This window comes from Bacillus sp. B2-WWTP-C-10-Post-4 (assembly GCF_009183805.1).
In the GTDB taxonomy this organism is placed as follows: Bacteria; Bacillota; Bacilli; order Bacillales; family Bacillaceae_G; genus Bacillus_A; species Bacillus_A cereus.
In genome coordinates this window covers 1-55,112 of the sequence record NZ_WEII01000027.1, presented here as the reverse complement: position 1 = coordinate 55,112, position 55,112 = coordinate 1, and the positions used below count along the sequence as shown (strand labels likewise).

Sequence of the window (55,112 nt, the reverse complement as noted above, 5' to 3'; positions counted from 1 at the left end):
AATGTATATAAGTATTTCATTTACATCTTTCTATGATACACCTTTCTTCTTATTTATATAAAGAAAAAAGAACTGGAAAATTACCAGTCCTTTCCTTATATTTATTCACTTATCGGAAGTACAGCACCTTTATATTCTTTAGTAATAAAGTCTTGAATTTCTTTTGAATGCAATACTTCTACTAGCTCTTTAATCGCCTTTTTATCTTTATCACCTTTACGAACCACTACTACGTTTGCATATGGAGAATCATCACCTTCAATTGCAATTGCATCTTTTTCTGGATTTAATTTTGCATCAATTGCATAGTTTGAGTTAATTAAAACAGCGTCGCCTTCTTTATTGTTATACACTTGTGGTAACAAACCTGGCTCAATATCCGTTTTGAACTTTAAGTTTTTCGGGTTATCTGCAATATCTTTTGGAGTTGCACTAACTGGATCTACTCCGTCTTTAATTTTTAAAATGCCTTCTTTTTGTAAAATTGCTAAACCACGTCCATGGTCAGTAACGGAATTACTCATAATGATTGTCGCCCCGTCTGGAAGTTCTTTTAAGCTCTTATATTTTTGAGAATATACACCAATTGGTTCAATATGAATTTTCCCTGCTATTTCAAAATCATATTTTTTATCTTTAATTTCTTTTTCTAAATACGGAATGTGCTGGAAGTAGTTTGCATCTAAATCCTTATCCGCTAACGATTTATTTGGCAACACGTAATCTTGGAATTTTTTCACTTCTAATTCAATTCCTTTTTTCTCAAGTAACGGTTTTGCTTTTTCTAAAATTTCAGCATGCGGTACGTTAGAAGCACCAACAACAAGTTTCTTTTCATCTTTATCTTTCCCGCCACAAGCAGCTAACCCAAAAATTGAAGTTGAAATAAGTGCCGTAAGTAATAATTTTTTCATTTAAAATATCCTCCCGTTTTTATTATCGTTTATCTATTCGAGTCGTTAAACTATCACCAATCCACTGGATTAAAAATACAACTAGTAATACACAAATTGTCGCAACGATTGTTACATCGTTATTCCCTCTCTGGAATCCTTCTAAGTAAGCAAGTGTTCCAAGGCCACCAGCACCAACAACTCCCGCCATTGCTGTATAGCCTACTAAAGCAATTGTCGTAACCGTAATACCAGATACTAATGCTGGTAATGATTCTGGAATTAACACTTTCAAAATAATTGTGCTTGTTTTTGCTCCCATTGCTTTTGAAGCTTCAATTACACCTTTATCAATTTCGCGAAGTGCAATTTCAACCATTCTCGCATAGAATGGTGCCGCTCCAATAATTAAAGCCGGCAAAGCTGCACTTGCTCCAAGAATTGTTCCAAGAAGAATCTTTGTGAATGGGATTAATAAAATAATTAAAATGATGAACGGTATAGAGCGGAATATATTTACGAATGCTCCAATCACCGTATTAATTGATTTGTTTTCCCATAAATTATCTTTCGCTGTCATGAAGAGTAGCAATCCTAAAATTAGTCCTAAAACAAATGTCGCAAGAGCTGCGATTGCCGTCATATATAACGTTTCACCAGTTGCTTCTAACATTTGATTCCAATCAACATTTGCGAGTAACTTATCCATGTGCAATCACCTCCAGCTCTACTTGATCTTGATGAATTCCTTCTATTGCTTGCTGGATCGCTGTTTCCTCACCATTTAAATGAACAACTAAACTACCGTAAGAACCGTTATTCGTTTGTGCAATATTTCCTTGCAAAATGCTAACTTCTATATCACTGCGTTGCATTAATCGTTGAAGCACTGGTCTTTCTACAGCCTCACCGATAAACTGCAAACGAATTACTTTTCCATCTGGATATTTTTCAATTAAACTTTCAATTGTTTCATTTGTATCTTCAGAATCTGTTAACTGCTGTACAAATCGTTTCGTAATATCTTGCTTCGGATTACGGAATACATCAAGTACTGGACCCGTTTCTACAATCTTTCCTCTCTCCATTACCGCTACTCGGTTACATATCTTTCGAATCACGTGCATCTCATGTGTAATGAGTACAATTGTTAAACCAAGGCGCTTATTAATGTCTAATAGTAAATCCAAAATTTGATCTGTCGTTTCTGGATCAAGAGCTGACGTTGCTTCATCACATAAAAGCACTTGTGGATTGTTAGCTAAAGCTCTTGCAATCCCGACGCGTTGCTTTTGTCCTCCGCTCAGCTGAGATGGGTACGCGTCTCCTCTCCCTTCTAATCCAACGAGATGAATTAATTCATCAACACGTTTTCTTCTCTGCGCTTTATCAACACCTGCAATTTCAAGTGGAAACTCTATATTTTCACGTACAGTTCGTGACCAAAGTAAGTTGAAGTGCTGAAAAATCATTCCGATTTCTTGCCTTGCCTTACGAAGTTCACTTCCTGTAATTGCTGATATAACACGATTCGCAATTGTAATTTGACCAGAAGTCGGTTTCTCTAACTGATTAAACAATCTGATTAAAGAACTTTTCCCAGCGCCGCTATATCCAATAACACCAAATATTTCACCTTTTTCTATTTTTAAATTGGCGTTATCTACAGCAGTGACATCACCGCTTTTCGCCTTATATATTTTCTTTACGTTCTCTAATAGAATCATGATGTTCACCCCTTTTTTAAATAAAAAGCGCAAGCGGCTCGTTTAGAACAAGAGGACGCCCGAATCCCTGACGTAGAGGCGCTTTTGGCCTCATAGGAAGGGATGAAACGACCGACTGTTCTAGCCGCTGGAGCTAGATTTCATAAAGATTTTAGATCGACTCCGCAATTTTTATGTTTAATACGTGTAGTCCAACGTTATCACTACCTTTATTGTTTGAATGTCCTCCACATTCAAACAATAAAAAAACCTTTCTGCTTTAGAGAAGCAGAAAGGTTTATATGCGTATATAACAACATTATCCCTCTCTCTCATCTCTCAAAGCATTCGCTTTGCAGGAATTGGCACCATTTCAACATAAGTTGACGGTTGCCGGGCTTCACAGGGCACAGTCCCTCCACCTCTCTTGATAAGAGAAATCAGATTCAATTTTCGTCTGATTTGTAATTTATTAAATTGTCTATATTTTATGAATTGAATTGTATCAATATCCACACACCATGTCAACAAAAATTTTCGTAAAAAATGAACCTTCAGAATTTTAAGCCCCTACTGACATCGGTTTACATATGTGAAACATCGATTCCACTAATAACATCGTTCGGTACGTTCCTGAATATTGTACACGTCCATCGTTCATTAACATTTGCAATCGTACATTTCCATTCACCAATTGTTCTATATCCTTTTCATCTAAGCAAATGATTTGTTCCGTTCCTCTTTCCTCATGTACCAGCTCTATATAATCTCTTGAAATTTGTAACGAACAACTTTCATCTCCAAAGCGAAAATTAACAGTTTTTTCTTCTTGTCTTAAAAGCGGTTCTAAATGATATTGACCATTAGCGTAAGTTACAAATGATTGAAGCAAAGAATATAATCTCACCCTAAATCACATCCTTCATATCACTTTCTATTACATACCATTCCCTCTCACTAAAGAGCAATCCTGTTATTTTCGCTCGACAAATACTGTATCCACCCTGCATCTCGACATATTTCCCAAGAAATATGTCGAGGCGGCAAAAATTTTGCCGCCTACTTTAATTCCGTATATAAATATTCAACCGAATGAAATGCGTATATCTTCTTCATCAGTGTCCCATTTTCAAAAACAAGTAAACAAGGTACACTTTCAATCCCATACTCTTTCGCTAAATACGGAGCATAATTTAAATCTAACATCCCAATTTTGAGGCCTTCAATTGTCATCTCAACGACTGTTAACATCTTTTTTGCTAATTGGCATGTTCCACACATTGGAGTATATACATATAATACTATTTTTTCTTCGTTCTCTATTAGGGCTGTAGCTTCGGCTCCTGTCCAATCAATCACTTCTATCATTCCTTACCGTAAATATTCTGTATAAACGTCAATGTCGGCTCCCCATAATACATTTGCTAAGTGTGTAGATGGCGCAGTTGCCACTTCTCGGTACGAGCGATCAATATAGATATGCTCGGCTTGCGGAAATTCTTTTCGAAATTGTTTCCTTAACTTTTCTCCAGCATCATCAGCATCCACTAGCACATACACTTCCTTATCAAAAAACTGATCAACGAGCTCATCCATTTTCGACAAACCAATTGTACCATTTGTACAAACAATTTCCACCGGTTCACGAATAATAGATTCAATCTTTCTTCTATCTGATGTACCTTCTACAATAATGACTTTTTCTACATAAATCATATGTCATCACCCGATCACCATATACTATATAACCTTGAACTTAGTATATAGTATATTCGTTATTTTCATGTTGTTTCCTGTTTATTTTTGCAAAAGAAAAGCGGAACCGACTGTTTAGCCCTGTTGGCTAAGGTTCTTTCGTACAGAAGACGCTTTTTGTCTTCTCGTACGGAAGGTTCTTAGACATGAAGGGCTAGGAGGTGGAGCTGGACAATGAAAAGCGGAAGCGGCTCATTCAGATTGTGAAGACTTATGAAACCTTACCACAAAACAGTTTTTCTCATAATAGCTTATTTATTTACATATAACTTGAATTTCATTATTTCACACAAAATAAAAAAGGACAGCACAAAGGCTGTCCTTTAGTCGACTATAATTAGTCTTGGTTTGTCATTTCTGCATATTTTTCTGCAGTTAATAACTTCTCAACTTGGCTTGCATCAGAAAGTTCAACTTTAACCATCCATGCACCCTCGTATGGAGATTCGTTAACAAGTTCTGGTTGGTCACTTAATTCTTCGTTTACTGCTACAACTTTACCGCTTACAGGTGCGTATAACTCAGAAACTGTTTTAACAGATTCTACGCTTCCGAATGGCTCGTCAGCTTCGATTGTTGCACCTACTTCAGGAAGTTCAACGAATACGATATCGCCTAGCTCACCTTGTGCAAAGTGAGTGATACCGATAACAACTTCATTACCTTCAGTTTTTACCCATTCGTGTTCTTCAGAGTAACGTAAATTATTTGGAATGCTCATGACTGTACCTCCAGTGAATGTATTAATTATGTAAAAATACCTTATTGGTACTTTTTCCACACACTTTCAAACTGCTCTTCGTTAAAACCAAGTGTTACATTCGTTCCATCTGTTACAATTGGACGTTTAATCAACATGCCATCAGATGCTAAAAGCTCATACATTTCGTCTTCGCTTGCATCTTTCAACTTATCTTTTAGACCCAGTTCACGGTAACGCATTCCACTTGTATTAAAGAATTTTTTTAATGGTAATTCACTTTTTTCATGTAAATTACGTAAATCTTCTTTTGATGGTGGATTTTCAACAATATGAATCATCTCATATGCTACATCGTTTGCCTCAAACCATTTCTTTGCCTTTTGACATGTGCCACACTTTGGATATGAATAAAATGTTACTGTCATAAATTCACCTACTTTTTTACTAACCTTTACCTTTATCATATAGAAAACGTTTTATTATTTCAAACCATTATTCGCTAAACTTTTACTTATTTCGTGATAATTTTTAATAATCCTGCGAATTTTTCTTATTTTTCCGCCATTTGTTAAGAAAAAAATAAATATATAAATTTTTTAGATTCTTCACCAAACATATATCTTAAACAAGCGTTTGATTAATTCTCCATTTTTCTTTCTTAACCTTTGAACTACAGGAGTTTCTTCCTACCGAACATACAGCTTAAACAAACGTTTGATTAATTCTCCATTTCTCTTTGTTAACCCTTGAGTTACATCGGTTTCTTCCTACCGAACATACAGCTTAAACAAACGTTTATTTAAAAAAATAAGAAGCCTCTTTTACAGGCTCCTTCATCATCTATTCAAATAATCTGCAATTGTTTGAAATACTACGATATACATATTATGAATACTTTCTCCACCATTTGATAAACCAATTGCCCATTGTTGCCCTTCACCACTTCCGATATTCGCAAAACCTTGCGTATACATCGCATTTACATCTTTTCGTGCACTGTTATACTCTATCCCTTTTGTAATAAAAATTGAATATGATTTATCTTGTAAACCGATAAAAAACACTGGTTTCTTTAGCGATGAAAATACATTTTTATACTGCTCTGTTGAGGCTTCTTGAAAGTGATCTTTCATTATTAGAAAACCATCCACTTCCTTAGATTTCTTTTCCAGTGCCTCTAACTTCATTTCCTCAAACTTTACATTCCTAAACGTATCTTTCGGCTTTTCTCCAACAACTCCAATTACGAGTGCTCTTCCGTTATATTCTAATTTCTCTCCTTCTTTATCCTTTGCACACCCAGCACCAACTAGGCATATCAATATAAAAAATAAGAAATACGATAAACGCTTCATTTAGCACCCTTCCCTTCTTTTTAGTCAAGTGACAAAAACGTAAGGTTAATTCAAGAAAATGTAAGTAAAATCGATAGCCCAATTCACGTTTCTATATTATAATCAATTGAATTTACTTACATTACTAAACATAGGAGATCAACATGAAGAAATTTAAACTTTCATCTTTTCTTCCGTTAAGTTATATACTTCTACTCGTACTCGTAAGTCCCCTTTACGACGTATTAAATAAATCGACTGTTCACGCAGTAGACGTTACAACTGTAGTAGATGATTGGATTCCATTTGTAAAAGCATTTATTATTCCTTATTTACTTTGGTTTCCATACTTATACGGCGCACTTATTTATTACTGCTTTGCAGACCGAAAGCAATATTATGTCACTTTAAGTAGTATTATTTTTGGAAAGCTTGCTTGTTTTTCTATTTATTATTTTTGGCAAACAACTGTACCGCGTCCGACTGTCGTTGGGACAGATGTATTTTCTGAACTAGTTCGCTATATTTATAGTATCGACCAGCCAGTAAACTGTTTCCCTAGCATTCACGTTCTTACTACATTTGTAATTATGTTAGCTGCCTTTAAGCGTAGAGAACAGCATGCTTTTGAATATTACATCCTTACTTTCTTCGGTACACTTATTATTTTATCAACGCTATTTACGAAGCAGCATGCCTTTGTAGATGCCGTTTCTGGAATGACACTTGCAAGTATACTTTACTTCGGCGTTCAGCTCTTATTGGCCAAAGAACCAATAAGAGTTCCAGTAAAACAAAATCATAGAATGTAGCATGACAAAAAAGCAGACTGTGGCTTATCAGTCTGCTTTTATATATTATTAAGGAGATTTTCAATTTAAGATTGCGGTACAGTCATATCACCAGAGTGAATACGACCTGCTTTTTTAAGAGCAATGTAAAGTATATAAGAAACAGCTACTGGAATGACGATATAAGTAATTACCATCGCCGGGAGAACTTCCCATCCTTGGCTGGAAATTAAATTAATTGGTGCGATAAGAGAACTTAATCCAAGACCTGCAATTTCCTTTCCTGCTTCCAGTTGGAAAATTAATGCGGATACTGGACCGACTATAGCACTGGCAACGACAGTTGGGACGAGAATCATTGGATTTTTAGTGATATTTGGTAACTGTACTTTCGGAGTACAAAGTGCTTGAGCTAATATGCCACCTAAATTATTTTCTTTCGCTGAGATGACAGAGAATCCGATAAACTGAGCGACGCATCCGGCAAGAGCAGCACCACCTGCAACACCGTCTAAGCTAAGTGCAATTGCTAACGCAGCTGATGAAGCTGGAGAGATAAGTAATAGTCCCCAAACGACTGCAATGACGATAGAAGCGATGAATGGGCTACCAGCTGAGCTATCTTTAATAAACGCTCCAACTGTATTTAAAACAGGAGTAATATTATGAGATAACCAAATACCAACTAAGCCAGAACCTAATATGGCCGCAAATGGAACGAGCATCATATCTAACGCAGTTTTTCCACTTAAACGTTTACCAATATATACAGCTAAAGTTGCTGTTAATAATGCACCGATTGGCTCACCTGTTTTAATAATTAGACCAGCTTCAGTAGTTGAAATGGATCCGGCACCAATTGCTCCGGCTACCATCGCCGAGAAGATTACAAGACCGTTTGCACCGAGCATAAAAGCAATGCCGGCACCAATCGCCGGTGCCATAAGGGATTTTGCAACAACTCCGATTGTAATAAGTAATGGTATATCAACAATTCTTCCTATATTTTCGATCAGTAAACCAATTCCGAGGGATACGAAAATACCTTGTGCGATTCCAGCAGATGCTTTAAATACACGAGACATTATATATTCCTTCATTCGTTTCACCTTCTTCTATAAGTTAGTAACCAATTGTTTTCATATAATCACGTAAAATATCGTTTGATTTTGCGAATCGAGATTCTTCATCCTCTGTTAAATTGAGTTCTACAACTTCTCTTATACCGTCTCTAGTAATAATAGCGGGTACTCCTGTACAAATATCATATTCACCGTACTCACCATCTAAAATGGCTGATACAGCGATAACACGGTGATCATCATTAAAGATTGAACTCGCAATATATGCTAGAGAATTTCCAATTCCGTAATAAGTAGTACCTTTTCGTTTATAAATTTCCCAGCCAGCTTTTGCAGTCTTCTCAACAATTTCATCTAAATCTATTTCACCAAATCGTTCTTTTTGTTCTTCTAAAATTTGCAGAACTGGCTTTCCACCAACAGTTACGTGAGACCAAGCAACCATTTGAGAATCACCATGTTCTCCTAATGAATACCCATGAATACTACGAGGGTCTACATGTAGCATTTCAGATAAAATTGTTCTTAAGCGAGAAGAATCTAGTGATGTACCAGTACCGATTACGCGATTTCTAGGTAATCCAGATAATTTCCACACTTCATATGTAATAATATCAACTGGGTTCGATGCAAGTAAGAAAATACCATCAAATCCACTTTCCATTACGCCGCCAACAACACTTTCCATAATCTTCGCACTCGCTCCTAAAGTATCTAAGCGACTTTGTCCAGGTTTTGGTGCTGGCCCTGCTGTAATAATAACAATGTCCATATCTTTGCAGTCTTCATAGCTTCCTGCATATACTTTTGTTCTTGTATTTGTAAAGTTAATGCAATGTGATAAATCCATTGCTTCCCCAACTGCACGTTCATGATTTATATCAATTAATAATAGCTCTTCGCAAATTCCTTGATTTACAATGGAATACGCACAACTTGATCCAACTAATCCAGTACCGATAATTGCAATTTTTCTTGTATGTCTTTTCATAGCAATCTCTCCTAATTGATCATATAATCTATTTCTTTTGCTCTTTACACTCCTAATTATAGAGGTTCCCACGATAGAAACCATGGATACTTTGTGAAATATTGAACAAAGTATTTGTCCTTTTTGTGAATTGTTATATTCCATTTTCGTCATATTTGTTACAACTGGAAAAATATTTATTTTATATTTATTGACATGCTCAAAACAAAAAACGAGCGACTTCATTCGCCCGTTTTTTGTCATCCCGTTATTCCGCACTTAATTGACTTTTTAATTGCTGCACAATCATTGGATTCGCAGGTGCTGCCGGTTTGTAATAACTTTTTTGCTTTGCGTACTCATACATATTACGTTGGCGCATCTCATCTTGATTACGAATTTGAATTAACGTTTGATGTAACTGCTCATTATCAGACTGAGCAATATAATTTGCATAGCTTGTTAAACTTGCATTTAATCCTGCTAAATAATCATTTACCATATCTTTTTCATTCATGTTCCGCTTCCTCCTATCCTAAAAAAGTCATTAATTGTTGCTTCGTATTTCGTGCATCTTGTGCATCCTTTTGTAGCATTTGTTTCAGTTGTGGATCTGTACACGTTTGTGCATACTGCTCCAACTTATTAATAATTGTTGCATGTCCACCAATTAAATGACGTAAGTTTTCTACTTCAAGCTCTGTTAAATTTTGCATGGAATACTCCTACCTTTCTTCTTTCATTCTCCTTTAGTATTCTGTTCTTTTTAAATCGTATTCATGAAAAAGCTTTCTTATATTTCAAATCAGTCACATCTATTTATAAATACAAAAAAATGTTATAATTACAGAAAAATACAAACATTCAAAAGCTACCCTTATAATAACAGCATAATCCTCAAACAAACCATGGTAGGAAGGTGTGCTCATACAAAAATATGTTAAAGTTATCTTCTTTATCATTTACGCAATCCTCTATGTAAAACTGTTGATTGATATATTAACTTTAAAGCCATTACTCACTTCTATTCCTTTACATATGTTATTTCTCATTTGTTTTTTATTCATTGCGCTTAACAACTATAAAAACCGTAATACTACGTTTTTCTTAGTAGTTATTAGTGCAACTCTATTAGTAAGTATTAGTTTCATTAAACGTATTCTTATATAAAGGAGCAATAAATATGAAAACACATGACTTCCTTACAGAAATCCAGAAGGGCTCTGAGCCTAGTCCATATCAAGATCCTATCGTATTCAGTTTCGTTTGCTTTTTCTTAGCCATATACACATTTTTCAAACCTGCAAAATAATATCATTTAACAAAAAAGAGCCTCTAAACCACTAGAGGCTCTTTCTCATCTAATATCTTCTTTTCAAAACTACGATAGTTAAAGCATAAGAACAAAGTACTCCTGCTAATAAACATGCATTTGCTAATTTATACTGTTCGCCTGTTAACGAATATAGATTCCCAATTAAAAAGATAACTAAAAAATCACTTCTAAGGTTTTTGTTTACCTTGCTTCTTATTCACGTAACCCTTTAATAAACGTTTCCAATAATACATGTAAACTTATATCTAGATCTAACGGCAAACCAAATCCGCCTTGCTGTTCAATCGAAGCAAATCCATGACAAATACTTCTGAATCCGCGTGTCGCATGAAGTGCATTCTCTCCTTCTAAGCCATACTGTTGTAATACTTGAAGACAAAGCTTTACAATTCCGTCACCTGCTTTTCTTACTTCTTCATCTCGTAAAAAAGTTGCTTCATATAGTCCAGGATGTTTTCGGACAAATGCTACATACGCTTCTCCTAATGCATGAATTGCTTCATCCATACGTTTATCCTCGGCCGCTTCTTCCAGTTTGTTATGCAGCTGTTTTATTCCGTAAATACCAAGATTTTTCCGTACATCTTGTAACCCTTTTACATGATTATATAGTGAGGGCGAACGTATCCCTAACCTTTGTGCTAATGAAGCTAACGTTACTTCTTGTATTCCATTTGTATCTGCAATTTCTGTAGCTGTTTCTACAATTTTCTGTAATGTAAGTCCGATTCTCGGTGACATAAATTAACCCTCTTTCTTACTTTCTATATTCCGTTTCGCTTCCTTAATAGCAAGCTCTATGACAGTGCCTGGATTCTTTATCATTTTCCCATGTCCTGCCGCAAGCAAGGAAGGCTCATATTCGCTTAACTTCTCTGCACTTTGTACTGATATTTCTTTGCTCCACGTTGCCATCGCTGGAAACGGAAACCAAAATTTCATTTGTCCCGAAACAGCCATACCTCCTCTTGTTTGAAATGCATCCCCAACAATAAGAGCTTTATTTCGTACATCAAGAAATGACATGGAGCCTGGCGTATGCCCCGGTGTCATAATTGCAAGAAGCGATCCAACTCGGTCGCCATCTTCTAATAAAACATCAGGTACCGTTTTTACTTTTTTAGGTACACCGCCTTTTATCGGTATATTCGGTTCATCCTTTTGTAACGTCGTATCTCCTTCTAACAGCTTTGCGTCCCGCTTAGAAATATAGACTGGAACATGAGGAAGTACTTCCTTTAATGCATCTAATGCACCGATGTGATCATCATGCGCATGTGTTAATACAATTTTAGTAATTGGTTTTCCTATTTTCTCAGCCGCCTGTAAAATGCCTTTTGCGCTATATGGCAAAGCCGCATCAATTAAAGTTAAACCATCTTCTTCCTCTACAAAGTAACAATTTACAGGAAACGCTCTTGGCAAAAATGACAATTGATATAACGTTTTTTCATGTATCATCCTCATAGTCCCATCTCCCTTTTCACGAAAACTAACACCATTAGTTTTATTATACTAATGGCGTTAGTTTTATGTCACTAAAAAATTTCTTTTTTTCAAAAAAAAGAACAGTAGCCGTATAAACGACTACTGTTCTTTAAAGATATTAAACTGTGTAACGCTCATCTTCTAAAATTTTCGCAGCGATTTCACGTTTCTTCGGAATTACATTAAGTGGTGTGTGACGAGTTAATTTACGTAATGATGATAACATCATGCGCAGCATGTCGCCATTTTCAACTGCGATAAGTGTTTCTTTCGCATCTGCTTCGATTTCGTTGAATGCTTCTTGGCAGAATACTTCAGTGTATAACACTTTTTGTTTATTCTTTTCAAGACCAGTTGTTTTGATTGCTTTTTCTGTACGAAGAAGAGCTGACTCCATTGCGTATAGGTTGCTTACGATGTCAGCGATATTCACAAGAATTTCTTGCTCTTTATCTAATGCTTTACCGTATTTTTGAGCTGCTAATCCAGCTACCATTAAGCCGATTTTCTTCGCATTAGTTACTAAATATTTTTGAAGTGCCAATGGCTCATCGCCCACTTCTTCTGGCATCATCATCATTAACTCTTCTTGTAATTTTTGTGCTTTTTGAAGAAGTGGTAATTCACCTTTCATCGCTTTACGTAAGAACGTACCTGGTACGATTAGGCGGTTAATTTCGTTCGTTCCTTCAAAAATACGGTTAATACGAGAATCACGATACATTCTTTCAATCTCGTATTCTGCCATAAATCCGTAACCACCGTGAATTTGAACACCTTCATCTACTGTATAGTCTAATACTTCAGAACCAAATACTTTGTTTAAAGAGCACTCGATTGCATATTCAGCGATAGAAGCTGCTACTGCTTTACCGTCTTTTACTTCTTCTTCAGATAATGTGCTCATGCGGCTTTCGAATAAACCTACTGTACGATATACAGAGCTTTCAGCTGCATATGTTTTTGCTGCCATATTCGCAAGTTTCTCTTGAATTAATGGGAAGCGAGCGATTGGTTGTTTGAACTGTTGACGTTGGTTTGCATATTGTGCTGAAATTTCTACTGCACGTTTCGCAGATCCAACTGTACCAACACCTAATTTATAACGACCGATATTTAAAATGTTGAATGCGATAATATGACCTTTACCGATTTCGCCAAGTAAGTTTTCTTTTGGTACTAACGCATCTTCTAAAATTAACGTACGAGTTGAAGAACATTTAATACCCATTTTCTTTTCTTCTGGGCTTGTAGATACGCCAGCGTAGTCTTTCTCTACGATAAATGCTGAGAAGTGCTCGCCATCAATTTTTGCATATACAACGAATACGTCAGCGAATGCAGAGTTTGTAATCCATTGTTTTTCACCGTTTAATACATAATGTGTACCTTCTGCATTTAAACGTGCAGTTGTTTTTGCGCCTAATGCGTCAGATCCTGAACCTGGCTCTGTTAATGCGTATGCAGCTAATTTTTCACCAGTTGCAAGCAATGGTAAATATTTTTTCTTTTGCTCTTCGTTACCGAATAATACGATTGGTAAAGAGCCGATACCTACGTGAGCACCGTGAGTAATTGCAAAGCCACCAGCGCGAGAGAACTTCTCTGCGATTAACGCTGAGCTTACTTTATCAAGACCAATTCCGCCGTACTCTTCTGGTACGTCAGCGCCTAATAAACCAAGTTCTCCAGCTTCTTTTAAAAGACGAACTGAGCGATCAAACTCATGTTGCTCTAAATATTCAAGCTCTGGAAGAACTTCATTTACGATAAAGTCCTCTGTCGTTTTAGCAATCATTTTATGCTCAGATGAAAAATCTTCTGGCGTAAACACTTGATCAATCGTAATCTCATCTACTAAAAAGCTACCGCCTTTAACCGCATTTCCTACTGTTTTTTCCATGAAAATTTCCTCCTTCATATTTTCATGAGCCGCTTCTCTCTTTTTGAAAGAAGCTAGCTCTCCCTTTTGTTTTTATAAACCTTTGTTGCTTCCATTTTTTATAATCTAGTTCCAGTGGCTAGAACAGTCGGTCGTTTCACCCCTTCCTGTGAGGCAAAAAACGCCTCTTCGTCAGGGCTTCCAACACCCTCCTGTTCTGAGCAAGCCACTTCCACTTTTTTTAAATCCAGTTCCAGCGGCTAGAATGTTCGGTGCCTTCGCTTCTTCCTACGAGGCAAAGAGCGCCTCTACGTCTGAAACTCCATCCCCCTCACATTCTGAGCGAGCCGCTTCCACTTTTTTTATAATCCAGTTCCGGTGGCTAGAACAGTCGGTCGTTTCACCCCTTCCTGTGAGGCAAAAAGCGCCTCTTCGTCAAGGCTTCCAACGCCCTCCTGTTCTGAGCAAGCCACCTGCACTTTTTTTATAGTAATTCAAATACTCCCGCTGCTCCCATTCCGCCGCCGATACACATTGTTACGATACCGAATTGTTCGTTGCGACGTTTCATTTCGTGAATAAGAGATAGTGTTAGTTTTGCTCCTGTACAGCCAAGTGGATGTCCAAGTGCGATTGCACCACCGTTTACGTTTACTTTTTCTTCATCTAAACCAAGTTCACGAATAACTTGGATCGATTGAGAAGCAAATGCTTCATTTAGTTCGAATAAGCCAATATCAGATAGCTCTAAGCCAGCTAGTTTTAACGCTTTTGGAATTGCAGCGATTGGGCCGATTCCCATTACTTCTGGTGGTACGCCAGCTACTGCAAATGAACGGAATTTCGCAAGTGGCTTCATGCCATCGCTCACTGCTTTTTCGCGATCCATTAATAGTACAGATGCTGCACCATCACTCATTTGTGAAGAGTTACCAGCTGTTACAGAACCGCGAACGTTAAATGCTGGACGTAATTTCCCTAAAATGTCTAGCGTTGTCTCTGCTCTTACACCTTCGTCTTGTGCGAAAGTGATTGTTTCTTCTTGAAGTTTATTGTTTGATCCAACCGAGCGTAACGTCACATCTACAGGTACTGTTTCATCAACAAAGTTTCCTGCCGCTAATGCTTTCGCAGCACGTTGATGACTTCTTACTGCAAATGCATCTTGCTCTTCACGAGAAATTCCATATTTCACAGCAACTTGCTCTGCTGTATGTCCCATACCCATATAATATTCTGGAGCCGCTTCTACAAGGCGACTATTCGGACGAACAACGTGTCCCATCATTGGAACTAAACTCATTGATTCTGCTCCGCCTGATAATACAGCTTCAGAGTGACCAAGCATAATACGCTCAGCTCCGTAAGCGATACTTTGTAAACCTGAAGAACAGTAACGGTTAATCGTAATAGCTGGAACATCGTAAGAAAGTCCTGCTAATCCGCCGATATTACGAGCCATATTTAAACCTTGCTCTGCTTCTGGCATCGCACAACCGAAAATTAAATCATCGATTGGTCCTTCATAATTCGCACGCTTTAACGTTTCCTTTACTACTAACGCCCCTAGATCGTCAGGACGAACTGTTTTTAATGAACCCCTCTTTGCTTTTCCAATTGGTGTTCTTGCTCCCGCAACAATGACAGCTTCTCTCATGAACGATATCTCCCCTCGTTATTAGTTACGTAATGGCTTTCCTTTTACAAGCATGTGCTGCATTCTTGCTTGTGATTTCATCTCACTTACTAAGCTAATAAATGCTTCACGTTCTACATCTAATAAATACTGCTCATCAACTTCTGTTCCGTACGGCACTTTTCCGCCCGCAATGACATATGCAAGTTTCTTCGCAATGTGAAGATCATGTTCAGAAATGTAACCTGATAAATGCATTGCTTCTGCACCAAGTACAAGAGTTGCATATCCTGTTTCACCAACAACTGGTATCTTTTTACGAATCGGTGCTTTATAGCCAGCTTCATATAAAGCAAGTGCTTTCTGTTTCGCATCATATAGTAAGTGATCACCATTCACACTAATACCGTCTTTATCGCCTAAGAAGTTGTTCGATACAGCTTCTTGTGCTGATGTAGAAACTTTCGCCATCGCTACAGATTCGAACACTTTATTCGCAACTTTTTGCAGATCAAACTCTACACCGTTTGGCATTTTATTTAAGTGTTTAATGTATAGCTCTTTATTACCGCCTCCGCCAGGGATTAAGCCAACACCAACTTCTACTAAGCCCATATACGTTTCACTAGAAGCTTGAATGCTAGCTGCTGGTAAGCAAACTTCTGTACCTCCGCCAAGCGTCATACCGTATGGTGCTGCTACAACTGGCTTAGAAGAGTACTTAATTTTCGTCATTGCATCTTGGAAGTTTTTCACAACCAACTCAATTTCAAAGTAATTGTCGTCTTGTGCTTCCATTAAGATCATTGCTAGGTTCGCACCAACGCAGAAGTTCTTCGATTGGTTACCGATAACAAGACCTTTATAATTCTTTTCTACTTCATCAACAGCGTAGTTAATCATTTGCGTAATATCCATACCGATTGCATTGCTCTTCGAATGGAACTCTAAGCAAAGGATGCCGTCGCCTAAATCAATTAAGCTCGCTCCGCTATTTTTCTTTAATACACCATTTTTCGCTTTTAATTGCTTAAGAGAAATTGCTTTTTTATTACGCTCGATTAGCTTATATTCGCCATTATCGTAATAGTAGCTATCGCCGTTATCATGTTTATAGAAAGTAGTGAAACCTTTCTCTAACATTTCTTTCACCCAAGTAGGAACGACTACGCCGTTTTCTTCCATCTTTTGAACAGATTTTTCAACGCCGATTGCATCCCAAACTTCAAACGGTCCTTGCTCCCAGCCGAAGCCCCACTTCATCGCTTGGTCAATTGCAACGATATCGTCAGCAATTTCTTTATGAAGTTTTGCAGAGTATAAAAGAGTTGGTGTAATGATGTTCCATAATAACTCTCCTGCGCGGTCTTTTGCGTATACAAGCGCTTTCAATTTATTCGCTAATCCTTTTTCTTGTTTACTTAACTCTACGGATGCAGCTTTTAATTTTTTACGCGCTTCATATTCCATCGTTTCAGGATTTAGTTCTAAAATTTCTTTTCCTTGTTTTAAGAAGAAGCCTTGACCTGTTTTGCTTCCAAGCCATTTTTTATCAAGCATGTCATGCATGAAAGCTGGTACTTTAAATACATCACGCTCTTCTTCTTGTACGTTTTCATATACGTTATTTGCAACGTGTACGAATGTATCTAAACCGACAACATCTAATGTACGGAACGTTGCACTCTTCGGACGACCAATTAATGGACCTGTTACAGAATCAACTTCCCCAATGCTATAGCCGCGTTTTACCATCTCTTGAAGAGTAACAAGTAAACCGTACGTACCGATGCGGTTTCCAATAAAGTTTGGTGTATCTTTTGCGATAACAACGCCTTTTCCAAGAACGTCTTCGCCAAATAGTTTCATGAAGCTTAATACTTGTGGATCTGTTTCTTTCGTCGGTATTACCTCTAGAAGTTTTAAATATCGTGGTGGGTTAAAAAAGTGTGTGCCTAAGAAGTGTTTCTGGAAGTCGTCTGAACGACCTTCTGCCATTTTTTCAACTGAAATGCCTGACGTATTCGAGCTTACAATTGAGCCCGGTTTACGAACAGCGTCTACTTTTTCAAATAATTTCTTTTTAATATCTAAGTTTTCAACTACTACTTCAATAATCCAATCTACATCAGCTAGACGCTCAAGATCATCTTCTAAGTTACCTGCTTCAATCAGTGCTAGATTTCCTTTCACTGTCAGAGGAGCTGGTTTTTGCTTTAATAGTTTTTGCACAGCCGTATTACTAAAACGATTTCTCACACTTTTATGTTCTAATGTAAGTCCCTTCGCTTCTTCTTCTTTCGTAAGCGCGGGTGGTACAATATCAAGCAATAATGTCGGAATACCAATATTAGCTAAGTGTGCCGCAATTCCCGAACCCATTACGCCTGAACCTAGAACAGCAGCCTTTTTAATTTGGAACATCCAATTCTCCCCCTATTCTTGAATGAATGCTCATTCAATTTTTCGACATAAGTCGCAATCAATGAGTGAGCCTCTACTAATAAATATATGATACTGTTTAAATTTTCGCAATATATTTATTGATAAAATTTTCTGAAATAAATATTTTTCTTTCATTTGGCCATGCTATATATGTATTTTCTTCACTAAAATACACTTTCCCTTTTTATAATCTGACGAAACTGGAGGAATATATATGGCAAAACTTAAGAAGAACCCTTCAAAGGCTGGAATTAGCGCAGCTAGTGTAACTGGAAACGCAGGTCCGCATAACCACGGCGTGGAAAAAGGACGTCAAGGTAATAACCAACAATATAAAAAGCATAATATAGGCGAAAAATAACGCTATATTTTTGGGCAGAGAACGTGGCATAATGATTAATGGCTGCTTTTTCTGCCCAATTTATTTGTAACAAATGAGGGAATTATAATGAAACGAACAATAGTTATGATTGTAATGATTGCCACACTATTTACAGGGATGATTTTCTTCTCTTATGCACAAAGGCAACAATCTGTAAGAGCTGATCAACCTAATATTACTGGGCAATACGGAGTTACAATCGATGCAGACACAGGTGAAATTTTGTATGGGAAACGTGAAGACGAACGCTCTTATCCGGCTAGTATAGCCAAAATGATGACAACCCTTCTTTTACTAGAGAATGTAAAAGAAGATGAAGAAATTACAGTTACAGAAAACGCAATTAAAACAGAAAGTCAAAGTAAGAAAATTAAACTTCGTGCTGGAGAAAAATTAAAGCGTGATGAGGCATTAAAACTTATGCTTATCATTAGTGCAGATCCAATAGCTGAATCAATTGCAGAACATATTGCAGGATCAAAAAATGAATTTGTGAAAATGATGAATGCTAGAGCGAAGGAACTTGGTACAAAGCATGCGACTTTCAAAAACGCAAGTGGTGCTGATGCAATTGGGAATAAAGTGTCACCATATGACATTGCTATTATTACGAAAGAAGCATTAAAGTATCCAGTTGTTTTAGAATATATGAATTCAACGCGTACAACTCTACATACTTCAGAACGCTCTCCAAACATCGCAAACTACGGACGAGAAGAACTATATGACGATCCATATGCGATTGGAAGTAAAAGCGGTCTATCAGCACTTGGCAAATATACAGTCGTAACAGTGGATGAAAAAGACGGTAAACGTGTCATTAATGTTGTATTATCTTCTACCCGCAAGCAACTGTATCCTGATACGAAGAAAATGGCACATTATGCATTTCAGCAATTAAAATAACCAAGGAGTATTTTCTCCTTGGTTATTTTTTAACCATACCTTTTAATACGAACGCAACGTTTGCTGGACGCTCTGCTAGACGACGCATGAAATATCCATACCAGTCGTTTCCATAAGGTACGTAAACACGCATTTTGTAGCCTTCTTTTACTAGCTCAAGTTGACGCTCATTACGAATACCATATAACATTTGGAATTCAAATTGATCCCTTGGAATGTTGTGTTCTTCAGCAAGTTTTTTTGTATATTCAATAATCGCTTCGTCATGTGAAGCAATTGCAGTATAATTTCCATTTAATAAGTGCATTTTAATAATTTTTTTATAATTGTCATCTACATCTTTCTTGTCTGGGAATGCCACTTCTTCAGGTTCTTTATAAGCACCTTTTACAAGACGTAAATTAGGATTATAAGCATTTAAATCTTCAATATCTTTTTCTGTACGATATAGGTAAGCTTGAATAACAGTACCGATATTATCGTATTCAGATTTTAATTGTTTAAAGATATCAATTGTTTTACCACAGCGTGTATAGTCTTCCATATCAATGGTAACGAACACACCATTTTCTTTCGCCGCTTCTAAAATACGGCGCATATTGTTCATTACGATTTCATCAGAGATATCTAATCCCATAGAAGTCATCTTTAAAGAAAGCTGCGAATCAAGACCTTCTCTTCCAATTGCACGGATTGCTTCAATCGATTGGTTAGCCATTTCATTTGCTTCCGCTTCATTATCAACGAATTCCCCTAAATAATCGATTGTTACACAAAGTCCTTGCTTGTTCAATTGCTTAATAGCTGCTGTCGCTAATTCAATTGTCTCCCCTGCGACAAAGCGACCTGCACCAAAGCGTAAACCGTACTTTTTAGCCAGTTTTGTTAGCGCTTTATTTTTAGATAAGAAAAGAAACGAATTTCGCATTAATTGTTCCATGTAATTCACCCCTATGACTTGATTTATCTGTTTTTTACCCCTCTTCAAAATTATATCATTGTTTAAAATTATTGGATACAAATAATTATTTAGATAATTTATAAAATACTATAAAAACATTTAAAACCCTATATTTCCGCTTATAAATATACCTGAAATATTTTTCGACATTTAGAAAAATGGAGTTTACTAGGCATAAAATAGGCATGTCGAAAATATTCGACATGCCTATAAAACCCTTAATATTCCATGTAAATTATATAAGGATATTAATACAGAAAACTTACGATTATATTTCCCTCAAGTTTTTTATTGCTCATTTCGCTTCTCTTCATTCAGCCTTTTAATATCCGTAATTAACTGCACCATCTCTTCTTTCGCATCGGGATAAGTTTCATTCCAATGCTTTACTAAAGCTGGCATCGTCTTCGCTATGTAAGAATACAGTGCCCACTTCTGTACCTGTTCTTTTCTCTCTTCATTGCTCTCTCCAAGTAACAGTTCCGTGTATTTCTCTAACAACCCGTCAAATTGTTCGTTAAACTTTTCACTCATCTTATTTACCTCCTATATGAAAAAAGCAGCGAAAATCGCTGCTTTTCTTTATAATTTTGATCGAACAGAGTTTAATTTTTTCTCCATTGTGCTTACTTTATCACGACGATCATCAATACGAATTGTTGTTGCAACGCGCTGCGCACCTTTCGTATATGGAACTTCATGCATTTGTTGAATTACTTCTAGAATGACAGGAAGATCTCCTTCAATAATTGTATTCATCGGTGTTAATTGATACTTCACGCGATCCGCATTTTTCTCTAGCACCTTTTGTACTTCTGCTACATATTCACTAACACTTGGATTACCTGTTCCTACTGGAATAATCGATACATCAACAATTGCCATAGTAGTCTTCCTCCTATAATCGTTTCTTATATATCCATTGTCTATTTTACCGAAATCCTCATCATTTTACTAATATGTTACTCTTCCACTTTAAACTGCTCGACTAATCTTTCTAAATCTCTCATATGTTCTGTCAAACTTTCCATCGTGTGAGCTACCTTTTCTAAATGATTCACCTGTGATTCCGTTGCAGCATGTACCTCTTCAGAAACAGCTGCACTTTCTTGACTCGTACCAGCAATTGTATGCATTACCGCTGTAATTTCCCCTTGCTCGTAACCTATGTTATGTACCTCTTCTACAATTTTTTCAACTGAAGTACTAATCGTATTTACAACTGACATAATTGTGCGGAACTCCATTTCCGCCTCTGTCGTCACTTTATTTTGTACATCTGCAATGTCTTTCAATTTACTTACAACTTCTACAACCCTTTTTACTTCTAATTGTACATCACCAATCATCGTTGTGATTTCTCCGGTTGCCTCTTTTGATTGTTCCGCTAATTTCCGAACCTCTTCAGCAACAACCGCAAATCCCTTACCTTGCTCACCTGCACGGGCAGCTTCAATCGATGCATTTAAAGCAAGTAAATTTGTTTGATCCGAAATGCCTTTTATAAGCTCAACAACATTTTGAATCGATCCAACTCTTTGTTCTAACTTATCCGATGCTTCTTCTGTATGAACAACAATCGAAGATGATTGTCCCCTCGTACGGATTAAATTCCTCATTGTATTTAATCCTTGCTTAGATGCCTCTTCCGCTTTGCCAGCCACTCCTTTTATTTCACCGACGGAGCTATTCATTTGTTCCACTGACTCCGCCATATTCTCGAGCTGAGCTGAAACTTCATCCACACTATTCGCAAGAGTAGAGGCTCCTCCACTCACATCATCCATTGCTCCTGAAACTTCTCTACTAGCCGCTACTGTTTCATTCGTTAAGTAATGTAAACTATTCGTTGATTGTTGCACCGTTGATACACTGTTTTTAATTTTACTTACCATTTCATTCATTTGTTCAACCATATCATTAAAGTGCTTAGTCAACTCTCCAACTTCATCTTTACTTGTCACTTTCATTCGCAGCGTTAAATCGCCTTCTGCTACTTTTTGCACGTGATTCTTTAATAGTTGAAGTGGTCTTGCTAATCTTCTTGAGAACAAGTAGGAAGCTACGATTCCAACTAATAAACTAATACATGCCATTATAATAACTGTATTTCTCGTACTATTTAATAGCCCATCGATCGTTTCTTTCGGATAAAAGATTCCTATCGTCCATTTCATCGTATCAAATGATTGACTGTAAACAACTACATCTTCACCTTTTATTGTAGTGACCGCATATTTTGTTACCTCTTTATTTAAGCTCTTTATAAGTGGCTCTTTAGAAACATCTTTTCCTATCTTTTCTGGATAAACAAGAGCCATATTTTTATCATTTATAATAAACATTTCTCCGTCATTATTGTATTGAATATTGTGAAGCAACTTCTGAATCGTCCCAAGCGATACATCCATCGCAACAACGCCTAATATAGATCCATCTTGAGCTGTAATTGCTTTAGAAACACCTACACTTAACTTTCCTGTTGCAATTTCATAAGAAGGTTGTCCCCAATGGACCCTTTTTACATCAGCCTCTGAATCTTTATACCATGGTCTTGTCGTTGGATCGTATCCTTCTGGCACTTGCCCACCTTCAGCAAGATTGGCACTTAATGTTTTTTTATCTTTCGTACCAATATATAAATCTAAAATACCAGGATGATTCTTTTTATACTCCGCAAACTCTTTCGTTAAAAACGCTTCCTCTTCTGGAGTAACCCCACCTTGAAGCATATTACGAATCATCTCACTGTTCGCGTAATACCCCATATCTTCATCCGTTCTTTGAACAAATGTCGTAAGTTGCTCTGTCACAAGATCCATCGCATTTTGAGAATATTCGTCTAAGGAACGCACTTCCTTTTCTTTCTGTAATTGATACACAGCTGTACCCAATATTACGAACATCATAGAAATAAGAACTGAAAACACTACCGCAATTTTTAAACGTAAACTTCTTAACATCTTCCCCCCAGCATCCCCTTCGCATTAAATTAAAATCTTATTAATCATTATATTAAGTATAATAGATAAAATTAAAAAATTGAAATTAATTCTCACCTTAATACAATTAGAAAACGGACTACCACTTGTGCAAAAACAAATAGTTCATTATCCTTAAAATATAATCTCATTCGTTCGGAGGGAACTATGTTACAAAAATTCGGTTTCTCACAATATGAAAGCCAAGCTTATGAAGTTGTCGTATCAAGCAATGAACCATTAGATGCTACAACGATTGTGAAGCATTCAGGTGTTCCAAAAGCAAAAATATATGAAGTGCTAGCACGCCTAATCGATAAAGGAATGGTAATGGATTCTGTTTCAGAAAAGAAAAAACTGTATACAGCATTACCACTAAAGCTAGCAATTGAAAAATTAACGACAGAATTCCAATCAAATATTAAAGAACTGGAAACAAATATATCAAAAAAATCATTTACAGATGACCGTGTGTGGAGCTTAAAGATGCAATCTTCTATTCGAGTTCAAAGTAAGGAACTCATTGAAAGTGCAAAAGAATCAATCCGTATTTCAGCTTGGAATGATACTCTTTTAGAATATCTCCCTTTACTAGAACAAAAAGCAAAACAAGGTGTTCAAATTGAATCCCTTATTGTTGGAGAAGTAGAGACAGACTTAGAAAACATGCATTTTCTAATCCCAGCTGAAGAACCTAATGCATTAGAGCGCTACTTGCTACTCATCGTTGACGAACGTGAAATTTTATTTGCTGGCGTAGAACAAGAGTCATGGCAAGCAATGAAAACAATGTCACAACCTTTCGTAAAGTTCTTTACAGAATTTTTCTATCATGACGTTGCACTTGCAAAGATTACCCAGAAACACCATGACCTCTTTATGGAAGATGAGGAAATTAAGAGTTTGTTAATGAAATTAAGATACTAATTAAATAATAAAAAGGAGTCTAGTTTTTCACTTAGACTCCTTTTCGTTTTGTTCCTTTATCTCCATCAACAGCTCAATGATTTTCTCATTTTGCTCTACCTGTTTCTCTGAATTTTTATAGATGAAACGAACCCATCTAAGTGCAAGAATAATAAGAAACAAAGGGAGCATTGAAATTAGAAGACCAATAATTGAAAAATTCGTATACATATACATCACCTCGCTACATACAAATTCTCGACCTTTCTACTAAAACCTGCAATTTTTTACAAATAAAAAAAGAACCTATCAAACGATAGATTCTTCTTTCACGAACTGAGTAGAGCGTCCTCTCGTAATCGAGAAAATCGCGCAAAGCAGTGCTAATATAATAAAGCCACCGCCTACCCAAGCATTATATATAACAGATGATTTTTCGATAACAACTCCGCCTACTGTTGAACCAAGTGCAATTCCTAAATGAAGGGCAGAGTTATTTAAACTTTGCTGAATACCAGCTGATTCTGGTGCAATTTCAATTAAATAGTTTTGTTGCGCTGGTGAAATCGCCCAGCTCAGCATACTCCAAAGTCCCATCATAATGATGAAGAGCGGGAATGAGAATGTCATTAATGGCAGTATGAAGATTGCACACGCAAATACGATAATGATGGAAATAATACTTTTCTTCGATCCCCATTTATCAGCAAGCCAGCCACCAAAGCCGCCACCAATTACTGCTGCGATTCCGAAAATAAAGTAAAACACACTAATCCAGTTTGCTTCAACATACATGACATCTTTTAAAAACGGTGTTAAATATGCATACAATGTTAAATGCCCTGTTAAAAACAAAAATGATGTTAACTGTGCACTTACAATTTTTTTATCTTTTAAAGTAGCAAGTTGTTCTTTTATTGATAATACCGATGTCGGTGGTACTTTCGTTAAGAATAATGAAATACAAGCAATTGCCATAACTGTTAATACCGCAATTAATACAAATGGTGCACGCCATCCGTATGCATTTCCGAGCACAAGACCGAGCGGTACTCCAAGTACGAGTGATCCGCTAATTCCCATGAAAATGATTCCAATTGCACGCGCACGAAAATGCGGTTCTACAACACTAGAAGCAAGTGTTACCGATAGTGCAATAATTAATGAACCACTCGCCGCACAAATAACCCTTGAGAACATTAGCATTCCGTAATTCACACTAAATGCCGAAATAATATTTCCGATTAAGAAAATCGATAATGCTCCAACATACAATGTTTTTCTTTCAAACTTCCCTGTCAAAGCTAATAAAACTGGACCTGACAAAGCAAATACTACCGAAAATATTGTTATAAGCTGACCAGCTGCGCTAATAGATACTCCTAAATCATTGGCAACTAAATCAAGCGTTCCTCCTATAATTAGCTCAACCGTTCCGACTACAAAAGCCGCGATAGCTAAAATATAAACACGAAAATTCAAGTCTTTCCCCACGCTTTCTATTTTGGTTACTACGACTATAGTAACCAAAATGAAAAATGGAAGCAAGTACAATTTTTTTACAGTAAAAAAGGTAGGCGTATAATACGCCTACCTTTTCATCATTCTGTTTCTTTCTTCTTATTTAAATACCAATACACCGGAAGTCCCGTAAATACAATTCCAATCGATAAGAAACAACTTACTGGATCGTTAATAATCGCACTACCAATTACAAAGAACGAACCTAAAATCGCTACGATTGGTACGATTGGGAATAACGGTACACTATATGCACGCTCTTTATTCTTATTACGTTTTCTTAAAATGAAGACACCAATAAACGTCATTACATAGAAAATATAAATAATGAATACGGAAATCTCAGATAGCTTATTTGGATCACTAATAATCATTAAAATAATTCCTAAAATGATTTCAACAGTAATCGCATTTGCTGGTGTTTTAAATCTCGGACTTTCCTTTGCAATAAACTTAGAAAATGGAAGTTGTCCACGCTCTGCCATAGACATTGGGATACGTGGGAACGTTAAAATCTTTCCATTTAAACAGCCGAAAATAGAAACGATAATACCGATACTAATAATTTTTCCGCCATATTCTCCAAGTAACATGCCTGCAGCTGTCGCTGTTGCATTTTCTCCAAGGTCTACAATTTTCGCTGCTGGTAATACATTTAATAATGCCAAGTTAATTAATACGTAAGCAGCCGTTACGATTAAAATCCCTACTGTCATTGCTTTCGGTAATAACTTTGTTGGATTCTTCATTTCTCCACCAATCGAAGCAAGTAAAATCCAGCCGTCATAAGCAAATAACGTTGCTAAAATTGCCATACCGATACTTTGATTTTCCGATATCGGCACAACTACGTTAAAAATATCGCTATTCCCTTTCCAGAAACCTAGCACAACAATTAACACAATCGGAATCATCTTCCCAATTGTCGTGATTGTTTGAACGATACCTCCGTATTTTGTTCCCATACTATTTACAACGCCAAGGAACACAACCGTTCCAATTGCGATTGGTAAATTCCACACTTTATCTAAATAGAAAAAATTAATCACTAAAGAACTAAAGTATAAACCTAATGTTCCGATAATAGCAGGTCCATAAACAATTGTTTGCATCCAACCTGATAAATATCCCCAAAAACTTCCGTAAATCTCCTCTAAATACGTATACAACCCACCATTTTTCGGGATTTGCGCTCCAATTTCAGCTACTGTTAAACCACTTGCTAGCGTCAACAGGCCACCAATTACCCAAGCAAGAATGGCCATATTAGAACTCCCCGAGTAATCTAATACGCTCCCTGGTTTCATAAACACACCAGATCCAATAATCGTTCCTACTACGATAGAAAGTGCTACTGTTAAACCAATTTTGTTCTTCTCATCATGATGCATGCTGCGTATCCTCCTTCCAATCCTAGTGTGATGCAAAAATGAAATAAAAAAACACTCCTCCCTAAAAAAGGGACGAGTGTTGTATTCGTGGTTCCACCCTTGTTTCAATTCGTAAAGTAATACACTTCACCAATTTCTCAAGTCTAAATAACGGTTTTTGCCGGCAAGCAATTACTAGATGCTCGTTCACTGCTGCAGTTCAGAGGTGGTAATCTATTTTTCCGTATTAGGAAGCTCACAGCCAAAGGCTTCCCTCTCTGGAAATCGTAAAAAATTGATCGTGTCCTCATCATCACTTCTTGATGTCGAATTTTGTAGTTATTGTTCATTATATTGAATTGTTAGAAAAAATCAATATATTTTTTATATAACATAGGAAATATTTATCTTCTTATATTATAACAGAAGCTGTAATATTTCTCTAATTCCCTAAAATTGGTATAATTTATATAGGAGGTGCACCAATAATGATTGCTGTTTTTTGTATCATTGCTACGTTTCTCTCTGTTCTATTCGCTATCATGCATAGGCACAAGTATCCTGGTTATAGCATTTTAGCGGTAGCTATTATACTAGCTGTTTCCTTCTACGTATTGGGTAAATATCAATATACGGAAGTGTTTATCGGTTTTGCAATCTTCTACTGCGTCTTCGGATACATACTAACTATGAAAAGAATTTTATTGAATCATTAAAAGAGACCGATTTCTATAAGTAGAAATCGGTCCTCGCACGTGCCTTTCGGTTGCCCACACGAAAGATACGACTTCATTCAATTATTTCTCATCTTTTTTCATAAAAAACTTATGGTGCGGTAAATCAACATTCAATGCCTCTAATTGTTTCTTTTCATTGTCTAAAATCGCTTTTGCTTTTGTTTTTGTTGCTTCATCTAATCCTGCAAACATGTCTTCATGCTTCTCTTTCTCTGGAAGTTTCACACCTAATTTTGTTAATTCTTCTTTTGCTTGCTCATGCGTTAATTTTCCAGATTTCTTTTGCTCTAAAATTGACTTTGCTTTTTCTTTTGCCTGTTCATCTAAGTTAGCAAACATGTCTCCATGTTTACCTTTCTCCGGCATTTTCACGCCTAGCTTTGTTAATTCCTCTTTTGCTTGCTCATGCGTTAATTTTCCAGATTTCTTTTGCTCTAAAATCGACTTCGCTTTCTCTTTCGCCTGTTCATCTAAGTTAGCAAACATGTCTCCACGCTTACCTTTCTCCGGCATTTTTACGCCTAACTTTGTTAATTCCTCTTTTGCTTGTTCTCGTGTTAATTTCCCAGACTTTTCTTGCTCTAAAATCGACTTCGCTTTTTCTTTCGCCTGTTCATCTAATCCCGCAAACATTTCTTTACGTTTTTCTTTTTCTGGAAGCTTTACACCTAGCTCCTGTAACTGTTTCTTTGTATCGTCCATAATCGTTTTTACTTTTTGTTTTGTAGCGGCATCTAAATCTTTTTTCGCTGTTTTTGTCGCTTGCTCAGCTGTTGGAGTATTTGTTGCCGCGAATGCCGGAACACCGACTCCTCCAATGATTCCGAATGATAAAGCACCTGCAATCGCTAAATAACCAACTGTTTTCTTCTTCATAGGAAATTCCCTCCTTCATATTTCTAAAGCATGTACACTTTCGTATACAACGCCAATAGTAATATTGGTTTCTTAAAATTTCCTTAACGATTCAAATAAAAAACACCGCTCGTAATGAGCGGTGTTTCTCTATGCTTTTTGTAATTGTAACTCTTCACGTTCCATTATTTTTCTTAATACAATTGTTTGTGTCATTGTAAATAAGTTACCTGTTATCCAGTACAACACAAGTCCTGATGGCGCCGCAAACCCCATAAATAGAATCATTGCTGGCATCATAATTTGCTGCATCTTTAGCATCTGTACTTGTTCTCCAGGTGTAATATTCGATTGGAAAACTTTCATCTGAATAAATGTCGTTAACGCTGCAATAATCGGTAATATATGATATGGATCTGCATGTCCTAGGTTCACCCATAAAAACGAAGATGTGCGAATCTCTTCCGTTCTGCTAATCGCATAATACAAAGCAGAGAAAATCGGCATTTGTATAAAAATTGGCCAGCAACCAGCAAGTGGATTCCAACCGCCTGATCTCATTAGTTCTGACATTTCTTTTTGATACTGCTTTTGTTTTTCAAGGTCTTTGCTTACATCACCGTATTTTTTCTTTAGCTTCTGCAATTCAGGTTGCATTTTCTTCATTTTCGCTTGGCTGCGATATTGCGAAACAGCTAATGGAATCATGGCTGAACGAATAACGAGCGTCATAATAATGATAGCAACCCCGAAGCTAGCTCCCGGTATATGATGAGCAACAAATTGAATCATATACGAGATTGGATATACGAAATAATGGTTCCATATCCCCGTACTATGTGAATCAATTGTGCCTGCATTACTGCAGCCAGATAAAACAAAAACAAGTACTACTGATAAACTAATGAGCGCAGCTCGGTATGATTTTAACATGTTCATTCCTCCAATGTTTCGTAATTATTTAGCGAAACATTGGTGTATACGGACCAACCTCATCATTCTCTTCACTTGATTCTTGTCTGCGTACAGAACGAATCATTCCATATTTATAAAAAATTGAAAATAGCGGTACATTTCCCGCACTATCTTCACATGTATCAACCAACGCAAAAGCTCTTTGTCTACCGCTTGATGCTTGTTGACGCACAAAGCGAGAAACATTAGCAAGGAAGAAAACTTCTAATAAACAAAGTGCTGTCGTTACAAACGATATATATAGAATTGCATCCTGCAATAAAAATTCCATCGCTTCACATCCTTAATAAGGTCATTTTAGCACATCGGGCAAATATTCTCTATTTCCTTTTATTTTCAAAAAAAGTATTTTGCATATTTTCTCAAGAAAACAATAATTAAGAAACGTTGTATTCGCTTTCTTTAGCATATTCACACACATCAATGAATAGGCTTGATTTATTAGAAATTTATAAAATTTTTGCATTATAATAAAACTATTGCCAGTTTTTGAAAAAACCTTTATTCTCTTCTTGTAATCAAAAATGAATATGGAGATGAAACATACTATGGGTCAACTAGGAGACGCCGATTACGTTCCCGACACCGCCTTTTTATCCTTCCCAGCAGCTAAAACATTTCACTTAGAATTTATGATACAGTTGGTTGTTATTTTTATAGCTTCTATTTTGTATGCAATTTCTATGAATATGTTTTTTATCCCGCATAATATGATTAGCGGTGGATTCGCTGGTGTAGGGATGATTATCGGTTATTTAATGCACTACAATATCGGTGCACTTATCTTTTTACTAAACATTCCTCTTCTTATTTTAAGTCACTTTTACTTAGGAAAGAAGACAACCTTTTTAACAGCGTACTTTGTAGCTGTATCATCGTTAGCGATGAACATTATCCCGGTACACCAAGTTTCAGACGATATTTTACTTTCTTCTGTATTCGGTGGTGTTATCTGCGGAGCAGCTTCAGGAATTATATTCCGATTTGCTTCTTCAACAGGTGGTTTTGATGTTGTCGGATTGATTGTAGCGAAATATCGAGATGTTTCAATTGGAGCAATCATATTTGTATTCAACTTAATCTTACTTGTAGCAGCAGGTTTTATTTTCGGATGGGATATTACACTTTATACGTTAATTAGTCGATTTGTAGTCAGCAAAGTTATCGACGCTGTGCATACGAAACATATTAAATTAACGATAATGACTATTACAGAAAAAGGCGAGGAAATAAAAAGCGCACTACTACATCACGGCATACGCGGGGTGACAATGGTAGACGCTGTCGGCGGCTATACAAACCATAAGAAAAAAATGATTTACACTGTCGTGACTCGCTATGAGTTAGGCGAAATGAAACGTATTATCCGTCAAGTGGATAACAAAGCATTTATGAACATTACTGAAACAGTTGAAATTGTCGGCCGTTTCAAACGCATATAAAACAGGTTAATAAATTAAAGGGCATAACATATTAGTCATATATAATATGTTATGCCCTTTGTTATTCAACTAACGTACCTTTTAGCATAATAAAATCACTAAGTTTATTACTACAAATCGGAGGATAGCATTCCATATACAATACTATCTGTCCATTCCTCTTTATTCCAAAAATCTTGTATGAAATGGGCTTCCTTTCTCATGCCTATTCGTTCACACAATTTTTGTGAAGCTGTATTACGTGCATCAAGATTAGCCTGTATACGATGTACATTACATTCATTAAATAATTTCAATACCAAACTACTTACTGCTTCTGTTGCCAAACCTCTCCCAGCTACTTCATTTGAAAAACTATAACCAATCTCAACAGTGTCTTTCATATTTGTGTACCATATTGATAAATCACCAACTACTTTAGTTTTGTATATAACTGCCAAACTTAATATTCTTTCTTTAGTAAGTACATTATTTGCTAGCTTCTTATTAAATCTTTCCTGCATATCTTCATGAGTCCACTTATTATGTAATAGGAACTTACATGTATCATCACTATTATAAATAGCAAATACATCCTGTAAATCAGTACTCTTAAAAGGTCTAATTATTAATCTTTCTGTTGTGAACTCCAAGTTAGCTCTCCTCCCTTACATTCATGCTATAAAACATTTTTTATAGTATTTAAGCCTCATTCTTAGATCTCACCTTGATTACATATTTCATCATAATAAATTAAAATCCTTCTTCCACTAAACTGCACCGTTAATGGTATTTCCTTACGCTTTTTATTTTTTACACTTATTACAAAATCAGATAATTCTATTATTATGTCCCTAAATGTGTTATAATGAAAGCAGACTCACAAAAAAAGAGTATATAGACTTGGAAGTTTCTCTTATTTTACAAGCAAAAAGAAACGAGCAGTCGGGTATATTTCAGACACCATACACGTAACGGTTTAAACAACCGATCATCTTAGTTACTCTTCAATGATCTTTTTATAAAAAGATACGTACAATTAAAACTCACTTCAATATACTATACCTACCTTTTTGACTTCCAAATCATCTTATTACATAGGGAGATGAACATATGAATCAATATATACGATATACAATAGCTGTCCTGTTTGCTATTATCGGCGGAACAATCTGCTTCTGGACAAACACTCAGCTTGGAGAGAATATCATCTTTAATGGAATCGAAACGCTTGTAAGCGCTTCAATTTTAGGCGGATACATTTACTTCCTCTTCAATCCAGAAGAAAATGCTCAAAAAACAATGTTATTAACAATGATCGGAATCGTTGGTGGATGTATTTCCTACTCAATGACAAACTATACATTACCACTTCAATTAAGCTCAGCTTTCTTCCACGGTCTATGGACTTGGTTCATTGCATTCTGCCTAGCAGACGTATTCAACCTATTACAAGACACTGAAGAAGATAGCGGTCGTCAAATTGAAAGTAACTCTTAAGCTGGAAGATACTCTTCCAGCTTTTTATATTGTTTTGCATATCCCCGCATCACGATAAAAAGAAGTTACCCTCACGGCAACTTCTTTCTCACATACCCCATCCAGTACCAACCGGATTATATCAGCGATTCTCCATATATATCGGCGATTTCTCCACTTATATCAGCGATTTTTTCATTATATCGACCATTCGACACAGGATATCGACTTACCGGCAATTTTCGGCAACCTATTTATGCTCTATACCCTGCCACTACAATAAAAAGAAGCTACCCAACGGCAACTTCTTTTCCACATACCCCACTTCGTATTCACTAAAATATATCAACGATTTCTCAAATATATCGATCATTTCTCCACTTATATCAACGATTTTTTCATTATATCAACGGTTCAACACAAGATATCGATTTAACGACAACCTTCGACACTCGAAACGCACAATATACCCTATCCCCCAAGCAACTTACTGCCGAACTCTACGATTAAAAAGATAATTAATAGGATCGCGAGTATCTTTAATGCTACATATGCCACTTTAAAAACAACATAAATGAGCAAGACTATCAAAATAATTGATAAAATTTCCATATTTACTTCCTCCAAGCTTTGCTCTTCTTATCTCATTTTACTCGCCCCAGGCTATTTATGGAACGGCATAAGATGACATATAAAAAAGAGGATACCTCATCCATCGTAAGATACCCTCACCTTCAACTGCTCAAACCATTCTCTTTCTAATTGTAAATATCCAATCTCACTCTTCTCGGCGCTCTTTAATTCTTTATCAGCTTTCTTCATATAAGTATGGGAAGCTTCTAGATCATTCTCTAAATATTTGATAATTCCTTGTGTACGATAATATCCGTTTAAGTCCATTTTTGTAATAGCCTTTGCATGTTCCTTTGCTTCTTGCAAAGAAAGACTATCCATCTCATAAAGGGCTTTATATAAAAGATACCAACTATGAAAACTACTAACGAAAAACTTATTTTCTTTCGTTACAGGTAGTTGAACAATTCTTTCTATATACGGTATCGCTCTTTCCATTCCCTCTTGATCTGCACGAGCAAAAAAGACAAGCATAAGTCTACTCATTATCTCTCTTATCCCTTTATTCTCTTTTATTTTCTCCTCACTCAATTCTACTAATCTTTCATCCCAATCTTTCGGTCTTTTATAACTAAATAACTCACTCGATATTTGAATCTCATATAAATGATTTCTAGCTCTTTCATCATCTTTAATTAAAATAAGAAATTGCATCCCATCACTCATAAGCGTTCCTTTTATCGGCACAATTGTAACCGCAAAGATTGCAAAATGGAAAAAGGAAAAATATAAAAGATATTGATAATAACTCACCATGTATATGTAACCGGAAGTAATACCAAACAGTAAACTCGTAATTGGTCCACCTAAAGTGAGCCACGCCCATTTTTTCGAAAGATTCGGTGTCTCTATAGAAGGTGGTACTAGTGTTGCAACGCCTCCAAAGTAAGCCCATAATTTATTTGCTCGAATGCGTAATTTTCCCTTTTCTTTTTGAATAGTAATGGGTCCTACTGTCATAAATTTAAATGTTAAACCACCTATTACACCAAATACTACATGTCCTAGCTCATGAATGGCTAACACTAATAATGAAATTCCAACTATTGCCCATAGGTTCAAAATTACTTCTAATTTCCCAGTTCGGATTACTCCGTATAAAATGGACAGAATTAACGCCACTGTCATTGAGCCAGCTGGCCTTCTTAAAATATCCACCTTTTTCTCCCCTTAATAAATCATTTTCCTTTGCATTTCGTACATGAACTTCCCAAGATGCAATATCCAAATAAATGAGATTAAGCCAATTAATACAAAATCGATATTACTAGCAGCTGTATATATAACGGCAGCCCACCATACATATGCCAATATTGTATTCGTAAATTCATATGCTTTATATCCAGCCTCATGCACAATGTGCTTTAATCCTTCATCTGCGTTTTTCGTCCACATTTTCATAGATTCCATATACGTTACACCTTGTTCAGGATATAGCTTATTATAACGATTTTTTGTTATGAGTCCGATAATTACTACAGTAGTTAAACAAACAATAGAAGCTACTAAATTCCACACCGCAAATGAAACATTTGTATCCTGCAACAGTGCACGTCTACATGTAATAACTGCATATACAAACCATGCCTGCGTCACTATATCACCTACACGTAAATATATACTTATAATGCCTAATTTTCTGCCTTGTACGCTCTCTTCTTCATCGCGTGCCTCTGCTAACATACGTGTATTCTTCCAAGTATAGTACATCATTAAAATTCCAAAAATAGTACATATACCTATAAATGTATTGGATGATAATTTTCTCGGTTCATCCGAGAGTAAATTTAAAGCTATATAAGACGTTAAAAATCCTCCTATCATACTTAATGCTATTTTCCCCACAGAATCAAATTGTTTTTTTCGCTTACTCTTCATCGTCCTCTTCCCCCTCTACTAACGTAAATATTTCCTCCACCGGTACATTGAAAATTTGTGCGATTTTTAACGACAATACGATAGATGGTGCATAATCCCCACGCTCAATTAAACTAATCGTTTGCCGTGATGATCCAATCGCTTTCCCTAAATCCCCTTGTGATAAACGATGCTTTGCTCGCAATTCCCTCACTCGATTTTGAAGCTTCATGTCTTCCCTCTTTTTCATTTATTTAATTAAAATTGTAAATAATATCCTTACATTTGTCAATTATAATTGTCATTACGACTATAATAATTGACAAAATACTTATTTCTTATCCTGTATCAAATTCCTATAAAGAATGTAAAATGTGCATTAAACATAGTCTTAAAAATAAAATAAAAAAGGCAGTGCTTTTGCACTGCCTTCCTAAATTCTGACATAGAATGGATTTCATATTAACTTGCGTTTTGTAGTAATACTCGTTTTAACTGCTTACGGAAACGAATACCCAACGTAACCGCTACAATCACAATAACTCCAAAAATGATTTTACCGATATGACCTTCTAGCACTCCAAAGATATCATGTAAGTTTCCACCTAACCAGTAACCACCGATTAAGAAGAATGATACCCAAAATAGAGCGCCTGAATAAATTGTAATGGCAAAACGACGGAATGGTAAATTAATAATTCCTGCAAAGTATCCTGTGAAATGACGTACACCAGGAATAAAGAAACCAATAAAAATTAGGAAGTACCCATACTTATCAAACCACATTCTCGTTAAGTCAATTTTTCTTTGTGTTAAAAATACGTATTTCCCATACTTTTGAATGAAAGGCATACCTAATTTATTTCCTAAAAAGTATTGAATCGTCATCCCTACACTTGTCCCAATAAAGGATAGAATGATTAAAATCGGTAAACTTAAATCACCCTTATGTGCTAAAAATCCCGCATATGCTAATGTTGGCTCTCCCGGAAACGGAAGTGCAATATATTCTAACAGCAAGCCGACAAGTACAACATAATACCCGTATTGCTGAAATAATTCATGAATCCATTCCATGTCATCTCTCCTTTCAATCACGTACAACTTCTTACTATTATTGTATAAAAAAATTGTCGAAATAACTATCACAATAGCTTACATTTTTATTACATTTTTGTAAGGGTCACACTAATGATTTTCGTTCTTTATTAAATAGTAAAAATTATTTTCCAAGTCGCAATAGCGAAAAGACGCATTAATAACATGCAGATTTTATCCATTTTTTAGCACTAAAAAAGCTCTCTTATTTTGTTCTCAATAAAAAACCATCACAAACTCATGCTAACTTCATATTAGCTTCATATACGTATTGTAAGATTATATCGGAATTTGTTGAAAAATTTAACCAATATATGACTAAGCATTAATTTGAATAAATATAAGTCGTTTTTCGAAATTGAAAAAAGGGTGAATACGAAATGGAAGCATATAAAATGCACGATTTTATTAATACAAATGTTGAATCTCATCAAAATGAAACCGTTTTTAATTTACAAATATGTGAAACAAGTGAATTTGACGTAAGTTTAACAAAATCTACAACACTATCTTTTATCGTTTCAAAAAAGAATATTAAAATTGTCACGAAAAAATGGATTAATTCAAATCAAGAAAGCATGATTGGCAAAAGCTACATCATTCCAACAAAAGCTTTTCACTATTTCTTACCAATCATTTCTGAAAATGAAGATGAGCTAAATATTCAAGTTCAAAGTTTTGGACTACGTGGTGAGCTTTTATTAAATGAAAGATTACTTATTGATAACAACAAACACAACAGCAAAATCACTACATTCTTTGAAACATTAGATGAAAATGTAAATAAAGCATTACGAGGATTACAACTTCATTGTATGTAAGACTATTACGATAGTAAAAGGAGAATAACAATGAAAAAATTATTATTAAGCGCACTATTATCATTAGGATTTTTAACTCTTCCATTCGCTAGTGCAGAGGCAGCTACAACGAAAGATCAATTAATTGTAGACACTCAGTTAAATAAAATGGATTATTATCAGGATGGAAAATTTATAAAAAGTTTTACTGTCGCTACTGGAAAAGCTGCAACACCTACACCTAAAGGCACTTTTCAAATCGTAAATAAAATTAAAAACCGCCCTTATTATACAGGCAAAATTAAAGGCGGCGATCCACGTAATCCACTTGGTGACCGTTGGCTCGGATTAAATATGGCAGGAACTTACGGAACAACTTATGCGATTCACGGAACTAACAATAATCAAGCAATCGGCAAATGGACAACACTTGGTTGTATTCGTATGTATAACAATGATATACACTGGTTATTTGAGCGCGTTCAGCAGCAAGCTACTGTCACTGTAAAATAGCCTAAAAACAAGATTTATGTGTAGCCAAGAATTTTATGTCTTGGCTTATTTTATTTATTCATTTACAGTAGCAAAACAACTGTATTTACATATATAATAGGAATAGATTTGATTAGCTGATATCTAAACATTGATAAACGTAGATATTAAAATTATACAGTTATAATGTTTTATAAATTTTATAATACATACTATAATAGAACTACTGTAATTCTGAACTATTCAGTAACACTAAACTATTCCCCTTGCTACCTTCATGATTATTTTATAGCTGGGGCTTATTATATGTATAAACAATCTGAGTCACTCGAAAAATGATGAATTCGAATATTGCAGTAAAAAGCGTTATTTAGGAGGTGTTACTATGACGCATATACTGGTGATTGAAGACAACCCAGATATACAAGAACTTATTCGTGAATTTCTAATGGCACAAAACTTTACAGTTGATGTAGTTGGTGCTGGAACAGAAGGTATTCTTCTTTTCCAAAAAAATTCATACGATCTTGTCCTCCTCGATGTAATGTTACCAGATATAGATGGCTATAGTATTTGTAAAATTATGCGAGGACAATCTGATGTACCAATCATTATGTTAACAGGCTTACATAATGAAGAAAGTGAAATTAAAGGATTTGAATTAGGTATTGATGACTATATTACGAAACCGTTCCATTACACTGTATTTATTAAGCGTGTAGAGGCTGTATTAAGAAGGGCAGCAACGAAGGAAGCAGAAGCTGCAACTATACTACAATTCCATGAATTGATGTTAAACTCTACAGCATATGCAGCTTATGTTCATGGTAATCAAATTGAATTGACAACAAAAGAATTTGAAATTATTTATACTTTACTGCAAAATCGAGGAAAAGTATTATCAAGAAGTGATTTGTTGAATAAGGTATGGGGCTATGAACATTATGGTGATGTAAGAGTTATAGATACACATATTAAAAACTTAAGAAAAAAATTAGGAATTCCTTATATTAAAACGGTGAAAGGCATTGGCTACAAAATCGAATCGTAGCAAAGACAACATCACCAAAAGTATTTTCATCAAAACCTTATTATTTTGTATTCTTTTATCACTTTGCCTTTATCAAATTATTTACTTTCTAGCTTCAAACTACGATAAAGAACGTTTTGCGAAAGAAAATGGAACGCCGACTACAGAACAGGCCGATTCAGATAAGCAAAACGACGGAAGTAAAACGAAGCAAAATAAAGCTGTGTCAGAGGGGAGCATTTCTAATTTTCAATCTTCTATTATAGATTATAAATCTCTTTCTACAGCTATCAATCACCTTTTGCAGCCTAGCCAAACTGTAAAGGCAAAAGAACATACACAAAATCTTTCGGGGAAAAATAGCACTTCTAATCCGCCTACAGAAGCAGAAAAGAAAGCTGCTAATAATGATGCCTTACATACACAAAATGCAGCAAGTAAAACAAATGATACAAAGGATAATCCAAAGTTAGCAGATGCGTTGCAGCAATTAGCTCCACATATTGGCGCGACAATGCTTGCATTATCACTACTCGGATCTTTAATTTATACAAAACTAATTGCCAAACCTTTTCAATATATGAGCGATGCTTTAAAAGATATTATGAATCTTGATTTCTCAGATAAAAAGCTACTTAACAAAAATACAGATCAAACAGATTTTAATTTGCAAGTAGCTTCTTCACAAGTACCAAATATTGTGAAGAATTTACATGCAAGCAATCAAGATTTAAGAAACGAGCTCAAGAAGGAACAACAATTAGAACAATCTCGTAAAGAATTTATGTCTATGGTGTCCCATGAATTAAAAACACCAATCGCAGCCGTTATGGGACAACTAGATGGCATGATTCACGGAATTGGAGCTTATAAAGATAGAGATAAGTATTTGAAACGTTCCTACGAGATGATGCAAGACATTAACATATTAACGGAAAAAATGTCGGAATTATCCAAAATACAAAACCCTCAATTTAAACCGAATTTAGAAGTCATTTCTTTATCTAATATTATTGAGGATGTTATGAAGAAAGTAGATTACTTTGTATCTGTAAAACAATTAAATGTACAATCTAATATTAAACACGACGTACAAATTTTAGCTGATCCTAAATTTATTCAAACTGCTATTTTTAACATTATTTCAAATGCAATTCATTATACAATTGACCATCAACACGTATATATAAAGCTTTATGAAAAACCAAATGGTTACGCATTAGAAGTATTAAATACAGGTTCACAAATTGATGAAGATAAACTTGCTCATTTATTTGAGCCTTTCTATCGCGCAAATCCTGATAAACACGGGTTAGTACAAGGTAGTGGTCTTGGATTATATATCGTGAAACAAATATTAGATAAACATCAGTTTCCTTACGGGATACAAAACACAGCTCAAGGTGTAAAATGCTCCATTGTATTCCCAAAAGCAATGTAACATATACTATAATTACATATCCCAAACTCATACTTCATGTGTGAGTGGCGGAATTTTGTAGAGTGTCTTACTCTGTTTCGTTCGCCCGTTATCCTTATTTGGATAGCGGGCGTTTTTTATTACTTAAAAGGAGGATTTTTTTATGGAAAAGTTTAAATATTCATTGCTCGTTTTATTCGGTGCTTGCAGCTACGGCATACTTTCAACTATTTTCAAACTCGGATTCATAAATGGATTTTCAGCACATCAACTACTAGGGGGACAATATGTCTTCGGATGGATTGGACTATTTCTACTCGTTCTTTTCTTTTCACGTCATAAAGTAACAAAAAAACAATTCTTTTCATTACTAACCGTCGGAACAACAATGAGTATGACTGGGATTTTTTATGCTATTTCTGTAGAAGAACTACCCGCATCTATCGCTGTCGTCCTACTCTTTCAGTTCACTTGGATTGGTGTCATTATCGAAGCCATTGCAAATCGAACATTTCCAAGTCGCGATAAGATCATATCTATCCTTATTTTATTTGCTGGTACATTGTTTGCAGGTGGTGTATTTGAAGGCCTCGGACAAAGTTTTTCTACGAAAGGGATTATCTTTGGGCTATTAGCTGCTGTCTCTTTTTCATTCTATGTTTTTGCAAGCGGACGCGTCGCTACAGATGTTCCGCCTTATACAAAAAGCTTTCTTATGACAACAAGTGCTACTCTTATCGTATGCCTATTCTTTCCGCCAACCTTTTTAACAGACGGTGCTTTGCAAGCCGGTCTATGGAAATATGCTTTCTTCCTCGGATTATTCGGCGTTGTTGTACCTGTCATTTGTTTTTCAATCGGTGTACCAAAGGTTGGAACAGGGCTTAGTACGATATTAGGTGCAGCTGAATTACCAACTGCTATTATCGCTTCTATTACACTTGTACATGAAGTCGTAACGTTCATGCAGTGGATTGGTATTATTTTTATATTGGTTGGGATCTTCACTCCTCAGCTGCTTACGGCTAGGAAAGAAAGGAAACACAATCGCGTGCATAGCGCTTGAAAAAATACAGAATTTATATAAAAGATATAACTGCAATTAAAATAAGTAAATTTATCTGGAGGTATAAATGACTATTTTAAGCATCATATTTTTTGCTATTATGTGTATCTTCTTCCTAATAAGATATATGAAAGAAAAGAAATTTTACGATTTACTTCTCGTTCCCGTTTGTATATATGCAGGAGCAGTGAAAACTCCTTTCGTAGAGTACTTAAACTTTAATACTACATTTAAAATAACGTATGATATTGCAGCTATTATTCTTGTAATCCTTGCTGTACTTTTCTTTTTGAAAGATAAGAAAGAGAACCATACTGCATAACAAAAGACCTTTCATTTACTTGAAAGGTCTTTTTCTCTATCTCATTTTACCGCTCCATACAGCTTCTCTATCTCATGCTCAATTTGTTTTACATCGATTCGCTCAAATAATGGCTGTACGCTATCAATTCTACTTGGCAACGTATTTTGCGGTTCCCAATTTCGTTTCACAATCGACAATGTGTTTCGAACTCTTTCACTTGAAAATGGTAAAAATGGCTCAAGGAGATGGGCAAAATTAGCGATAAGATACACACAGTTATAAATCGTTTCTTCACATGAAACTGGATCATCTTCTCTTTGTTTCCAAGGCTGCTTTTCATCAAAATATTTATTTGCAAAACGTACTGTATCAAATACTGTCTCTAGCGCCACCTTAAATTTAGTTTGCTCAATCGCCTCTCCTACCTGTTTATATAATCCTTCTACTTTATCTTTCAGCTCTACTTCAATACTTCCTTTCGGCACGATACCACCATAATATTTTTCAATAAACTTTAATGTCCGGTTCACAAAGTTCCCGTATGCACCTAATAATTCACTATTATGACTGTAAATAAATTCCCGCCATGAAAAATCAGTATCGCGATTTTCTGGTGCGTTGACGGTTAAAAAGTAACGAATAGAATCTGGATCATAGCGTTCTAATATGTCAGGCACCCATACTGCCCAGTTTTTACTTGTAGATAATTTTCTTTTTTCAACTGTTAAATATTCATTCGAAACGATATGACGCGGGATTGCTTCCTCCCCTATTCCAAGTAATACCGCTGGCCAAATGACGGAATGAAACGGAATATTATCCTTTCCGTGCACATAATATGTTTTCGCTTCGCTAGCCCAAAACTCTTGATCATCTTTCCCTGTTTCTTCAACCCAATGTTTACTCGCTGAATAATAGCCTGTCACTGCTTCAATCCATACGTAAATTTTCTTATCTTCATACCCTTCTACTGGAATTGGTACCCCAATTGGTAAATCTCTTGATACTGCCCTATCTTGTAACCCTTCTTTTACATATCTTTCTGTTAATTGAATTGCATTATCACGCCATGTTCCTTTTTCTTTTGCGATTTCTACAACTTTTTTAATTTTCTGCTGAAATGTATGCAACGCAAAATAGAAATGCTCTGTTTCCTGTACGGATGGTGTACTACCACATAACTTACATTTCTTTTCTAACAAATCGAGTGGATCTAAAATAGCTGAACACGCATCGCATTGATCTCCTCTTGCTGCTTCATGGCAATGTGGACATATTCCTTCTACATAACGATCCGGTAAAAACTGCGTACACGTTTCACAATACGCTTGTTCCACTGTTTTTTTATAAATATGTCCTTCTTCTAATAAACGTAAAAAAACATTTTGAACCGTTTCATGATGGTGCTCACTATCTGTACGTGTATAGCAATCATAAGTAAAACCAAGGCTACGAAAACATCGCTGGAACTCTTCATGATACTTATCAGCAATTTCTTTCGCTGTCACACCTTCTTGTTTTGCCCTAATTGCAATCGGTGTTCCATTACAATCACTCCCTGAAACATACAGCACATTCTCACCTTTTGCCCTGTAATAACGCGCTAAAATATCTCCAGGTAACAAACTCGCAATATGGCCAAGGTGTAACGAACCATTTGCATACGGCCAAGCGCCTCCAATAAAAATACTCATCTTACATTCCTCCTTTTAAATATAAAAAGCCCCGCCCTTATCTTAAAAAAGATAAGGGCGGGGCTGTATAAACAGTCGCGGTACCACCTTATTTCGCCAATTACTCACATAATTAGCCTTAACAAGTACGGAGCTATATGCTCTTATACTGTGGTTTTGATAACGAGTACCAACTCTCGTCGCCGCCTACTATTATCATTTGATAAGTTCAGGACGAAGCTCAAAGGCCATTGTTCAAATGAATATTCTTGCTTCTTCTCAGCTACCGAAGCTCTCTGGAAAGAATGTGTTCATCCTACTTTTCCTTTTCAACGCTTTTACGTATAAAAAGTATTGTACGACTTAATAACAGAAAAATCAAACTTTTATTCAGAAAGAAAAGGAAATCCCATCCCTCTGCCGAATAACTATACGTTCACAAAAGGAGTGATAACATTGAACCAAAAACAACTAAGCACTATAAATGAAAAAAGCTGGAATACAGCTGCTTATGAAGCTTGGACGAATCGCCACGGGGCACCAGCTGATTATGCGAAAAAAATCATGAAAGATCCCACGCGCGAAGTAGCACATTATTTACCTTACATACAATCTCCAAAAGGAAAATGTATTATTAATTTACTCGGCTCAAAAGGAAATAAAGCTGTCGCACTCGCTCTTTTAGGAGCTGACGTAACAGTTGTTGATATTTCAGCAAGTAATGCAAAATATGCAAATGAACTTGCGGAAGCCGCAGGCGTCTCTATTCATTACATCGTTTCTGATGTACTAGATGTAAATCTCTCCAAATCATTTGATATCGTATTACTGGAACTTGGTGTACTTCATTACTTTCTAGATTTAAAACCACTTTTTACAACAATCTCTCAACTACTAAAGCCCGGTGGAATACTTATCCTTCGCGATTACCATCCAATATACACAAAGCTATTAGGAGTAGACCATCCATCATTTCGAGCAAGTGGAAATTATTTCGATGAAGAATTAATTGAAGATGATGTTGCTTATAGCATCCTTCTTACAGAAGCACAGAAAGAATCGCTACCTAAAACAACCATCCGTCGCTGGACGTTAGGAGAAATCATTACAACACTCGCGGAAGAACATTTTAAAATTGAAAAACTAGTTGAAGAACACGGACCTCATCAAAGATGGCTCTTCCCTTCTACTGCACCGGAAGGAATCGAAGAACGTATCCCTGGTCTATATACAATAATTGCGACAGCATGCAAAAAAGGATCCCTTCACGGATAGGATCCTTTTTGCATGCTCACGCATATAAGTTGAGGTTGGAGATTACCATAATTCTGTAGAATAGGACACAAGATATTTCAACATTTCGTCTCTGACTTACGCCGTCAAAAAGGGGTATGACCAACATAACGAAGAGTAATGTTTTAGTTGATACTGATAATCGTTATCAACTAATTAGAAGTATACATGATGTCATTTCAAATTTCAATAGCATTTCTAATATTTATTTATGAATTTTATGATATACAAATGTATACATTTTAAGAACTTTTTCTAATACCAATCTGACTCCTGCCCATAGCTGCTATGATTTTCATTGAACGGATTAATAACTTCATAATAATGTTTTTATTAATTTTGTTGTAGATATCTATAAATCATAATAAACAGTTTAAATGAGGGTAGGGGTAACGATGAAATATGTTAGTATTCGAAAAAAACTACTGTTCACACTCTTAAGCATTTCTTCTTTATTTAGCATTGCTCTTATTGTTATTCTTTCATTCGCCATGAATCAAGCAAGTGAAATCGAAACGTTAAAAAATGATGTATCAAAAAGAGCGACGATTTTAAAAGAACGTGGCGATTGGTTCCAAGCACAAGTTGCTGGTTTACAAGAATATTTACTATCACATGATCAAAAAGGATTAGATAAGTTCAACCGAGAAGGGAAAAAATTAGCTGATACTAGAGAGAAAGTAACAAGTGACAAGAAGCTCCCAGAAGGAATGAAAGAAGCTATTTTAATGGGGGGAAAATGGCGTAGCGTCATAGATAATGAGGTACTACCTCTTGCTCGTGAAGGAAAATGGGACGAAGCATCCAAAATTGCTTTAGCACAAACAGATTATGTAAATGATCTTTTAGATCGTTTTAATAAATATACAAATGAAGAGAATGAGAAACGTGACGCATTAATTGCTGACGTCGAGTCTTCTTCATCACTTATTCAATATATTATTTTCTTCTCACTCATTACATGTACATTAACGTCTATTTTATTAGCATGGTGGTTCTCTGGTAAACTCGTTAAACCAATTCGACAAATTGATGAGAAGTTAAAAGAATTAGCTTCTCAAGATGGAGATTTAACGGCTAGATTACACGTAACAAGTAAAGATGAAATAGGTGACATTGCAAATTCCTTTAATCAAATGCTCACTAACTTACAGCATATAATAAAACAAGTTCAACAAACATCAACAAGTGTAAAAGAAGCTTCCGAAAATGTATTTATCGAAACGACTGCTTCTATGGAAAATACCGCAAGGACCCAAGAAACTATGAATGCTCTTGAACACAATATTCGTTCACAAGTTTCTAGCATTGAAGAAAGTTCAACTGCAATGGATGACATGGCAACAAGTGTTCAGCGTATCGCTGAGTCCGCCTCTTCTGTTACTAGTTTAGCTGTCACAACTTCAGAAAAAGCAGATGATGGGAATAAAGTCATTGAGAAATCTATTACACAAATGCACACAATTAACGAAGCTGTTAACGCTACATCACAAGTAATTGAGCGACTCATTACACATACAAATCATATCGATACTGCACTTCAATCTATTTCGAATATCGCCGAGCAAACAAATTTACTCGCTTTAAATGCTTCTATTGAAGCAGCTCGTGCTGGTGAACATGGAAAAGGATTCGCTGTTGTTGCTGATGAGGTTCGAAAACTTGCTGAACAATCTCAACTAGCCGCAACTGACATTAACCATTTACTGCATCAAATTCAAGCCGATACTAAAATAGCAAATGACATGATGACACAAGGTCAAGCAGAAGCTTCTGAAGGAATTACTGTTATTCGTACTGCCGGATCTTCATTCTCAGAAATTGTTAACCACATTAACAAAGTCTCTACGCAAATGCAAGAAATGTCTGCAACTGCTGAAGAGATGGCTGCAAGCTCTGAAGAAATGAACGCAGCTTTAAATAATATCGCCTCTATTTCAAATGAAGTTGCTGCAGAAACATTACAAACAGCACATTCAGCTGGTGATCAAGTAAACAAAATGAGTATCGTGGCTAACAAATCATCTGAAATGAAAACAATCGTACAAGAACTTGAAGTTCTCGTCTCTCATTTCAAAACAAACGCTTAAAGTGAAAATGACACGAGCTCAAAGGTATAGGAAAGAAAGTTTTACAGGTTCTCCTTTTTCACTTTAAAATATCTCTTTCTATCTCTCATTCCGTCTGCTATAATTCCTAAAGGAAATAAGAAAGCTTTATTCCAACTGGAGTAAAGCTTTCTTTCAATTTTTTACATTTATTAATTCTAATACTAAGATTTCACAAAGGAGGCTTTTAATTATATGAATTTTGTAAGTATCAGAAAAAAACTTATGTTCATGATGGGAACGATTTGCGCTTTATTTGGCATCGCCTTAGCTTTTATTTTATTTTTTGCTATTGACCAATCTCGTAAAGCTGAAACATTACAAAAAGAAATTTCTCCACTGGCAACAGAATTGAAAGAACGTGGAGACGCTTATCAAGTACAGCTATCTGCTTTAAGGGGTTATTTACTACAACATGATCAAGTCGAATTAGACAAGTTTAATCAGATGAGTAAACGTCTTGAAGATTCAAAAGATAAACTTCTTTCTAATCCAAATCTTTCTTCGTCCGTAAAAAGCACAATGGAATTAGGGTCTACTTGGAGAAAGTTCATTGAAGAAAAAGTATTCACTCTTGCAAAAGAACAAAAATGGGAAGAAGCTTTACAAGTAGCTTCTTCAGAAAACGGAACGGTCTATAAAGTAATTGGTGACTTCACAAATTACAGTAATGAACAAGCTAAATTACGTGAACAATCTATTGAAAAAATTGACCAATCTGCACTCTTAATTGAATATGTTATTTTCTTATCACTTGTTATTTGTATTGTCGCTGCAATTATTCTTGCATGGTGGTTCTCTGGTAAACTTGTGAAACCAATTCAACAAATTGACACGAAACTAAAAGAATTAGCCTCTCAAGAAGGTGACTTAACGGCACGTCTACAAGTAAATAGCAACGATGAAATAGGTGCTATCGCAACATCATTTAATAAAATGTTAGAAAACCTACAACATATCATTAATCGTGTTCAAAAAACATCAGTGGAAGTACAAACCGCTTCTGAAAATATGCTAGAAAAAACGAATACATCACGTGAGGCGACATTAAGAGTCCAAAGCTCGATGTCCAACTTAAATGCAAGTATTCAATCACAAACTTCTAGTATGGAAGAAAGTTCAACTGCAATGGATGATATGGCAGTAAGTGTTCAGCGCATCGCTGAATCTGCTTCATCTGTAGCGGAACTTGCTGTTGCCACATCTGAACATGCTAGCGATGGAAGTACGGTTATCCAAAAATCTGTTTCACAAATGACAACAATACACAAAGCTGTAAATGCTACGTCAGAAGTGGTTGAACGTCTAATCACTCATACGAAATATATTGATACTGCTGTACAATCTATTTCTAATATTGCTGAGCAAACAAACTTACTTGCTTTAAATGCTTCTATTGAGGCAGCTCGTGCTGGCGAGCACGGAAAAGGATTTGCTGTCGTAGCTGACGAAGTTCGAAAACTTGCTGAACAATCTAAAACAGCTGCAACAGACATTAATCAATTACTACATCAAATTCAAAATGATACAGAAACTGCTAGCTCTATGATGTCTCAAGGCCGTTCTGAAGCATTTGAAGGTATCAATGTTATTCGTGAAGCTGGTACTTCTTTCACAACAATTGTGGAACAAGTAAATAAAGTATCTACTCAAATGCAAGATATATCAGCAACTGCTGAAGAAATGGCTGCAAGTGCTGAAGAAATGAATGCTTCACTTAATAACATCGCTTCTATCTCTACTGAAGTATCCAGCGAAACTGCCGCAACGGCACAATCTGCTGAACAGAAAGTTATTGTTATGAATGAAATGACAGTAACTGCTAGAAAAATGAAACAAACAGTTGAAGAGTTAGATCAACTCGTATCTCATTTTAAAACAGAATAGATGTTCAAAAATATCCCTTCTTTGAAAGAGGGATATTTTTTTGAGCTCATTTCCTGCACATTATGCTCATTTCCGTTATAATGAGAATCGATATCATTAAAGTGTAGGAGGGGCTGCTTATGTCACAAGAAGCATTTGAAAATAAATTACTTGCCAATTTAGAAGCTGTTATTGACCCTGAACTAGGTGTTGATATCGTTAATCTTGGATTAGTGTATGACGTTACAGCAGATGAAAATAATAATGCTGTCATTACGATGACTATGACTTCTATCGGTTGTCCAATGGCTGGGCAAATCGTATCAGACGTTAAAAAAGTATTATCAACAAACGTACCTGAAGTTAATGAAATAGAAGTAAATGTCGTTTGGAATCCGCCCTGGTCGAAAGAACGTATGTCACGTATGGCAAAAATCGCATTAGGTATTCGCGACTAAATAAAGTGGAAATTTCATCATTTGCGGATAGCGGGATAAAGAAAAGACCTGACTAGGATGTCAGGTCTTTTCTCTTATTATTTTACACCTACTGCATCATAAGCTTTCGTTACAGCTTGTACAGCTTTAGAGTTTTTACCGTATAAATCTTCAGCTGACTGAAGTGCCGCTTGACGCATCATTTTGAAGTCAGAGTTTGCAGTTAAATATTTCGTAAGCGCACGGTAGTAAATTTTTTCTGTTGCTTCACGGCCCACTCCAGTTACTTTCACGCCGTAATGATCTCCGCCTTCAGATACTAAATAAGCAGCTTTATTATTAATACTACTGTTAATATGAACGCCGCCATTATCAGCTGTTCCAGTATAACGTTTACTATAGTGATCTGGGTAACCTTCACTTGGTTTTAATGGGTTTGGAATAGACGCTGGATCTTTTAATGAACGAAGTGCATCGCCTGGTTTATCAGGTGTATAAATGTCAGCACCTAAATCCCAGCTCTTCTTCTCAACCATAACACCCATAATGTCAGATAACGATTCATTTAACGCCCCTGACTCATTTTTGTAAACAAGGTTTGCTGTATGTTCAGTTACAGCATGCGTTAATTCGTGACCGATAACATCAAGTCCAGCAGATAATGGAATGAATGTTTTTCCATCGCCATCACCGTACATCATTTGCACACCATTCCAAGCTGCGTTATTCCAAGCTGTACCTACGTGAACAGTTGAAATAAGCTTCGCACCTTTATCATCGAAAGAGTTACGATTAAATGTCTTTTTGTAGTAATCATATACTTTTCCCGCATTTACATGCGCATCAACTGCAGCTTTATCTTCGAAGAACTTAGATTTACTTTCAACTTCTTCTCCTGTATATCCAAGCCATTGTGAGAATAAATTAAACCAGTTCTCGTCCATATTTTCTGCATCAAATGTATGAACACCTTGTCCTCGTTTACCATCAAACAAGTTGAATTGTCCTGTTTTCGTATCTTGAGCAATTTCAAATGATTGTCTAGCACCTAATACTCCGTAACCAAATCCAGTAATGTTATCTACAGCGTTATATTTCTCAATAACATTTCCATTCGTTGCATCAACAAAATAATGCCAATATCCTGGAGCTGGTTTTGAAATCGATGCCTTAACTAAGTATGCAAGATAGTAATTACCGTCCTTTTCATATACAAATAAATCTTTTTTCACACCGTCATAACTCTTTACTTTACCAATTTCTTTCTCAATATCTGCCTTTGCAATCGTTTCTGCTTGTTCCGCAGTAATGCTTGCAGCTGCAGGAATATTTTTATCATCTAAATTCGGAATAACTTGTCCGAAGAATGCTTTTACATTATTCTCTTTATCAAGTGTAACAGTTTGATCAGAACCGTACACAGGAATGTTATTATGTTTCTCAACTAGCTTCACATGTGTCGTATCAGATTCAGCGTCTTTTTCTTCCCCAACGATATTAAAATGCTTTTCAATATTTCCTGCTAATTTAAACATATCTTTCTTACTCTCTAAGTATTGAAAGACCGTCTCTTTTTTATCTAGTCCTTCCGGTGCTTTCCATTCTTCACCTATGTATGCAGGTGTTTTAAATTCTTGATGATATTGAATTTTTTGTTCTTCCGCTTTCGTTGTCGTTGCCCCAAACGCTCCAAATCCCCCGGCGATAACAGTTAACGCTAATGCTGATGAAATGACTTGCTTTTTCACTATAACATTCCCCATTCCCATAAAGATTTTTGACACTTTTATACAATTCTTATTTTCCCAGCTGATACCTCTACCGAAAATTTGAGAAACATTTTTCAGACAATTCCAATCAAAAAAAGAGGACATCTATCGGATGTCCTCTTTTCTATAAACCTTTTATTGTTTTTTCAATTCAATTGCTAAATAATGAGATTGCTCTTTTGCTTCAATATGAATATCTTCTTCTACCGCTTCCGCTGCATCACGCATAACAAGATTTTCACCATTGATTACACTGCTTCCTTCAATTTGTACAAGATACAATTGACGGCCTTCTTTCACTGGAAAATGAATTTCTTTTCCAGCCTCTAATGATAAGGAGTATAAATTCGCATCTTGGTGAATTTGAATTGGTGCATTTCCTTCTACTGAAGATACCATATGGAACCATTCATTTTCGCGCTTGCTCCAATCAAATTTAAACTCACCATAGTTTGGTTTATGATCCGCACGGTCTGGTAAAATCCAAATTTGTAATAAACGCAGCGTTTCATCGCCTAAATTATGCTCGCTATGAAATACACCCGTGCCAGCACTCATATATTGAACATGTCCACGCTCAATCGTTCCGCGATTTCCCATGCTGTCTTCATGTGTTAAAGCACCATCTACAACGTAAGAAATAATCTCCATATCACGATGTGGATGCATATCAAAACCAGTTTGCGCCGCTACTAGATCATCATTAATAACACGTAACGCTCCGAAGTTCATGTTATTTGGATTGTAGTAATTGGCAAAAGAAAAATGAAAATGTGTATTTAACCAACCATGATTTGCTCTGCCCATATTTTTATGATCAACTTTTCTAAACATATCCTTCACCTCATACTATCTCGAATTCGAGATTTATTTTAAAATTTTTTCTTACTGTAACTTTTTTAGTAGTGTTAATAATTGCTTTTGTTCCTCTATATTTAAATTATGAAACTTCTCTGCTTGGAACGTTTCTTGAGGTGGGACGATTTCCTCATATAAAGCTCTTCCCTTTTCTGTTAAAGAAATATGTTTCGTAGTACCCTCTTGTTCACGAAAAATCCACTCAAGCTGCTCCATTTTATTTAAAAGCTGCGTTACATTTCCTTTCGTAACAAATAGCTTATTTCCAAGTTCTTGCTGTGTTAAACGTTCATGTCCTCCAACTTGAGCTAACACATCAAACTGGGCGGCAGATACATTCCATTTTTTCAAATGCTGATTCGTCTCACGAATACTCTTATTATAAAAGCGTGATAAACGAAACCATAATAGTAGCCCTAGTCTATCTTCTGTTTTCATTTCATCACCTCGCTCGTTTCATATCATTAGTTTAGAACTAAACTTAATAAAAGTCAAATACTTATTTTTAATAAGCATAAAAAGCACAGCGCTATTTCTCCACTATGCTTTACATTAACTTTCTACTCTTATATTCATCCAATTTCCTCTCCGCGAACTTCCTCGCATCTTTTTCAATCCACCGCTCTTCGTACCGTTCACTTCCCACATACAATATATCTCTCTTATGCTGCATCGCATGGCGGAATTCATGCAGTAGCGTTTTGAGAACTTGATCATACTCTTCCCACATACAAACGAAAATTAATTGCTTTTCTTTATGATAAAAACCACCTACTGGGAATAGGAACTCTTCTTCCTCTTCCCCTAATGATAGAAGCACATCATTTGCATCACACGTATCACAAAAAATAACGGGCGTTTTACATACTTCAATAAGAGAAAACAAATCCTCTCTCAACTTTTTGACATCCCAAGGAAGCTCCGAATCCAACACATACCAATTCTCTACCTGTTGATATACATTTTGAAACTGGAGTTCCATTTCTCTTTATTCCCCTTTCCAAGCACCCTTTTTCTATATGTATGCCACAATATAGTAAATATTAAACGTATTCTTTCATCCTTGAAAAAATGCCAATAAAAAGGAATCTACTTCGACATAGATTCCTTTTCTGTAATCACTTTTTTTTCATCATTTTTTTTAATACAAAATAACCAATTGCACAAACAATAGCAACAAGTGCAAAGTATTTCACATATGGCCCCGCAACTTTATTAATACTTTCCCACTCTGTTCCTAATTTAAAACCTAAATATACAAACACAATTGACCACGGAATAACAGCTAATGTAGTTAGCGTAATAAACTTAGCATGTGACATTTTCGCAATACCCGCTGGTATCGAAATAGCATGACGCACAACCGGAATAAAACGTGCGGTAAAGATAACGCCAGTTCCATAACGATTAAACCAATCTTCAGCATAATCAATATGTTTCTTCTGAATTAAAATATATTTTCCATATCGCTCAAGAACAGGTCTTCCTCCATATCGACCAATCCAATAAATGAATAGTTGTGCAATTACACCACCAATTGTACCGAACGCGACAGCGCCCCAAAATGTAATGCTTCCTGTTGATACTAAATAGCCTGCATAAGACAATACGATTTCACTTGGAATAACCTCTAGCATTAATCCAAGCATAATTCCCCAATAACCAAGTCCTTCTAAAAAAACTAAAACCGAATGAATCAACTCTCCTAACATCATGTACCTCTCTTTACTGTTTTCATCACCAAAATAAAAGTACAAGCAGGAAATATCTTGTACTTTTATTTTTTTAATTTAGTTAGTCTTCGTATCCCACTTAAAGATTTTATTTAAGAATTTATATACATTCTTCGACTCTTTTGTCAGAAGTGGGCCTAAAATGGATAGTATAAGCACGTATAGTGCTGAGAATGGTTTCAGTACTGACATTAAACCACCGGCGATACCGATATTAGCCATAATGATGGAGAACTCTCCTCTTGAAACGATTGTTAATCCGATATTTGTTGATGCTTTATGAGATAATCCAGCTTGTCTTCCTGCAATCATTCCTGCTACAAAGTTACCGATTATCGTAAGAAGGACAGCACCTAACGTTAACCATATCGCTCCGCCTAATGAGAACGGATCAATACTTAACCCGAAGCTGAAGAAGAAAATAGCTCCGAAAAAGTCTCTAAATGGAACAACAAGATGTTCAATTCGGTCACTATGCTCTGTCTCAGAGAAAACTAATCCTAGAAGAAGTGCTCCAATTGCTTCTGCAACGTGAATTGTTTCTGAAAAACCAGCAATGAAGAATAACGAAGCAAATACTACAATAATAAAGATTTCATCTGAGCTAATATTGAGCAATTTATTTAATAACGGCGTAGCCTTTCTAGCTACTATAAAGAATAGAAGCATATATCCTAAAGCAATTCCAATTGAAGTAAGGGCACCTAAGAAGGAAGCGTGATCTCCAAGTACTAAACCAGAAACAACTGATAAATATACAGCAAGGAATATATCTTCAAACATAATAATTCCTAAAATTAATTCGGTTTCATTATTACCAGTTCTTCTTAAGTCCACTAACACTTTAGCAACGATAGCGCTAGAAGAAATCGTAATAATACCCGCAATAATTAAGATTTCTAGTAATGGGAATCCCATTATAAATCCGTATAACAAACCAAGTGAAAAGTTAATTAAAATATAAATCGTTCCGCCAATCGCAATAGAGCGTCCAGATTTAATTAGTTTTTTCATTGAAAATTCTAATCCTAGATAGAATAGAAGGAATAGAACCCCAATCCGTCCAAGGAAAGAAATTACACTTGCACTTTCAATAAATTTGAGATCGATAACACCTATTGTCGGTGCATGCGGTCCTACTAACATTCCAAGAACGATTAGAAAAGGAATTACTGAGAATTTAAATTTTCCAGCAATTACTGCTGCAATTGCCACTAAAACTAAAGCTGTACCAACTTCAAAAATTAACGTATCCATCTAATCAGTCCCCCCTATTTGAAAGTAATTCATTAATGATTTTTTTAATTTCTTCTCTCTCACCTGAAACTACAAGCATATCTCCTTCTTCAATTACTGTTTCTGGTCCTGGATTAAATAGCTTCTTCATGTTCTTCTTCATAACCGCGATTATTGTTACGCTATATGTTTTTCTTATTTCAAGATCGCCAATTGTTTTTCCGATTGCTGGAGCTGTATTCTCCACCTTGAACCACTCAATCGCTAAACCTTCAAAAACCATCTCAACATTTTCTAACGCCCTAGGCTTATATACCATTCCACCTAATATTGCAGCGATTTGTCTTGCCTCTGAGTCACGTAGTGAAATACTTGAGATGCTTTCTTCATGGTCTGAATCAAAATGATACATTTCTCTACGACCATCATCATGAATGACAATTACCATCTTTTCATTACCTTTCGTAACGATTTGAAACTTATAACCAATACCCGGAAGTTCACTTTCTCTAATATTCATTTTTAGCTCCTCCATAACTTGTTTATTTTAATTTTCTGTTTTTCTGTCTTTTATTTATCCAATCAACTTTAGAAATTCTAACCACTCAGGATATTTGTGATTTGGAAATCTTTTATTGTAATAATAAGTGGACCCTAAAAAGATACTTAAAGATGTAATGATAAAAAATATATTACTTCTCATTTTCAAACTCTCAAGGCTTACTTTCCATAAAGAATCTTCTTTCAAATTATCCCCACCTTCTCGCTTTAAATTTAGTTTTTTAAAATGTAAATAATTCTAAAAATATTACGATGTAACATAATCATAACACAAAAATGTTTTAAGTAACATAATTTTTTAGAAAAATTGATTCTCGTATATTTTTTGCATATAATTTTCTTATTACGAAAAAAAGGAAGTGT

Annotated in this window: 59 protein-coding genes, 1 pseudogene, 1 riboswitch and 2 other annotated features; of the genes and pseudogenes, 17 read left to right on the top strand and 43 right to left on the bottom strand. The window is 35.7% G+C overall.

From position 1 onward, the window contains the following. Positions 1-101 precede the first annotated feature (101 nt). The 9 genes from metQ to GBN78_RS13435 all read right to left on the bottom strand — a co-directional run bounded on the left by metQ (position 102) and on the right by GBN78_RS13435 (position 6,412). On the bottom strand, positions 102-914 hold the full coding sequence (gene metQ, locus GBN78_RS13475) for a methionine ABC transporter substrate-binding lipoprotein MetQ (protein WP_000735086.1): 813 nt from the start codon (positions 912-914) through the stop codon (positions 102-104). A gap of 22 nt (positions 915-936) precedes the next feature. Continuing rightward, positions 937-1,602: a methionine ABC transporter permease gene (locus GBN78_RS13470; RefSeq protein WP_000359401.1), complete on the bottom strand. Its 666-nt coding sequence runs from the start codon at positions 1,600-1,602 to the stop codon at positions 937-939. Then, a complete protein-coding gene (locus GBN78_RS13465) occupies positions 1,595-2,620 on the bottom strand; it encodes a methionine ABC transporter ATP-binding protein (protein ID WP_000601781.1) in 1,026 nt (341 codons plus the stop codon). The genes GBN78_RS13470 and GBN78_RS13465 overlap by 8 nt, the downstream gene beginning before the upstream one ends. A gap of 308 nt (positions 2,621-2,928) precedes the next feature. Further along, positions 2,929-3,036, bottom strand: a riboswitch (SAM riboswitch). 125 nt (positions 3,037-3,161) lie between these two features. Next, positions 3,162-3,506, bottom strand: coding sequence for a hypothetical protein (locus GBN78_RS13460; RefSeq protein WP_098349485.1), 345 nt, complete (start codon positions 3,504-3,506; stop codon positions 3,162-3,164). Between the two features lie 152 nt (positions 3,507-3,658). Further along, a complete protein-coding gene (locus GBN78_RS13455; RefSeq protein ID WP_076774618.1) occupies positions 3,659-3,967 on the bottom strand; it encodes a thioredoxin family protein in 309 nt (102 codons plus the stop codon). A gap of 3 nt (positions 3,968-3,970) precedes the next feature. Beyond that, a complete protein-coding gene (locus GBN78_RS13450; protein WP_000640870.1) occupies positions 3,971-4,315 on the bottom strand; it encodes a toprim domain-containing protein in 345 nt (114 codons plus the stop codon). Between the two features lie 376 nt (positions 4,316-4,691). Next, on the bottom strand, positions 4,692-5,075 hold the full coding sequence (gene gcvH / locus GBN78_RS13445; RefSeq protein WP_000026896.1) for a glycine cleavage system protein GcvH: 384 nt from the start codon (positions 5,073-5,075) through the stop codon (positions 4,692-4,694). A gap of 41 nt (positions 5,076-5,116) precedes the next feature. Continuing rightward, positions 5,117-5,482 carry an arsenate reductase family protein gene (locus GBN78_RS13440; protein ID WP_000218968.1) on the bottom strand — a complete coding sequence of 122 codons (366 nt, stop codon included), beginning with the start codon at positions 5,480-5,482 and terminating at the stop codon, positions 5,117-5,119. Between the two features lie 411 nt (positions 5,483-5,893). Continuing rightward, complete coding sequence (locus GBN78_RS13435) at positions 5,894-6,412, bottom strand: lipoprotein (RefSeq protein ID WP_044584958.1); 519 nt, start codon at positions 6,410-6,412, stop codon at positions 5,894-5,896. Positions 6,413-6,555: 143 nt separating this feature from the next. Here GBN78_RS13435 and GBN78_RS13430 point away from each other — a divergent pair, with 143 nt between their 5' ends. Further along, positions 6,556-7,203: a phosphatase PAP2 family protein gene (locus GBN78_RS13430; RefSeq protein WP_000713763.1), complete on the top strand. Its 648-nt coding sequence runs from the start codon at positions 6,556-6,558 to the stop codon at positions 7,201-7,203. Between the two features lie 65 nt (positions 7,204-7,268). On the opposite strand, the gene GBN78_RS13425 is transcribed toward GBN78_RS13430, so the two are convergent. The 10 genes and pseudogenes from GBN78_RS13425 to GBN78_RS13375 form a co-directional block, all read right to left on the bottom strand. Next, positions 7,269-8,282, bottom strand: coding sequence for a PTS sugar transporter subunit IIC (locus tag GBN78_RS13425; protein ID WP_044584959.1), 1,014 nt, complete (start codon positions 8,280-8,282; stop codon positions 7,269-7,271). Positions 8,283-8,304: 22 nt separating this feature from the next. Next, the gene (locus GBN78_RS13420; protein ID WP_000820652.1) at positions 8,305-9,255 is read right to left on the bottom strand and encodes an L-lactate dehydrogenase; all 951 of its coding nucleotides are present in this window, start codon (positions 9,253-9,255) and stop codon (positions 8,305-8,307) included. Between the two features lie 247 nt (positions 9,256-9,502). Further along, positions 9,503-9,751: a spore coat protein gene (locus GBN78_RS13415; protein WP_001002987.1), complete on the bottom strand. Its 249-nt coding sequence runs from the start codon at positions 9,749-9,751 to the stop codon at positions 9,503-9,505. A 13-nt stretch (positions 9,752-9,764) separates the two neighbouring features. Beyond that, on the bottom strand, positions 9,765-9,950 hold the full coding sequence (locus tag GBN78_RS13410) for a hypothetical protein (protein ID WP_001180555.1): 186 nt from the start codon (positions 9,948-9,950) through the stop codon (positions 9,765-9,767). 645 nt (positions 9,951-10,595) lie between these two features. Further along, positions 10,596-10,730 (bottom strand): annotated as a pseudogene (locus GBN78_RS30620) (DUF2178 domain-containing protein); the annotation flags it as partial. A 32-nt stretch (positions 10,731-10,762) separates the two neighbouring features. After that, the gene (locus GBN78_RS13400; protein WP_000074949.1) at positions 10,763-11,311 is read right to left on the bottom strand and encodes a TetR/AcrR family transcriptional regulator; all 549 of its coding nucleotides are present in this window, start codon (positions 11,309-11,311) and stop codon (positions 10,763-10,765) included. Between the two features lie 3 nt (positions 11,312-11,314). Further along, a complete protein-coding gene (locus tag GBN78_RS13395; RefSeq protein WP_030029140.1) occupies positions 11,315-12,037 on the bottom strand; it encodes an MBL fold metallo-hydrolase in 723 nt (240 codons plus the stop codon). 139 nt (positions 12,038-12,176) lie between these two features. Further along, positions 12,177-13,961, bottom strand: coding sequence for an acyl-CoA dehydrogenase family protein (locus GBN78_RS13390; protein ID WP_030029143.1), 1,785 nt, complete (start codon positions 13,959-13,961; stop codon positions 12,177-12,179). Positions 13,962-14,424: 463 nt separating this feature from the next. Further along, positions 14,425-15,597, bottom strand: a complete 1,173-nt coding sequence (locus tag GBN78_RS13380) for an acetyl-CoA C-acetyltransferase (protein WP_001206346.1) — start codon at positions 15,595-15,597, stop codon at positions 14,425-14,427. Positions 15,598-15,618: 21 nt separating this feature from the next. Then, the gene (locus GBN78_RS13375; RefSeq protein ID WP_044584960.1) at positions 15,619-18,000 is read right to left on the bottom strand and encodes a 3-hydroxyacyl-CoA dehydrogenase/enoyl-CoA hydratase family protein; all 2,382 of its coding nucleotides are present in this window, start codon (positions 17,998-18,000) and stop codon (positions 15,619-15,621) included. A gap of 235 nt (positions 18,001-18,235) precedes the next feature. Here GBN78_RS13375 and GBN78_RS13370 point away from each other — a divergent pair, with 235 nt between their 5' ends. Both GBN78_RS13370 and GBN78_RS13365 read left to right on the top strand, forming a co-directional pair. Continuing rightward, positions 18,236-18,382 carry a YuzL family protein gene (locus GBN78_RS13370; protein ID WP_033697523.1) on the top strand — a complete coding sequence of 49 codons (147 nt, stop codon included), beginning with the start codon at positions 18,236-18,238 and terminating at the stop codon, positions 18,380-18,382. Between the two features lie 87 nt (positions 18,383-18,469). Next, on the top strand, positions 18,470-19,309 hold the full coding sequence (locus GBN78_RS13365) for a D-alanyl-D-alanine carboxypeptidase family protein (protein WP_044584961.1): 840 nt from the start codon (positions 18,470-18,472) through the stop codon (positions 19,307-19,309). A gap of 22 nt (positions 19,310-19,331) precedes the next feature. Here GBN78_RS13365 and GBN78_RS13360 read toward each other — a convergent pair whose 3' ends face one another. From GBN78_RS13360 to GBN78_RS13345, 4 genes are all read right to left on the bottom strand, one after another. Then, entirely contained in the window at positions 19,332-20,249 is a 918-nt protein-coding gene (locus GBN78_RS13360; protein WP_000436772.1) for a proline dehydrogenase family protein, read from the bottom strand. A gap of 309 nt (positions 20,250-20,558) precedes the next feature. Next, a complete protein-coding gene (locus GBN78_RS13355; protein WP_001290594.1) occupies positions 20,559-20,804 on the bottom strand; it encodes a YusU family protein in 246 nt (81 codons plus the stop codon). Between the two features lie 48 nt (positions 20,805-20,852). Further along, positions 20,853-21,155, bottom strand: coding sequence for an MTH1187 family thiamine-binding protein (locus GBN78_RS13350; protein ID WP_001018860.1), 303 nt, complete (start codon positions 21,153-21,155; stop codon positions 20,853-20,855). Between the two features lie 77 nt (positions 21,156-21,232). Next, a complete protein-coding gene (locus GBN78_RS13345; RefSeq protein ID WP_044584962.1) occupies positions 21,233-23,233 on the bottom strand; it encodes a methyl-accepting chemotaxis protein in 2,001 nt (666 codons plus the stop codon). Between the two features lie 186 nt (positions 23,234-23,419). Here GBN78_RS13345 and GBN78_RS13340 point away from each other — a divergent pair, with 186 nt between their 5' ends. Further along, the gene (locus GBN78_RS13340; RefSeq protein ID WP_044584963.1) at positions 23,420-24,178 is read left to right on the top strand and encodes a TrmB family transcriptional regulator; all 759 of its coding nucleotides are present in this window, start codon (positions 23,420-23,422) and stop codon (positions 24,176-24,178) included. Positions 24,179-24,205: 27 nt separating this feature from the next. Here GBN78_RS13340 and GBN78_RS13335 read toward each other — a convergent pair whose 3' ends face one another. The 3 genes from GBN78_RS13335 to GBN78_RS13325 all read right to left on the bottom strand — a co-directional run bounded on the left by GBN78_RS13335 (position 24,206) and on the right by GBN78_RS13325 (position 27,069). Then, on the bottom strand, positions 24,206-24,388 hold the full coding sequence (locus GBN78_RS13335; RefSeq protein WP_000288473.1) for a hypothetical protein: 183 nt from the start codon (positions 24,386-24,388) through the stop codon (positions 24,206-24,208). A 78-nt stretch (positions 24,389-24,466) separates the two neighbouring features. Beyond that, positions 24,467-25,711, bottom strand: coding sequence for an MFS transporter (locus GBN78_RS13330; RefSeq protein WP_101336100.1), 1,245 nt, complete (start codon positions 25,709-25,711; stop codon positions 24,467-24,469). Between the two features lie 47 nt (positions 25,712-25,758). Then, positions 25,759-27,069 (bottom strand): APC family permease, encoded by a 1,311-nt coding sequence (locus GBN78_RS13325; protein WP_000546336.1) that lies wholly within the window; start codon positions 27,067-27,069, stop codon positions 25,759-25,761. A 65-nt stretch (positions 27,070-27,134) separates the two neighbouring features. Further along, positions 27,135-27,371 (bottom strand) — a binding site (T-box leader). A 165-nt stretch (positions 27,372-27,536) separates the two neighbouring features. Between GBN78_RS13325 and GBN78_RS13320 the strand changes: the two genes are divergently transcribed. Then, positions 27,537-27,764, top strand: a complete 228-nt coding sequence (locus GBN78_RS13320; RefSeq protein ID WP_000562236.1) for a hypothetical protein — start codon at positions 27,537-27,539, stop codon at positions 27,762-27,764. 81 nt (positions 27,765-27,845) lie between these two features. Here the strand turns inward: GBN78_RS13320 and GBN78_RS13315 are convergent, their stop codons facing one another. The 3 genes from GBN78_RS13315 to GBN78_RS13305 form a co-directional block, all read right to left on the bottom strand. Beyond that, a complete protein-coding gene (locus GBN78_RS13315; protein WP_044584965.1) occupies positions 27,846-28,661 on the bottom strand; it encodes a hypothetical protein in 816 nt (271 codons plus the stop codon). A gap of 129 nt (positions 28,662-28,790) precedes the next feature. Beyond that, positions 28,791-29,573 (bottom strand): membrane protein insertase YidC, encoded by a 783-nt coding sequence (locus GBN78_RS13310; protein ID WP_070184450.1) that lies wholly within the window; start codon positions 29,571-29,573, stop codon positions 28,791-28,793. Between the two features lie 28 nt (positions 29,574-29,601). After that, the gene (locus GBN78_RS13305; RefSeq protein ID WP_000394930.1) at positions 29,602-29,886 is read right to left on the bottom strand and encodes a hypothetical protein; all 285 of its coding nucleotides are present in this window, start codon (positions 29,884-29,886) and stop codon (positions 29,602-29,604) included. 277 nt (positions 29,887-30,163) lie between these two features. Between GBN78_RS13305 and GBN78_RS13300 the strand changes: the two genes are divergently transcribed. Continuing rightward, positions 30,164-31,057, top strand: coding sequence for a YitT family protein (locus GBN78_RS13300; protein ID WP_000530044.1), 894 nt, complete (start codon positions 30,164-30,166; stop codon positions 31,055-31,057). A 110-nt stretch (positions 31,058-31,167) separates the two neighbouring features. Here GBN78_RS13300 and GBN78_RS13295 read toward each other — a convergent pair whose 3' ends face one another. Next, positions 31,168-31,689, bottom strand: coding sequence for a GNAT family N-acetyltransferase (locus tag GBN78_RS13295; protein ID WP_000397297.1), 522 nt, complete (start codon positions 31,687-31,689; stop codon positions 31,168-31,170). A gap of 460 nt (positions 31,690-32,149) precedes the next feature. Here GBN78_RS13295 and GBN78_RS13290 point away from each other — a divergent pair, with 460 nt between their 5' ends. After that, complete coding sequence (locus GBN78_RS13290) at positions 32,150-32,536, top strand: DUF3938 domain-containing protein (protein ID WP_001077776.1); 387 nt, start codon at positions 32,150-32,152, stop codon at positions 32,534-32,536. A gap of 450 nt (positions 32,537-32,986) precedes the next feature. Here the strand turns inward: GBN78_RS13290 and GBN78_RS13280 are convergent, their stop codons facing one another. The 5 genes from GBN78_RS13280 to GBN78_RS13260 all read right to left on the bottom strand — a co-directional run bounded on the left by GBN78_RS13280 (position 32,987) and on the right by GBN78_RS13260 (position 36,082). After that, entirely contained in the window at positions 32,987-33,127 is a 141-nt protein-coding gene (locus GBN78_RS13280; RefSeq protein WP_000404758.1) for a DUF3985 family protein, read from the bottom strand. 96 nt (positions 33,128-33,223) lie between these two features. Beyond that, positions 33,224-34,276 (bottom strand): site-2 protease family protein, encoded by a 1,053-nt coding sequence (locus GBN78_RS13275; protein WP_033668377.1) that lies wholly within the window; start codon positions 34,274-34,276, stop codon positions 33,224-33,226. A gap of 42 nt (positions 34,277-34,318) precedes the next feature. Then, on the bottom strand, positions 34,319-35,026 hold the full coding sequence (locus GBN78_RS13270) for a DUF3169 family protein (RefSeq protein ID WP_016110907.1): 708 nt from the start codon (positions 35,024-35,026) through the stop codon (positions 34,319-34,321). After that, on the bottom strand, positions 35,016-35,237 hold the full coding sequence (locus GBN78_RS13265; RefSeq protein WP_000776168.1) for a helix-turn-helix transcriptional regulator: 222 nt from the start codon (positions 35,235-35,237) through the stop codon (positions 35,016-35,018). Before GBN78_RS13265 ends, GBN78_RS13270 begins: the two co-directional genes overlap by 11 nt. A 230-nt stretch (positions 35,238-35,467) precedes the next feature. After that, on the bottom strand, positions 35,468-36,082 hold the full coding sequence (locus GBN78_RS13260; protein WP_000454754.1) for a DedA family protein: 615 nt from the start codon (positions 36,080-36,082) through the stop codon (positions 35,468-35,470). Between the two features lie 401 nt (positions 36,083-36,483). Between GBN78_RS13260 and GBN78_RS13255 the strand changes: the two genes are divergently transcribed. From GBN78_RS13255 to GBN78_RS13230, 6 genes are all read left to right on the top strand, one after another. Next, a complete protein-coding gene (locus GBN78_RS13255) occupies positions 36,484-36,924 on the top strand; it encodes a DUF3978 family protein (protein ID WP_000388768.1) in 441 nt (146 codons plus the stop codon). A gap of 30 nt (positions 36,925-36,954) precedes the next feature. Continuing rightward, a complete protein-coding gene (locus GBN78_RS13250; RefSeq protein WP_000735058.1) occupies positions 36,955-37,416 on the top strand; it encodes a L,D-transpeptidase in 462 nt (153 codons plus the stop codon). Positions 37,417-37,780: 364 nt separating this feature from the next. After that, complete coding sequence (locus GBN78_RS13245) at positions 37,781-38,446, top strand: response regulator transcription factor (RefSeq protein ID WP_000148833.1); 666 nt, start codon at positions 37,781-37,783, stop codon at positions 38,444-38,446. Then, positions 38,424-39,866 carry a sensor histidine kinase gene (locus tag GBN78_RS13240; RefSeq protein ID WP_044584966.1) on the top strand — a complete coding sequence of 481 codons (1,443 nt, stop codon included), beginning with the start codon at positions 38,424-38,426 and terminating at the stop codon, positions 39,864-39,866. The genes GBN78_RS13245 and GBN78_RS13240 overlap by 23 nt, the downstream gene beginning before the upstream one ends. A 142-nt stretch (positions 39,867-40,008) precedes the next feature. After that, positions 40,009-40,911, top strand: coding sequence for an EamA family transporter (locus GBN78_RS13235; RefSeq protein ID WP_000410486.1), 903 nt, complete (start codon positions 40,009-40,011; stop codon positions 40,909-40,911). A gap of 67 nt (positions 40,912-40,978) precedes the next feature. Then, entirely contained in the window at positions 40,979-41,233 is a 255-nt protein-coding gene (locus tag GBN78_RS13230) for a hypothetical protein (RefSeq protein WP_000154124.1), read from the top strand. A gap of 41 nt (positions 41,234-41,274) precedes the next feature. Here GBN78_RS13230 and metG read toward each other — a convergent pair whose 3' ends face one another. Then, positions 41,275-42,909, bottom strand: coding sequence for a methionine--tRNA ligase (gene metG / locus GBN78_RS13225; protein WP_000021562.1), 1,635 nt, complete (start codon positions 42,907-42,909; stop codon positions 41,275-41,277). Positions 42,910-42,959: 50 nt separating this feature from the next. Next, positions 42,960-43,230, bottom strand: a binding site (T-box leader). A gap of 114 nt (positions 43,231-43,344) precedes the next feature. Between metG and GBN78_RS13220 the strand changes: the two genes are divergently transcribed. The 4 genes from GBN78_RS13220 to GBN78_RS13205 all read left to right on the top strand — a co-directional run bounded on the left by GBN78_RS13220 (position 43,345) and on the right by GBN78_RS13205 (position 48,613). Continuing rightward, the gene (locus GBN78_RS13220) at positions 43,345-44,163 is read left to right on the top strand and encodes a class I SAM-dependent methyltransferase (protein ID WP_044584967.1); all 819 of its coding nucleotides are present in this window, start codon (positions 43,345-43,347) and stop codon (positions 44,161-44,163) included. A gap of 413 nt (positions 44,164-44,576) precedes the next feature. Further along, entirely contained in the window at positions 44,577-46,271 is a 1,695-nt protein-coding gene (locus GBN78_RS13215; protein WP_000878437.1) for a methyl-accepting chemotaxis protein, read from the top strand. 213 nt (positions 46,272-46,484) lie between these two features. Then, positions 46,485-48,176: a methyl-accepting chemotaxis protein gene (locus tag GBN78_RS13210; RefSeq protein ID WP_001012203.1), complete on the top strand. Its 1,692-nt coding sequence runs from the start codon at positions 46,485-46,487 to the stop codon at positions 48,174-48,176. A gap of 119 nt (positions 48,177-48,295) precedes the next feature. Beyond that, positions 48,296-48,613 carry a metal-sulfur cluster assembly factor gene (locus GBN78_RS13205; protein ID WP_000076422.1) on the top strand — a complete coding sequence of 106 codons (318 nt, stop codon included), beginning with the start codon at positions 48,296-48,298 and terminating at the stop codon, positions 48,611-48,613. Between the two features lie 77 nt (positions 48,614-48,690). Here GBN78_RS13205 and GBN78_RS13200 read toward each other — a convergent pair whose 3' ends face one another. The 7 genes from GBN78_RS13200 to GBN78_RS13170 all read right to left on the bottom strand — a co-directional run bounded on the left by GBN78_RS13200 (position 48,691) and on the right by GBN78_RS13170 (position 54,708). Beyond that, positions 48,691-50,340 carry a M4 family metallopeptidase gene (locus GBN78_RS13200; protein WP_033685825.1) on the bottom strand — a complete coding sequence of 550 codons (1,650 nt, stop codon included), beginning with the start codon at positions 50,338-50,340 and terminating at the stop codon, positions 48,691-48,693. A gap of 156 nt (positions 50,341-50,496) precedes the next feature. Beyond that, positions 50,497-51,195, bottom strand: a complete 699-nt coding sequence (locus GBN78_RS13195) for a pirin family protein (protein WP_000488928.1) — start codon at positions 51,193-51,195, stop codon at positions 50,497-50,499. Positions 51,196-51,246: 51 nt separating this feature from the next. Then, positions 51,247-51,657, bottom strand: a complete 411-nt coding sequence (locus GBN78_RS13190; protein ID WP_000845481.1) for a MarR family winged helix-turn-helix transcriptional regulator — start codon at positions 51,655-51,657, stop codon at positions 51,247-51,249. A gap of 109 nt (positions 51,658-51,766) precedes the next feature. Continuing rightward, positions 51,767-52,201 carry a DUF3920 family protein gene (locus tag GBN78_RS13185; protein ID WP_000422800.1) on the bottom strand — a complete coding sequence of 145 codons (435 nt, stop codon included), beginning with the start codon at positions 52,199-52,201 and terminating at the stop codon, positions 51,767-51,769. A gap of 136 nt (positions 52,202-52,337) precedes the next feature. Next, positions 52,338-52,931 carry an undecaprenyl phosphate transporter UptA gene (uptA, locus tag GBN78_RS13180; RefSeq protein WP_000900221.1) on the bottom strand — a complete coding sequence of 198 codons (594 nt, stop codon included), beginning with the start codon at positions 52,929-52,931 and terminating at the stop codon, positions 52,338-52,340. A gap of 78 nt (positions 52,932-53,009) precedes the next feature. After that, the gene (locus tag GBN78_RS13175; protein ID WP_000380223.1) at positions 53,010-54,209 is read right to left on the bottom strand and encodes a cation:proton antiporter; all 1,200 of its coding nucleotides are present in this window, start codon (positions 54,207-54,209) and stop codon (positions 53,010-53,012) included. A gap of 4 nt (positions 54,210-54,213) precedes the next feature. Next, positions 54,214-54,708 (bottom strand): cation:proton antiporter regulatory subunit, encoded by a 495-nt coding sequence (locus GBN78_RS13170; RefSeq protein ID WP_001026075.1) that lies wholly within the window; start codon positions 54,706-54,708, stop codon positions 54,214-54,216. Between the last annotated feature and the right edge of the window lie 404 nt (positions 54,709-55,112).

Bases quoted from the DNA above. Each gene is read 5' to 3' on its own strand.
- metG (WP_000021562.1), bottom strand. From the start codon at position 42,909: ATGAGTATTTTTATTGGAGGCGCTTGGCCGTATGCAAATGGTTCGTTA.
- GBN78_RS13210 (WP_001012203.1), top strand. From the start codon at position 46,485: ATGAATTTTGTAAGTATCAGAAAAAAACTTATGTTCATGATGGGAACG.
- GBN78_RS13170 (WP_001026075.1), bottom strand. From the start codon at position 54,708: ATGAATATTAGAGAAAGTGAACTTCCGGGTATTGGTTATAAGTTTCAA.
- gcvH (WP_000026896.1), bottom strand. From the start codon at position 5,075: ATGAGCATTCCAAATAATTTACGTTACTCTGAAGAACACGAATGGGTA.
- GBN78_RS13425 (WP_044584959.1), bottom strand. From the start codon at position 8,282: ATGAAGGAATATATAATGTCTCGTGTATTTAAAGCATCTGCTGGAATC.
- GBN78_RS13355 (WP_001290594.1), bottom strand. From the start codon at position 20,804: ATGAGTGAAAAGTTTAACGAACAATTTGACGGGTTGTTAGAGAAATAC.
- GBN78_RS13175 (WP_000380223.1), bottom strand. From the start codon at position 54,209: ATGGATACGTTAATTTTTGAAGTTGGTACAGCTTTAGTTTTAGTGGCA.
- GBN78_RS13305 (WP_000394930.1), bottom strand. From the start codon at position 29,886: ATGGAATTTTTATTGCAGGATGCAATTCTATATATATCGTTTGTAACG.
- GBN78_RS13255 (WP_000388768.1), top strand. From the start codon at position 36,484: ATGGAAGCATATAAAATGCACGATTTTATTAATACAAATGTTGAATCT.
- GBN78_RS13230 (WP_000154124.1), top strand. From the start codon at position 40,979: ATGACTATTTTAAGCATCATATTTTTTGCTATTATGTGTATCTTCTTC.
- GBN78_RS13215 (WP_000878437.1), top strand. From the start codon at position 44,577: ATGAAATATGTTAGTATTCGAAAAAAACTACTGTTCACACTCTTAAGC.
- GBN78_RS13365 (WP_044584961.1), top strand. From the start codon at position 18,470: ATGAAACGAACAATAGTTATGATTGTAATGATTGCCACACTATTTACA.
- GBN78_RS13265 (WP_000776168.1), bottom strand. From the start codon at position 35,237: ATGAAGCTTCAAAATCGAGTGAGGGAATTGCGAGCAAAGCATCGTTTA.
- uptA (WP_000900221.1), bottom strand. From the start codon at position 52,931: ATGTTAGGAGAGTTGATTCATTCGGTTTTAGTTTTTTTAGAAGGACTT.
- GBN78_RS13435 (WP_044584958.1), bottom strand. From the start codon at position 6,412: ATGAAGCGTTTATCGTATTTCTTATTTTTTATATTGATATGCCTAGTT.
- GBN78_RS13420 (WP_000820652.1), bottom strand. From the start codon at position 9,255: ATGAAAAGACATACAAGAAAAATTGCAATTATCGGTACTGGATTAGTT.
- GBN78_RS13345 (WP_044584962.1), bottom strand. From the start codon at position 23,233: ATGTTAAGAAGTTTACGTTTAAAAATTGCGGTAGTGTTTTCAGTTCTT.
- GBN78_RS13205 (WP_000076422.1), top strand. From the start codon at position 48,296: ATGTCACAAGAAGCATTTGAAAATAAATTACTTGCCAATTTAGAAGCT.
- GBN78_RS13320 (WP_000562236.1), top strand. From the start codon at position 27,537: ATGATTGCTGTTTTTTGTATCATTGCTACGTTTCTCTCTGTTCTATTC.
- GBN78_RS13410 (WP_001180555.1), bottom strand. From the start codon at position 9,950: ATGCAAAATTTAACAGAGCTTGAAGTAGAAAACTTACGTCATTTAATT.
- GBN78_RS13335 (WP_000288473.1), bottom strand. From the start codon at position 24,388: ATGTATACGAATTTTTCAATTATTGGTCTTCTAATTTCAATGCTCCCT.
- GBN78_RS13380 (WP_001206346.1), bottom strand. From the start codon at position 15,597: ATGAGAGAAGCTGTCATTGTTGCGGGAGCAAGAACACCAATTGGAAAA.
- GBN78_RS13190 (WP_000845481.1), bottom strand. From the start codon at position 51,657: ATGAAAACAGAAGATAGACTAGGGCTACTATTATGGTTTCGTTTATCA.
- GBN78_RS13340 (WP_044584963.1), top strand. From the start codon at position 23,420: ATGTTACAAAAATTCGGTTTCTCACAATATGAAAGCCAAGCTTATGAA.
- GBN78_RS13455 (WP_076774618.1), bottom strand. From the start codon at position 3,967: ATGATAGAAGTGATTGATTGGACAGGAGCCGAAGCTACAGCCCTAATA.
- GBN78_RS13325 (WP_000546336.1), bottom strand. From the start codon at position 27,069: ATGCATCATGATGAGAAGAACAAAATTGGTTTAACAGTAGCACTTTCT.
- GBN78_RS13370 (WP_033697523.1), top strand. From the start codon at position 18,236: ATGGCAAAACTTAAGAAGAACCCTTCAAAGGCTGGAATTAGCGCAGCT.
- GBN78_RS13245 (WP_000148833.1), top strand. From the start codon at position 37,781: ATGACGCATATACTGGTGATTGAAGACAACCCAGATATACAAGAACTT.
- GBN78_RS13185 (WP_000422800.1), bottom strand. From the start codon at position 52,201: ATGGAACTCCAGTTTCAAAATGTATATCAACAGGTAGAGAATTGGTAT.
- GBN78_RS13315 (WP_044584965.1), bottom strand. From the start codon at position 28,661: ATGAAGAAGAAAACAGTTGGTTATTTAGCGATTGCAGGTGCTTTATCA.
- GBN78_RS13465 (WP_000601781.1), bottom strand. From the start codon at position 2,620: ATGATTCTATTAGAGAACGTAAAGAAAATATATAAGGCGAAAAGCGGT.
- GBN78_RS13260 (WP_000454754.1), bottom strand. From the start codon at position 36,082: ATGGAATGGATTCATGAATTATTTCAGCAATACGGGTATTATGTTGTA.
- GBN78_RS13290 (WP_001077776.1), top strand. From the start codon at position 32,150: ATGAATCAATATATACGATATACAATAGCTGTCCTGTTTGCTATTATC.
- GBN78_RS13450 (WP_000640870.1), bottom strand. From the start codon at position 4,315: ATGATTTATGTAGAAAAAGTCATTATTGTAGAAGGTACATCAGATAGA.
- GBN78_RS13415 (WP_001002987.1), bottom strand. From the start codon at position 9,751: ATGAATGAAAAAGATATGGTAAATGATTATTTAGCAGGATTAAATGCA.
- GBN78_RS13235 (WP_000410486.1), top strand. From the start codon at position 40,009: ATGGAAAAGTTTAAATATTCATTGCTCGTTTTATTCGGTGCTTGCAGC.
- GBN78_RS13470 (WP_000359401.1), bottom strand. From the start codon at position 1,602: ATGGATAAGTTACTCGCAAATGTTGATTGGAATCAAATGTTAGAAGCA.
- GBN78_RS13360 (WP_000436772.1), bottom strand. From the start codon at position 20,249: ATGGAACAATTAATGCGAAATTCGTTTCTTTTCTTATCTAAAAATAAA.
- metQ (WP_000735086.1), bottom strand. From the start codon at position 914: ATGAAAAAATTATTACTTACGGCACTTATTTCAACTTCAATTTTTGGG.
- GBN78_RS13275 (WP_033668377.1), bottom strand. From the start codon at position 34,276: ATGACAGTGGCGTTAATTCTGTCCATTTTATACGGAGTAATCCGAACT.
- GBN78_RS13270 (WP_016110907.1), bottom strand. From the start codon at position 35,026: ATGAAGAGTAAGCGAAAAAAACAATTTGATTCTGTGGGGAAAATAGCA.
- GBN78_RS13390 (WP_030029143.1), bottom strand. From the start codon at position 13,961: ATGGAAAAAACAGTAGGAAATGCGGTTAAAGGCGGTAGCTTTTTAGTA.
- GBN78_RS13430 (WP_000713763.1), top strand. From the start codon at position 6,556: ATGAAGAAATTTAAACTTTCATCTTTTCTTCCGTTAAGTTATATACTT.
- GBN78_RS13400 (WP_000074949.1), bottom strand. From the start codon at position 11,311: ATGTCACCGAGAATCGGACTTACATTACAGAAAATTGTAGAAACAGCT.
- GBN78_RS13195 (WP_000488928.1), bottom strand. From the start codon at position 51,195: ATGTTTAGAAAAGTTGATCATAAAAATATGGGCAGAGCAAATCATGGT.
- GBN78_RS13280 (WP_000404758.1), bottom strand. From the start codon at position 33,127: ATGGAAATTTTATCAATTATTTTGATAGTCTTGCTCATTTATGTTGTT.
- GBN78_RS13310 (WP_070184450.1), bottom strand. From the start codon at position 29,573: ATGTTAAAATCATACCGAGCTGCGCTCATTAGTTTATCAGTAGTACTT.
- GBN78_RS13350 (WP_001018860.1), bottom strand. From the start codon at position 21,155: ATGGCAATTGTTGATGTATCGATTATTCCAGTAGGAACAGGTAATCCA.
- GBN78_RS13440 (WP_000218968.1), bottom strand. From the start codon at position 5,482: ATGACAGTAACATTTTATTCATATCCAAAGTGTGGCACATGTCAAAAG.
- GBN78_RS13395 (WP_030029140.1), bottom strand. From the start codon at position 12,037: ATGAGGATGATACATGAAAAAACGTTATATCAATTGTCATTTTTGCCA.
- GBN78_RS13300 (WP_000530044.1), top strand. From the start codon at position 30,164: ATGGGTCAACTAGGAGACGCCGATTACGTTCCCGACACCGCCTTTTTA.
- GBN78_RS13375 (WP_044584960.1), bottom strand. From the start codon at position 18,000: ATGTTCCAAATTAAAAAGGCTGCTGTTCTAGGTTCAGGCGTAATGGGT.
- GBN78_RS13250 (WP_000735058.1), top strand. From the start codon at position 36,955: ATGAAAAAATTATTATTAAGCGCACTATTATCATTAGGATTTTTAACT.